Source organism: Rhodomicrobium sp. (genome assembly GCF_047605405.1).
Lineage (GTDB): Bacteria > Pseudomonadota > Alphaproteobacteria > Rhizobiales > Rhodomicrobiaceae > Rhodomicrobium > Rhodomicrobium lacus.
The window spans coordinates 1-57671 of record NZ_JASGFR010000002.1 but is presented as its reverse complement, the minus strand read 5'-3'; the positions used below and the strand labels follow the sequence as shown (position 1 = coordinate 57671).

50 protein-coding genes (1 of these 50 running past the window's edge) are annotated in these 57671 nt (G+C 63.9%); 27 read left to right on the top strand and 23 right to left on the bottom strand.

What is annotated here, in order from left to right; translation table 11 throughout:
- The 6 genes from QM659_RS01195 to QM659_RS01170 form a co-directional block, all read left to right on the top strand.
- On the top strand, positions 1–235 hold the 3' end of the coding sequence (locus tag QM659_RS01195; protein WP_415187068.1) for an MBL fold metallo-hydrolase. 509 nt of this gene lie to the left of the window's left edge; the window shows 235 of its 744 coding nt (coding positions 510–744); its start codon lies beyond the left edge, outside the window; it ends in the stop codon at positions 233–235.
- Between the two features lie 110 nt (positions 236–345).
- Positions 346–846: an Lrp/AsnC family transcriptional regulator gene (locus QM659_RS01190; RefSeq protein WP_127077427.1), complete on the top strand. Its 501-nt coding sequence runs from the start codon at positions 346–348 to the stop codon at positions 844–846.
- Positions 847–879: 33 nt separating this feature from the next.
- Positions 880–2049 (top strand): glutamate 5-kinase, encoded by a 1170-nt coding sequence (proB, locus tag QM659_RS01185; RefSeq protein ID WP_415187067.1) that lies wholly within the window; start codon positions 880–882, stop codon positions 2047–2049.
- 92 nt (positions 2050–2141) lie between these two features.
- The gene (locus QM659_RS01180) at positions 2142–2663 is read left to right on the top strand and encodes a YcxB family protein (RefSeq protein ID WP_415187066.1); all 522 of its coding nucleotides are present in this window, start codon (positions 2142–2144) and stop codon (positions 2661–2663) included.
- Positions 2664–2684: 21 nt separating this feature from the next.
- Positions 2685–3983 carry a glutamate-5-semialdehyde dehydrogenase gene (locus tag QM659_RS01175; RefSeq protein ID WP_415187065.1) on the top strand — a complete coding sequence of 433 codons (1299 nt, stop codon included), beginning with the start codon at positions 2685–2687 and terminating at the stop codon, positions 3981–3983.
- Entirely contained in the window at positions 3980–4609 is a 630-nt protein-coding gene (locus QM659_RS01170) for a nicotinate-nucleotide adenylyltransferase (protein ID WP_415187064.1), read from the top strand. Before QM659_RS01175 ends, QM659_RS01170 begins: the two co-directional genes overlap by 4 nt.
- Before the next feature lie 243 nt (positions 4610–4852).
- Here the strand turns inward: QM659_RS01170 and QM659_RS01165 are convergent, their stop codons facing one another.
- Positions 4853–5074 (bottom strand): hypothetical protein, encoded by a 222-nt coding sequence (locus QM659_RS01165; protein WP_415187063.1) that lies wholly within the window; start codon positions 5072–5074, stop codon positions 4853–4855.
- Between QM659_RS01165 and QM659_RS01160 the strand changes: the two genes are divergently transcribed.
- Entirely contained in the window at positions 5073–5297 is a 225-nt protein-coding gene (locus tag QM659_RS01160) for a hypothetical protein (RefSeq protein ID WP_037232354.1), read from the top strand. The genes QM659_RS01165 and QM659_RS01160 overlap by 2 nt on opposite strands.
- A 166-nt stretch (positions 5298–5463) precedes the next feature.
- Here the strand turns inward: QM659_RS01160 and QM659_RS01155 are convergent, their stop codons facing one another.
- On the bottom strand, positions 5464–5931 hold the full coding sequence (locus QM659_RS01155) for an acyl-CoA thioesterase (protein ID WP_415187062.1): 468 nt from the start codon (positions 5929–5931) through the stop codon (positions 5464–5466).
- Positions 5932–6042: 111 nt separating this feature from the next.
- Here QM659_RS01155 and QM659_RS01150 point away from each other — a divergent pair, with 111 nt between their 5' ends.
- Entirely contained in the window at positions 6043–6753 is a 711-nt protein-coding gene (locus tag QM659_RS01150; protein ID WP_415187061.1) for a DUF1045 domain-containing protein, read from the top strand.
- 22 nt (positions 6754–6775) lie between these two features.
- Here QM659_RS01150 and QM659_RS01145 read toward each other — a convergent pair whose 3' ends face one another.
- Both QM659_RS01145 and QM659_RS01140 read right to left on the bottom strand, forming a co-directional pair.
- Positions 6776–8158 carry a polyhydroxyalkanoate depolymerase gene (locus tag QM659_RS01145; protein WP_415187060.1) on the bottom strand — a complete coding sequence of 461 codons (1383 nt, stop codon included), beginning with the start codon at positions 8156–8158 and terminating at the stop codon, positions 6776–6778.
- 121 nt (positions 8159–8279) lie between these two features.
- On the bottom strand, positions 8280–8906 hold the full coding sequence (locus QM659_RS01140) for an SCO family protein (protein ID WP_415187059.1): 627 nt from the start codon (positions 8904–8906) through the stop codon (positions 8280–8282).
- A gap of 160 nt (positions 8907–9066) precedes the next feature.
- On the opposite strand from QM659_RS01140, the gene QM659_RS01135 reads away from it, so the two are divergent.
- Together QM659_RS01135 and QM659_RS01130 are read left to right on the top strand one after the other, a co-directional pair.
- A complete protein-coding gene (locus tag QM659_RS01135; protein ID WP_303485528.1) occupies positions 9067–10395 on the top strand; it encodes an ActS/PrrB/RegB family redox-sensitive histidine kinase in 1329 nt (442 codons plus the stop codon).
- Between the two features lie 107 nt (positions 10396–10502).
- A complete protein-coding gene (locus tag QM659_RS01130; RefSeq protein WP_127077418.1) occupies positions 10503–11057 on the top strand; it encodes an ActR/PrrA/RegA family redox response regulator transcription factor in 555 nt (184 codons plus the stop codon).
- Positions 11058–11084: 27 nt separating this feature from the next.
- Here QM659_RS01130 and QM659_RS01125 read toward each other — a convergent pair whose 3' ends face one another.
- The 3 genes from QM659_RS01125 to QM659_RS01115 all read right to left on the bottom strand — a co-directional run bounded on the left by QM659_RS01125 (position 11085) and on the right by QM659_RS01115 (position 13419).
- Positions 11085–11558 carry a nucleoside deaminase gene (locus QM659_RS01125; protein WP_415187156.1) on the bottom strand — a complete coding sequence of 158 codons (474 nt, stop codon included), beginning with the start codon at positions 11556–11558 and terminating at the stop codon, positions 11085–11087.
- 37 nt (positions 11559–11595) lie between these two features.
- The gene (locus QM659_RS01120) at positions 11596–12258 is read right to left on the bottom strand and encodes a protein-S-isoprenylcysteine O-methyltransferase (RefSeq protein ID WP_415187058.1); all 663 of its coding nucleotides are present in this window, start codon (positions 12256–12258) and stop codon (positions 11596–11598) included.
- Positions 12259–12477: 219 nt separating this feature from the next.
- Positions 12478–13419 (bottom strand): hypothetical protein, encoded by a 942-nt coding sequence (locus QM659_RS01115; protein WP_415187057.1) that lies wholly within the window; start codon positions 13417–13419, stop codon positions 12478–12480.
- Between the two features lie 182 nt (positions 13420–13601).
- On the opposite strand from QM659_RS01115, the gene QM659_RS01110 reads away from it, so the two are divergent.
- From QM659_RS01110 to tam, 3 genes are all read left to right on the top strand, one after another.
- Complete coding sequence (locus QM659_RS01110; RefSeq protein WP_415187056.1) at positions 13602–15923, top strand: pseudouridine synthase; 2322 nt, start codon at positions 13602–13604, stop codon at positions 15921–15923.
- The gene (gene rsmD, locus QM659_RS01105; RefSeq protein WP_415187055.1) at positions 15920–16477 is read left to right on the top strand and encodes a 16S rRNA (guanine(966)-N(2))-methyltransferase RsmD; all 558 of its coding nucleotides are present in this window, start codon (positions 15920–15922) and stop codon (positions 16475–16477) included. Before QM659_RS01110 ends, rsmD begins: the two co-directional genes overlap by 4 nt.
- 84 nt (positions 16478–16561) lie before the next feature.
- Positions 16562–17329: a trans-aconitate 2-methyltransferase gene (gene tam / locus QM659_RS01100; RefSeq protein WP_303485545.1), complete on the top strand. Its 768-nt coding sequence runs from the start codon at positions 16562–16564 to the stop codon at positions 17327–17329.
- A gap of 84 nt (positions 17330–17413) precedes the next feature.
- On the opposite strand, the gene QM659_RS01095 is transcribed toward tam, so the two are convergent.
- Both QM659_RS01095 and rplS read right to left on the bottom strand, forming a co-directional pair.
- Positions 17414–17995, bottom strand: coding sequence for a TIGR00730 family Rossman fold protein (locus QM659_RS01095; RefSeq protein WP_415187054.1), 582 nt, complete (start codon positions 17993–17995; stop codon positions 17414–17416).
- 348 nt (positions 17996–18343) lie between these two features.
- Positions 18344–18997 carry a 50S ribosomal protein L19 gene (gene rplS / locus QM659_RS01090; protein WP_127077411.1) on the bottom strand — a complete coding sequence of 218 codons (654 nt, stop codon included), beginning with the start codon at positions 18995–18997 and terminating at the stop codon, positions 18344–18346.
- A gap of 209 nt (positions 18998–19206) precedes the next feature.
- Here rplS and QM659_RS01085 point away from each other — a divergent pair, with 209 nt between their 5' ends.
- Positions 19207–19812 carry a hypothetical protein gene (locus tag QM659_RS01085; protein ID WP_415187053.1) on the top strand — a complete coding sequence of 202 codons (606 nt, stop codon included), beginning with the start codon at positions 19207–19209 and terminating at the stop codon, positions 19810–19812.
- Between the two features lie 68 nt (positions 19813–19880).
- Here QM659_RS01085 and QM659_RS01080 read toward each other — a convergent pair whose 3' ends face one another.
- From QM659_RS01080 to QM659_RS01070, 3 genes are read right to left on the bottom strand one after another with little or no spacing between them, the layout of a single operon-like run.
- The gene (locus QM659_RS01080; protein ID WP_415187052.1) at positions 19881–20969 is read right to left on the bottom strand and encodes an HlyD family secretion protein; all 1089 of its coding nucleotides are present in this window, start codon (positions 20967–20969) and stop codon (positions 19881–19883) included.
- Entirely contained in the window at positions 20962–21750 is a 789-nt protein-coding gene (locus tag QM659_RS01075; protein ID WP_415187051.1) for an ABC transporter ATP-binding protein, read from the bottom strand. Before QM659_RS01075 ends, QM659_RS01080 begins: the two co-directional genes overlap by 8 nt.
- Positions 21747–22862, bottom strand: coding sequence for an ABC transporter permease (locus QM659_RS01070; RefSeq protein WP_127077407.1), 1116 nt, complete (start codon positions 22860–22862; stop codon positions 21747–21749). Before QM659_RS01070 ends, QM659_RS01075 begins: the two co-directional genes overlap by 4 nt.
- 291 nt (positions 22863–23153) lie before the next feature.
- On the opposite strand from QM659_RS01070, the gene dksA reads away from it, so the two are divergent.
- The gene (gene dksA / locus QM659_RS01065) at positions 23154–23570 is read left to right on the top strand and encodes an RNA polymerase-binding protein DksA (RefSeq protein WP_127077406.1); all 417 of its coding nucleotides are present in this window, start codon (positions 23154–23156) and stop codon (positions 23568–23570) included.
- Positions 23571–23640: 70 nt separating this feature from the next.
- Here the strand turns inward: dksA and QM659_RS01060 are convergent, their stop codons facing one another.
- Positions 23641–25983 (bottom strand): NADP-dependent malic enzyme, encoded by a 2343-nt coding sequence (locus QM659_RS01060; RefSeq protein WP_415187050.1) that lies wholly within the window; start codon positions 25981–25983, stop codon positions 23641–23643.
- Between the two features lie 435 nt (positions 25984–26418).
- Between QM659_RS01060 and QM659_RS01055 the strand changes: the two genes are divergently transcribed.
- Together QM659_RS01055 and QM659_RS01050 are read left to right on the top strand one after the other, a co-directional pair.
- Complete coding sequence (locus QM659_RS01055; RefSeq protein ID WP_415187049.1) at positions 26419–27264, top strand: formylglycine-generating enzyme family protein; 846 nt, start codon at positions 26419–26421, stop codon at positions 27262–27264.
- A 21-nt stretch (positions 27265–27285) separates the two neighbouring features.
- Positions 27286–28908 (top strand): L,D-transpeptidase family protein, encoded by a 1623-nt coding sequence (locus QM659_RS01050; RefSeq protein ID WP_415187048.1) that lies wholly within the window; start codon positions 27286–27288, stop codon positions 28906–28908.
- A gap of 296 nt (positions 28909–29204) precedes the next feature.
- Here the strand turns inward: QM659_RS01050 and QM659_RS01045 are convergent, their stop codons facing one another.
- A complete protein-coding gene (locus QM659_RS01045) occupies positions 29205–29732 on the bottom strand; it encodes a PAS domain-containing protein (protein ID WP_415187047.1) in 528 nt (175 codons plus the stop codon).
- A gap of 197 nt (positions 29733–29929) precedes the next feature.
- Positions 29930–30343, bottom strand: coding sequence for a MucR family transcriptional regulator (locus tag QM659_RS01040; RefSeq protein WP_303488175.1), 414 nt, complete (start codon positions 30341–30343; stop codon positions 29930–29932).
- Between the two features lie 637 nt (positions 30344–30980).
- Between QM659_RS01040 and pxpB the strand changes: the two genes are divergently transcribed.
- Positions 30981–31736, top strand: coding sequence for a 5-oxoprolinase subunit PxpB (pxpB, locus tag QM659_RS01035; protein WP_415187046.1), 756 nt, complete (start codon positions 30981–30983; stop codon positions 31734–31736).
- Positions 31733–32761 carry a biotin-dependent carboxyltransferase family protein gene (locus QM659_RS01030; RefSeq protein ID WP_415187045.1) on the top strand — a complete coding sequence of 343 codons (1029 nt, stop codon included), beginning with the start codon at positions 31733–31735 and terminating at the stop codon, positions 32759–32761. Before pxpB ends, QM659_RS01030 begins: the two co-directional genes overlap by 4 nt.
- Positions 32762–32892: 131 nt before the next feature.
- Here QM659_RS01030 and tesB read toward each other — a convergent pair whose 3' ends face one another.
- Positions 32893–33759 carry an acyl-CoA thioesterase II gene (tesB, locus tag QM659_RS01025; protein WP_127077399.1) on the bottom strand — a complete coding sequence of 289 codons (867 nt, stop codon included), beginning with the start codon at positions 33757–33759 and terminating at the stop codon, positions 32893–32895.
- Between the two features lie 87 nt (positions 33760–33846).
- Between tesB and QM659_RS01020 the strand changes: the two genes are divergently transcribed.
- A complete protein-coding gene (locus tag QM659_RS01020; protein WP_415187044.1) occupies positions 33847–35103 on the top strand; it encodes an FAD-dependent monooxygenase in 1257 nt (418 codons plus the stop codon).
- Between the two features lie 19 nt (positions 35104–35122).
- Here the strand turns inward: QM659_RS01020 and QM659_RS01015 are convergent, their stop codons facing one another.
- The 3 genes from QM659_RS01015 to QM659_RS01005 form a co-directional block, all read right to left on the bottom strand.
- Positions 35123–36136 (bottom strand): alpha/beta fold hydrolase, encoded by a 1014-nt coding sequence (locus QM659_RS01015; protein WP_415187043.1) that lies wholly within the window; start codon positions 36134–36136, stop codon positions 35123–35125.
- Between the two features lie 344 nt (positions 36137–36480).
- Positions 36481–38037, bottom strand: coding sequence for a murein biosynthesis integral membrane protein MurJ (gene murJ / locus QM659_RS01010; RefSeq protein WP_415187042.1), 1557 nt, complete (start codon positions 38035–38037; stop codon positions 36481–36483).
- A 100-nt stretch (positions 38038–38137) separates the two neighbouring features.
- A complete protein-coding gene (locus QM659_RS01005) occupies positions 38138–38551 on the bottom strand; it encodes a hypothetical protein (protein ID WP_303485625.1) in 414 nt (137 codons plus the stop codon).
- A 245-nt stretch (positions 38552–38796) separates the two neighbouring features.
- Here QM659_RS01005 and QM659_RS01000 point away from each other — a divergent pair, with 245 nt between their 5' ends.
- From QM659_RS01000 to QM659_RS00985, 4 genes are all read left to right on the top strand, one after another.
- Positions 38797–44130, top strand: a complete 5334-nt coding sequence (locus QM659_RS01000; RefSeq protein ID WP_415187041.1) for an alpha-2-macroglobulin family protein — start codon at positions 38797–38799, stop codon at positions 44128–44130.
- A 163-nt stretch (positions 44131–44293) separates the two neighbouring features.
- The gene (gene pbpC / locus QM659_RS00995; RefSeq protein ID WP_415187040.1) at positions 44294–46375 is read left to right on the top strand and encodes a penicillin-binding protein 1C; all 2082 of its coding nucleotides are present in this window, start codon (positions 44294–44296) and stop codon (positions 46373–46375) included.
- 386 nt (positions 46376–46761) lie between these two features.
- Positions 46762–48381 (top strand): glucan biosynthesis protein, encoded by a 1620-nt coding sequence (locus tag QM659_RS00990; protein ID WP_415187039.1) that lies wholly within the window; start codon positions 46762–46764, stop codon positions 48379–48381.
- Between the two features lie 424 nt (positions 48382–48805).
- Entirely contained in the window at positions 48806–51457 is a 2652-nt protein-coding gene (locus tag QM659_RS00985) for a PAS domain S-box protein (protein WP_415187038.1), read from the top strand.
- 65 nt (positions 51458–51522) lie between these two features.
- Here the strand turns inward: QM659_RS00985 and QM659_RS00980 are convergent, their stop codons facing one another.
- Both QM659_RS00980 and QM659_RS00975 read right to left on the bottom strand, forming a co-directional pair.
- Positions 51523–51897 (bottom strand): response regulator, encoded by a 375-nt coding sequence (locus tag QM659_RS00980; protein WP_127077388.1) that lies wholly within the window; start codon positions 51895–51897, stop codon positions 51523–51525.
- A gap of 248 nt (positions 51898–52145) precedes the next feature.
- Entirely contained in the window at positions 52146–53036 is an 891-nt protein-coding gene (locus tag QM659_RS00975) for a polyprenyl synthetase family protein (RefSeq protein WP_415187037.1), read from the bottom strand.
- Positions 53037–53133: 97 nt separating this feature from the next.
- Between QM659_RS00975 and mtgA the strand changes: the two genes are divergently transcribed.
- Complete coding sequence (gene mtgA, locus QM659_RS00970; protein WP_415187036.1) at positions 53134–53925, top strand: monofunctional biosynthetic peptidoglycan transglycosylase; 792 nt, start codon at positions 53134–53136, stop codon at positions 53923–53925.
- A 100-nt stretch (positions 53926–54025) separates the two neighbouring features.
- On the opposite strand, the gene fdxA is transcribed toward mtgA, so the two are convergent.
- Positions 54026–54370, bottom strand: a complete 345-nt coding sequence (fdxA, locus tag QM659_RS00965; protein WP_127077385.1) for a ferredoxin FdxA — start codon at positions 54368–54370, stop codon at positions 54026–54028.
- Between the two features lie 155 nt (positions 54371–54525).
- Complete coding sequence (gene rpsD, locus QM659_RS00960; RefSeq protein WP_303485642.1) at positions 54526–55143, bottom strand: 30S ribosomal protein S4; 618 nt, start codon at positions 55141–55143, stop codon at positions 54526–54528.
- 352 nt (positions 55144–55495) lie between these two features.
- Here rpsD and crtY point away from each other — a divergent pair, with 352 nt between their 5' ends.
- Together crtY and QM659_RS00950 are read left to right on the top strand one after the other, a co-directional pair.
- On the top strand, positions 55496–56686 hold the full coding sequence (gene crtY, locus QM659_RS00955) for a lycopene beta-cyclase CrtY (protein ID WP_415187035.1): 1191 nt from the start codon (positions 55496–55498) through the stop codon (positions 56684–56686).
- A 3-nt stretch (positions 56687–56689) separates the two neighbouring features.
- Positions 56690–57664: a phytoene/squalene synthase family protein gene (locus QM659_RS00950; protein WP_415187034.1), complete on the top strand. Its 975-nt coding sequence runs from the start codon at positions 56690–56692 to the stop codon at positions 57662–57664.
- Positions 57665–57671 lie beyond the last annotated feature (7 nt).

The following is a 57671-nucleotide window of genomic DNA, read 5'->3' as shown; positions in this document are numbered from 1 at the left end:
CGGCGGCGTGATCGCGGCAGGTCGCGGCGCGGATCTGTATCTCGTCGAATGTTCGACGTACAGCACGAGGGTCGACATGCATCTCGACTATCTGAGGTTGGCGGCGAAATTTCCGTCCATTGGCGCAAAGCGTTATCTCCTGACCCATATGAGTGACGAAATGCTCGCGGCGCTGGGTCACATCGATACGCGCGTTTGCATGGTGGCCGATGACGGCCTGAAGGTGACTATTTAACGCAGGGGACGTTGGGAAAAAATATTCTAGTCAAGGCCGTCGATCAATTGTAGTGTGGGCACTGATTGCGCAGACAGGCGCATTGCAGAAAGAATTTACTGGATTTGCCCATGCTCGACCTGATGGACATCAAAATTCTCACCATTTTGCAGGAAGACAGCACGCTTCCTGTCGCGGAAATCGGCAAGAAGGTCGGTCTGTCGACGACGCCGTGCTGGCGGCGTATCCAGAAGCTCGAACAGGACGGCGTAATCCAGCGCCGCGTCGCGCTTCTCGATCCGAAGAGCGTCAGCGCGGGCGTCACCGTTTTCGTCGCCATTACGACGAATCAGCACAATGCCGTCTGGCTGGAACGGTTTCAGAAAGTGGTGGCAAGCTTCCCCGAGATCGTCGAGGCGTACCGGATGAGCGGCGCCGTGGATTATCAGCTTCGCGTGGTCGTGCCCGACATCGCGAGCTATGATCGCTTCTACAAGGCGTTCATCTCGCAGATCGACTTGACAGACGTCAGTTCCAGCTTTGCGATGGAGCAGATCAAGTTCACGACCGCGCTGCCGCTGTCCTTCGCAGCCGCCGCCGCGTCCAAACGGCCTCAAACGCAACCGGCTTGACGGGCGGCGCAATTCGGCGTTTTTCAGGCCATCATGACGCTCTCCGAGACACATGCCGCGCGCGCTGCAATCGACACGCGGCCCGAATGGCAAAACGCACGCCGCATCGCGGTCAAGATCGGTTCGGCGTTGCTGACCGACCGTGAAACGGGCACGCTGAAAAAGGCGTGGCTTGAAGCCATCGGCGACGACGTGGCGGAGCTGAAGGCGCAAGGGCGCGAAGTCATTCTCGTGTCGTCGGGCGCCATCGCGCTCGGGCGCCGCGCGTTGGGGCTCGCTCCCGGCGCGCTCAAGCTCGAAGAGGCGCAAGCCTCGGCGGCGGTCGGACAGGTGACGCTCGCGCACGCCTATCAGACGGTGTTTCGCGAGCGCGGCATCACCACGGCGCAGATCCTCGTGACGCCGGGCGATACCGAAGAGCGCCGCCGCTATCTCAACGCCCGCAGCACCATCGCGACGCTTCTGAAACTCGGCGCGGTTCCCGTGGTGAACGAGAACGATACGGTGGCCACCGCCGAAATCCGTTATGGCGACAATGACCGCCTCGCGGCGCGTGTCGCGACCATGATGACGGCGGACTGCCTCGTGCTTCTGTCGGACATCGACGGCCTCTATACCGCGCCGCCTGCAAAGAACCCCGACGCGAAGCACATCGGCGTGGTGACGCAGATCACGCCCGAAATCGAGGCCATGGCGGGCGACGCGGGCACGGAACTTTCACGCGGCGGCATGGTGACGAAAATCACCGCCGCGAAGCTTGCCGTCTCTGCGGGCACCCACATGGTGATCGCGAGCGGCAAAGGGCATCATCCGCTGCGCGCGTTGGCCAACGGCGCGCCCTGCACATGGTTTCTCGCTTCGGCGAACCCGGTCGCGGCTCGCAAACGCTGGATCGCGGGCACGCTTGAGCCGAAGGGGGTCGTGCTCATCGACGACGGCGCAGCTCGTGCGCTCCGCTCCGGCCGCAGCCTGTTGCCAGCGGGCGTAACCGGCGTAAGCGGCGCATTCGAGCGCGGCGAGGCGGTCATCGTCCGCGACGGGCACGGAGCGGAGATCGGACGCGGGCTCATCGCCTATAGCGCCGACGAGGCCGCGCGCATCGCCGGGCGCAATTCGCACGAGATCGAGGCGACGCTCGGTTACGAAGGCAGGGCCGCGCTGATCCATCGCGACGATCTGGCGCTGCTGCACGACCTCGATTAAGCATCGCCGGAAAGCGCTGCGCGGTTTTTCGGACGACGCGACGCAAGAGGCAGTGAGGGCGTCGACGCTCCAATCGATGCGGCGGGCAGGGGATGAAGGCGAGCTATATTTACGCACTCGGCGATTATCTCGACATCGCAAGAACGCTGCGGGGGCAAAGCTTCCTGACGCGGTTCGGCCTGCATCTGCTTGCGGCCACCGTGCTTTCCTCGGTGCTCATCATCGCGCTTCCTTTGACGGCTGTTCAAAACGGGTCGCTCTGGTTCGCGGTGGCGCTCGCGGGCGTTCTCGTTGCGGTGGAGGTTGTCGTTCGCGCCAACCTCATCGAGAAAGCGGCGTTTCGGAAAAGCGGCATGGCGCAGCAGCCGGTCGCGTTCGATCTTCGCCATGACGGCATTCAATGGGAGAAAAGCGGCGCGAGCGGTCTGATCGGTTGGGAACAGGTTTCCAACGCGGCGTTTCTGCCCGAGACGATTGTGGTCGTTTTCGGCGAGCGGCAGGGGATCGCGCTCCCCGCGCGAGGATTCGAGACACGGGCGGCGTTCGACGAAGCCCGCCTCTATTTGCGCAGCCGGTTGGCAGAACGCAGCGTTGCGCTTAATAAGGAGTCTTGAACTCCGACCCTTACGGAAGCCATGACGCTCGCCATCGCCGACACGAAACTCGACCAGCGCCTTTTGAAAACCGAACTTCTCGCGATCGGGCGGGACGCGCGAAAAGCGGCCCGCGCGCTGGCTCTCGCGCCAACGGAGCAGAAAAACGCGGGCCTTCTTGCGGCGGCGGCGGCTCTTCGCGCGCGCTGTGACGATATCCTCCAAGTCAACGCCGAAGACAAGGAGGCGGCCCGCGCTTCGGGTCGCCCGGAAAGTTTCATCGACCGCCTGACGCTGACGCCCGCCCGCGTCGAAGCCATGGCGAAGGGCCTCGAAGATATCGCGGCGCTCGCCGATCCTGTCGGCGAGACCATTACGGCATGGGAGCGGCCCAACGGCCTTCGCATCAGCCGCGTGCGTGTGCCGCTCGGCGTGATCGGCATGATCTACGAAAGCCGCCCGAACGTGACTGCGGATGCGGGCGCGCTCGCGCTGAAGGCTGGCAATGCCGTTATTCTGCGCGGCGGCTCGGAAACCATCGCATCCAACCGCGCGATCCATGCCTGCCTCGTTGAAGGCTTGCGCGCTGCCGGTCTTCCCGAAACGGCGATCCAGCTTATCGGCACCACCGACCGCGCGGCTGTCGGGCTTCTTCTTGAAGGGCTCGACGGCGCGGTGGATGTGATCGTGCCGCGTGGCGGCAGGAGCCTCGTCGAGCGCGTGCAGAAGGAAGCGCGCGTGCCGGTATTCGCGCATCTCGAAGGCATCTGCCACGTCTACGTCGACAAGGCCGCCGACCCGGAGAAGGCGCGTGCCATCGTGCTCAACGCCAAGCTGCGGCGGACGGGCGTCTGCGGCTCGGCGGAAACGCTGCTGGTGGACGAGGCGGCGGCGGATCGCCTGCTTGCGCCGCTCGTCGTTGCGCTTCTCGACGCGGGCTGTGAGGTGCGCGGCGACGCGGCTGTGCGCGCGGTCGATGCGCGCGTCGTTCCCGCCACGGATCAGGACTGGGCGACGGAATATCTCGACGCGATCATCTCCGCGAGGGTTGTGTCAGGCGTCGCGGGAGCCATCGCGCACATAGAGCGCTACGGCTCGCATCACACCGACAGCATCGTCACAGAGGACACAGCCACGGCCGAAACCTTCCTGCGCGAGGTGGACAGCGCCATCGTGCTGCACAATGCGTCGACACAGTTCGCCGATGGCGGCGAGTTCGGCATGGGCGCGGAAATCGGCATCGCGACGGGACGCTTCCACGCGCGCGGGCCGGTCGGCGTGGAACAACTGACCACCTTCAAATATGTGGTGCGCGGCGACGGGCAGACGCGCCCGGCATGACCCGCCCCGCCGGGATCAGCGATGCCGATCTGAGGCCGCCCCATGCTGCGCCGGGCATGCGCATCGGCCTTCTGGGCGGTTCGTTCAATCCGCCGCATGCCGCGCATCGGCTCATCAGCCTCAACGCCATGAAGCGGCTCGGCCTCGACCGCGTCTGGTGGATGGTGACGCCGGGAAACCCGCTGAAGGATCACAGCGAACTGGCGCCGCTCGCCGAGCGCATCGCGCGCGCTCGCGCCGTGTCGCGCCATCCGAAGATCGAGGTCACGGCCTTCGAGGCGGCCATCGGCACGGCCTACACGGCGGCGGCGCTGCGCCACCTCCGGCGCCGCATGCCGCGCGCTCGCTTCGTCTGGCTCATGGGCGCGGACAACCTCGCCGGTTTCCATCGCTGGAACGAGTGGGAAACAATCTTCGAGACGGTGCCGATCGCGGTGGAGGATCGCCCCCATTGGCGTCATCGCGCGCTTGCATCGCCCGCGGCGCATCGCTTCGCGTGCTCTCGGGTGCCTGAGAGTTGCGCAGCCGCGCTTCCGAACCTGAAGCCCCCGGCCTGGTCTTATCTGTCCGGTCCGCTATCGACGCTTTCTTCGACGGCTCTTCGTGAACAGCGGCGCGAGCGGTGAGGTGCTGGCAGCCGTGGAGATGCTGCGTGCGCCGACCGATGCGCTGAGCCTATTCTCTGCGGCATAGTGCGATCTAGAATAATTTTCGCTTTAGGTCTTTAATTGCACCGGTCTGCGAAAAAATATTGCTTTTTTGTCAGGTTTTTCCGCCTTTTCGCGGCTCCGTAAGGTTTGCGCTAGAATTGTTGCATATATAGTCGCGCTATCGGAAAAATTGTTGCTCCTTCCTGGCTCTACACCCTTTCACACGCGAATAAAATCTTTGATCCGGGCGAAGCACTGTGAGATGTTCTCGCCACATCGCATCGGGTCCGAAAGACAATGCAGAACAAAATCATGCATAAACACTCCCTCCGGCACTTCTCGGCCGTCACCGCGATGTGTTCCCGCGCGTAGCGCTCCAGCGTTTTCAAAGACCTCATTCAGCTTGAAACGCCGGTTTTCTCCGGCGAAGGGAACTTCCATGTCCGACGCATACGTCATCGAATTGCAAGGCAACGCCGTGGGTATCATCGTGCGTCAGAAGCACGAGCCGAATACCTTCCGGTTTCTGTCTGCGCTCCACGCCTTCAACGATCTCGAAGGCCGCGAATTCGCCAGCCCGTTCCACGCCGAAAAGGCCGCGCGCGAACTGTGGCGCCAGCGCCCCTACATCATTCCGATGAGGAAGGGCGAAAAGGCCGCCTGACTCCATTCGTAACGTCAAGTCCGCGAGAGTCGTCTTCCGGGGGGATCTGCGACGCTCACGGATGCCTTCTGGCAACCACGTTGCGGTTCGGCCGCCGCAGCGTGGTCTTGTTTTTCGGAAGGTTCTCCGGGGCGGCGGCTGGCCTGGTCCGGAAGGGGCCAACCCATCAGGTCTCCGATACCCGCAGCGGCATCAGCGCGGCTCTCAACCCATCAGGTAACGGCACGGGGCGGCGCGTCGCGCGATCCACATAGACGTGGATGAAGTGGCCTTCGGCACAGGCGATGTCTTCGTCTTCGCGGAACAGACCGATTTCATAACGCACCGACGAGGATCCGATGCGAGCCACGCGGATGCCCGCCGTCACCGCTTCCGGGAAGGTGATCGGCGCGCGATAACGGCATGACGTTTCGACCACGAGACCGATTACGGCGCTTTTCTCGATGTCGAGCGCGCCCGCCTCGATCAGATAGCGGTTCACGGCGGTGTCGAAATAGGAATAATACGTCACGTTGTTGACGTGGCCATAAACGTCGTTATCCATCCAGCGTGTCTGGATAGGCGCATGATGAGGATAGTCGGCACGGATGGCCGTGTCTTTTCTGGTCGTGTCGCTCACGAAATCCCTCCGCATCCGATACGCCGCTCATCTTACAGCGGAACGCTCGGTGTCGAAGCGTTTCCTGGGCGAGTGAAGCGCTCGCTCAGGTCAGGAAGCCGCGTCGAACGAAAAGCTGGATCAAGAATGACAGACCGTTTCCGCCGCTATGCGATCTACTGGACGCCGGAACCGGGCAGTGCGTTCGATGCGTTCGGTTCGGCCTGGTTCGGGGGCGAAAATTTCGGTCTCGATCCCGCTCTCGCCGAGCGCGCGAAACGGGCGCCTGCGCGGTATGGCCTGCATGCCACGCTCAAGGCGCCGTTCCGTCTCCGCGAAGGCATGACCATCGAGGATATGCAACGCGCGCTCGACGCGTTCTGCAAGGTGCGACGCGCGCCGCAGGCTGCGTCGCTGCCCTTCATGCGGCATCAGCGTTACGTTGTTCTGGCACCTGGCGATGAAACCGCCGCCGTCGATTGGCTCGCCGCCGAATGCGTGACGCATTTCGACCGCTTCCGAGCGCCGCTCACCGGCGCGGATCGCGCCGCCCGCGAGATCGACACGATGACGGGGCGCGAACGGGCGTATCTGGAGGATTTCGGCTACCCCTATGTGCTGAGCGCATTTCGGTTCCACATCTCCCTCGCCGGGCCCCTTGAGCGAGGCGACGGCGAAGCCGTTCGGCGAGCGCTGGAGCCGCATCTCGCGCCGATCCTGCGGGAGCCGTTTCGCATCGACGCGCTGACCCTCCTCGGCGAGCCGGATGATGGCGCGGCCTTTCGGATTTTGAGCCGCCACCGTTTCATGGCCGCAAACACATGCGTCGCATTCAAAAAGCATGGCGCGCCCGGTTGATTGAGCCGGGCGCGCTGCATGGTCAGGCAGAGGCAGCCTCGAAGACCGTTGAAGAGATCTTTTCGCAGTCTTCCGCGCGTTCGCCGGCTGTCGCGCCGATTTCCTCGCCTTCGCCTGCAAACGGATGCCAGAGCCGGGTGAGGCTTCCTCCGCGCGCATCCGTGGAATCGCCTCCCTCGTCATGGTCGGCGATGAAGGAGAAAATGCGCGGCACGACTTCGGTGCGATAGCGCGAGCCGTTGAAGATGCCGTAGTGGCCGACGCCCGGTTGGGTGTAATGCTGTTTCTTCGTTTCCGGCAGCCCGGTGCAAAGATGAACCGCCGCCTCGGTCTGGCCGCGTCCGGTTATGTCGTCCTTCTCGCCCTCGATCGTCATGAGCGCCACCCGGCGAATGGCCGAGAGGTCCACCAGATGACCGCGATGGCGCATCTCTCCCTTCGGCAAGGTGTGTTTTACGAAGACCTGGTCGATGGTCTGGATATAATACTCGGCGGCAAGATCCATCACCGCGAGATATTCGTCGTAGAACTCCTTGTGCTTCTCGACCGAGTCTCCGTCGCCCTTCACGAGATCGAAGAACAGATCCTTGTGAGCCTTCACGTGGCGGTCAAGGTTCATCGCCATGAAGCCCGTGAGTTGCAGGAATCCCGGATAGACGAGACGCCCCGCGCCTTCGTTCGGCCAGGGCACGGACGTCACCACGGTGCGGCGGAACCAGTTCGTGCCGCGCTCCTCGGCGAGCCGGTTGACAGCCGTCGGGCTGACGCGCGTGTCGATGGGGCTTCCCTTCAGAATAACGCTTTTCGGCACGAAAGGATGGTTGCGCGCTTCCATCAGCGCCACCGCCGCCATGACGGGCACACCCGGCTGGCAGACGCCCATCACATGCACGTCGCCATGGAAAAGCTCGATCATTTCGATGATGTAATCGACGTAGTCGTCGAGATCGAACCCGCCTTCGCGAAGCGGCACCAGCCGCGCATCGGTCCAGTCCGTGATGTAGACGTCTGCGTGAGGCAACATCGCTTCAACGGTGCCACGCAGCAACGTGGCGTAATGGCCTGAAAGCGGCGCGACCATCAAAACGCGGGGCGCATCATGCCGCGCACCTTCCGGCATCGCCTTCCTGAAATGGATGAGGTTGCAGAACGGCTTCCTCCAGACGACTTCTTCTGCAATCGCGACGCTCTGGCCGCCAACGGTACATGAGCGCAGGTTGAAGGCCGGCTTCTTGTAACGGCGGGTGGTCCGTTCGACGAGTTCGGCCGCGGCGGCCGCGTTGCGTCCCATCTCGGTATAGGAAAGGGGATTGAGCGGATTTCGCATCATAAGGCGCGTGGAACTTGCTGCCATTCGAGCCGGCGACATGGCCGCGTGGCCCAGCTCATAGAGATGATAAAGCACCGGATCCTCCCCTCGAAATGCTTGATTGGAAGGACAACCCGCCAATCGCGTCAAAGATCGACCTCACAAAAGTCGATCCATGAACAACTCCAAGGGTACGCGGGTAGAACGCGTATCGATATTAACTTTTAGTCGGGGGCGCAATTGCGTCTCGCGCATTGTCGGCGGCGATCTGCTTTTTAAGTCCGTCGACCATTACATCGACGGGGGCGTTGAACATGAAATTCGTAATAAACTTTCCGTTACGATCCATCAAATACACGTAAGCGGAGTGATCGACGGAATAGTCGTCGCCACTCCCCGCCTTGCGATAATAGACGCGGTAAGCCTTGGCGGCGGTGGCCACCTCTGCCGCGTCGCCGGTCAATCCTGCGATGCGCGGGTCGAACTGCTCGACATAGCTTTTCATGACCGATGGCGTATCGCGAGCGGGGTCGACGCTGATGAACACCGGCACGACCTCGCCCGCATCGGGCCCGAGTTTCGCAAGCACATCCGCCGCCTGCTGAAGCCCGGTCGGGCAGACATCCGGGCAGTGAGTGTATCCGAAGAATACCAGCATCAATTTGCCGCGAAAGTCGGCGTCGGTGACGCGCTTGCCGTTCGTGTCGACAAGCGAAAAAGCGCCGCCGATCAGCGGCCTTGTCTCGCTTGGGCCTGTAATCGCGGGGGGCGACCATGCATAAAGTCCCGCCCCCCCGGCCCCGAGAAGGGCGAGCGCTATCACGATTACGGAGCTGCGTTTCATGGTGTACTCCATCGATTGAATAGGGAACGCCATTGATTTCGGCCGCGCTTGGCATAGAAGGGTCGTCGCGGCACAACTCACTTGCCGTCGATGACGTAAGAAAGCGTGCTGCCGTTACGATCTAACGCGGCTGGCAGCGCCAAGTAAACAGGTTCAACTCATGGACATCCTGCGCTTTCCGGCAGACAGCCCTCGTGCACAGGCGAGCCGCCTGCGTCTTCGCACGACGATCAGGCACCGATGGTTCGCCGTGGCCGGACAGACGGGCACGATCCTGCTTCTGTATTACGGGTTCAAATTCCCGGTGCCTCTCGTTGCCTGCTTCGTTTTCATTCTTTTGTCGGCTGCGCTCAACGTTGTGCTGAGCGTGGCGTTTCCGCGCTCGCAACTCCTCTCCACCCGCTATTCCGCTGCCCTGCTGTGCTTCGACATGCTCCAGTTGACCGGGCTTTTGCTCGTCACCGGCGGCATCGAAAATCCGTTCATATTTCTTCTGATCGTGCCGGTCGCCGTTTCGGCCTCCACCCAGAGACTTCGCGTTACGGCTTCGCTTGCGGCGCTGACCGTGGTGCTCGCGACGATCCTCGCGATATGGCATTGGCCGCTTCCCTGGGCGGGCGAGCCGCCGGTGCTTCCGACTGATTATCAGGTCGGCTTGTGGGCGGCCGTCGTGTCATGCATCGTCTTCATGGCAATCTATGCGTGGCGCATCGAACAGGAGGCTCGCGAGATGGCGCAGGCGCTCTCCGCGACCGAAATGGTTCTGGCGCGGGAAACCCGTCTCACCGCGCTCGACGGCCTCGCCGCCGCCGCCGCGCATCAACTCGGCACGCCGCTTTCGACGATCACACTCGTCGCCCGCGAACTCGAACGCGAAATCCCGAAAGACGCCCCCATCCGCGACGATATCGAACTGCTTCAGACCCAGGCCGCGCGTTGCCGGGAGATCCTGAGCCAGCTTTCTCGCGCGGGTCGCGAGGAGGAGCAGGACGAAATCTTCTCGCAGATGCGCCTGCGTCATCTGCTCGAAGAGGTCGTGGCGCCGCTGAGAACGCCGGAAACCGACATCATCGTGACGGTCGGCGACACGTCTCCGGCCGGGAAATCGGTTTCCGAGCCGATCATATTGCGCAATCCGGGGCTGATGCACAGCCTGGAAAATCTGATCGACAACGCTGCCGAATTCGCGAATACGCGCGTCACGGTCGATGCCACCTACAACGCCGAGGAGGTCAAGGTGCGTGTCGCCGACGACGGCCCCGGTTTTCATCCGACGGTCTTCAATCGCCTGGGCGAACCGTATGTCACGAACCGGCCACGCGCCGAGGCGGAGGACGAGGAGCACGGCATGGGGCTTGGCTTCTTCATCGCGAAAACGCTGCTGGAGCGTTCGGGCGCTTCAATCAGTATCGCCAACCGTCCGGCACCCGAGACGGGCGCAATCGTTGAGATTTCCTGGCCGCGTGACAGACTTGCTGCAGCGCTGTAAGTTGCAGGAAAGATTTGGCTTGTGTCGCTTAAATTTTGTGCGTCGCATTTTTGTGGCGTATAGTGCGACACAATGTGAGATGTGACAAAAAGGTAAATGGGCAGCTCATGGCAACTCTCGCAAGTCCGGACCTACGGACAGACAACTCGCTCCTGATCGTCGATGACGACAAGCCGTTCCTCTCGCGGCTTGCGAAAGCCATGGAGGCTCGCGGCTATGCCGTGCGCACCGCCGACACGCTTGAAGCCGGCAAGCAGGCGATTCGCGAAGCCGCTCCCGCCTACGCGGTGGTAGACATGCGGCTGGACGACGGCAACGGCCTTGAAGTCATCAAGCTTCTCAGGGAGACGCGGCCGGATTGCCGTTCCCTTGTGCTGACGGGCTACGGCAACATCGCCACCGCCGTCACGGCCGTGAAGCTCGGCGCGGTGGACTATCTGTCGAAGCCGGCAGACGCCGAGGACATTCTCGCGGCGCTTACCGCATCCGGCGAGACGAAGCCGAAGCCGCCGGAAAACCCCATGTCCGCCGACCGCGTTCGCTGGGAGCACATCCAGCGCGTCTACGAGCTTTGCAATCGCAACGTCTCCGAGACGGCGCGCCGTCTGCACATGCATCGCCGGACGCTTCAGCGCATTCTTGCGAAGCGGGCACCGAAATAGTCGGTAGGGTACGGAAACCCTCCCTTTTCAATTCCGATGCGTTCGCGACGCGTTGACCTGAGCGCGCTCGTCGCGACGCTCCCGAAAAAAGGCTCGCAGCAACTCCGCAGCCTCAGCTTCGGCGATCCCGCCGTAAATCTCCGGCGCGTGATGGCATGTGCTCGCCGAAAAGAAGCGCACGCCGTTTTCCACCGCGCCGCCTTTCTCATCCCACGCGCCGAAATACAGCCGCCTTATTCGCGCGAACGAAATCGCCGCAGCGCACATCGTGCATGGTTCCAGCGTCACGTAGAGATCGTATCCCGGCAAGCGCTCGCTCTGGGCAGCTTCGCAGGCTTGCCGGATCGCCCGCATCTCCGCGTGACCGAAAGGATCGCGCACCGAGATGACAAGGTTGTGACCGCGCCCCGCGATCGTTCCATCCGGCGCGACGACAATGGCACCCACCGGCGTTTCGCCCAAAGCGGCGGCGCGCTCCGCTTCGGTCAGCGCTTCCCGCATGTATCTGTTCGGTTTCACGCGCCTTGAGCCTGCCCCTTTACGCAAATCCCTTCGGAAACAGCCGTCCGGCTCTGCCGCAATACGCGTCGTAGGCCGGGCCGAACTGCCGCCGCATCATCGCTTCCTCTTTCGGAACACGAATGAACCACATCAGAGCAAAAGCCGGAAGAACAAGAAATCCCGCGATCCAGTTCTGGACGAGCAGAGGCTGTGCGGCGGCGGCTCCCCAGATCGCCGCATACATCGGGTGGCGAATGCGGGCGTAGATGCCGTTCGTCACGAGTTCATGTCCATCCCGCACTTCGAGGCCGGGGCTCCAGTTGCGGCCAAGATCGGCATGGGAACGCCAGAAGATCCAGAGCGAAATCGCCATGAGCGCCGCGCCAACGGCTGCCGCCCATTCAGGCAGCCCGTAATCGGCGAACGCGAAGACACCGAGCCCGAGGTAGAGAAGCGGCAGAACCATCATCGTGGCGAACATCCCCATAAGAAGCGCCACTTCGACGGCATCCTTCTGTGAAGTCGAGATCGTGTTTTTCGCGTTGCGGATGGAGTAAGGCGCACGGATCGCCGTCTGAACGAAGAAGGCGATGAGCCACAGCATCGCGGGCCACTCGATTTGGCGCCAGCGGAGAACGGCGAGAACGAGCAACACGATCCCGATCAGCGAGGTGATGGCGCCAATTCCACTCCTTATCATCGATTTTTTCTGAACAGCCATCGCAACAACCCAGCGTTAAAAATCGCGCAAGCCCAAGCGGGGCTCTGGCGACTATATAACAAGTTGCCGGACCGGTTAAGAGGTTTAAGAAAGATAATCTATAAAAAACAACGCGTTAGAATAAAAACAAGAATGGATCGCGACAAAAAAAATCCCGGCACATCGGCCGGGATTTGTCTTCTGTCGATCTCGGCGCGGTCACGCCGCCTCGGCGGTTTCCTTGAGGTCGAGCTGATCCTGGAGATCGCGCAGGATGTCGGCGGCTTTCGGCATCGGCACGGCTGACGGCCCGGGCGCTTCAAGCCGCGCATCGTCGCGCTTCACGTCGGCGCGGTCTTCATGCTTGAACTCGATGAGCTGCGTGCGCGGCTTCAGCACGGTGCTTGCGCGCACCTCGCGGCCGGCGTCCATCTCCTCCGTATAGGCACCCGAGCGGAACAGCGTCTCGATGGACTTCGCGACGACGCGCATCGTGCGCTGCGCGAGTTCCTCGCCGATGATCTGCTGGGCCTGCGCCTCCTTGATGCGCGACACGAAACCCGCCGCCATCATGGCCACCTCGATCTGATAGCGGAAATTCTCTTCGGGCGAGTATTTCACACGGTCCCAGACGTTGACGAGCAGCGTGCTAAGGTCGTCCATGACGACGCCTGCGCCGAAGAAATCGAAGGACTTCGCGCCGCCCGAGTCGATGGAGCCGATGGCAAGGCTCACGCCCATATCGGGATGGAGCGCGGACAGGGAGCCGTAAAGCTCGTCCATGGAGCGGATGACGTTGATGACGATCTGCGGATCGGTCAGCGAGCGCTCCTTCTCAGCGATCAGCACGCGCACGCGCCTGATCTCGCGCTCCACGCCCTGCGCGTCGGCGATGACGAGTTCGCCCTTGTCGGTGTCGCGCGTGAGGAGTTCGCGCAGCTTCGGCATGACGAAGATGACGTTGTACGCACCGACGTCGACATCGGACAGAAGCTTCCGGTTCACGGCCTGCTCGCCATCGATGAGGCTCGACCAGAAAGCCAGATCCAGCAGCGGGTTAAGCCCGAAAAATGTCATGAGGTCTTTTTCTTCGTCGCCGAACTGCTGATAGTGGCGCGTGAACTCGTTATATGCGAGAAGTATGCGTTGTGTGCGGTTCACGCCATCGGCCTGCTGGCCGGTTCGAGCGACTCGCAGCAATTCACGAATCTGCGCGGCATGAAGGGCTTCCCGCAAACTGTTGACAGCCTTTATAATCCTCTCTCGCCGCATGTCTCTGTCTCCTAACCTCGCCGAATCATTTGCGGTTTTCGGAAGGTTAGCCTTTTTTATTGGTTCACATCATGCCTTCACCGAACGATACACGCGATCAGGACAATGCGGGAGCCGAGAGGATCGCAAAAGTCATAGCCAGATCAGGGCTTTGCTCTCGAAGAGACGCTGAAGTTCTGATTGGGGAAAAGCGGGTTTCCGTCAACGGCTCGATCATAGAAAGCGCCGCGCTGGACGTTTCACCCGCCGACCGAGTCGCCGTAGACGGCCATCCGCTGCCCGCGCGCGAGCCGCCGCGCCTGTGGCGTTACCACAAGCCGAAGGGTCGCGTGACGACCCATAAGGACCCGGAAGGCCGCCCGACGGTGTTCGAGGCGCTGCCCGACAACCTTCCGCGCCTCATCTCAATAGGGCGTCTCGACTTCAACACCGAAGGGCTGCTGCTCCTCACCAACGACGGCGAGCTTGCGCGCCATATGGAACTGCCGTCGACCGGCTGGGCGCGCCGCTATCGCGTGCGCGCTTTCGGCGAAATCGATCAGGCGTCGCTCGACAAGCTGAAGGACGGCGTGAAGATCGCGGGCGTGAATTACGGCCCCGTCGAAGCGTCGCTCGAACGCGAGACCGGCGACAACGTCTGGATCACGCTCCTGATCCGCGAGGGCAAGAACCGCGAGGTGCGCCGCATTATGGAGCACCTCGGCCTTACGGTGAACCGGCTTATTCGCATCTCGTTCGGCCCGTTTATGCTCGGCGATCTGGAACCCGGCCAGGTCGAGGAAGTGAAAACGAGCGTCCTGAAGGACCAACTTGGCCCGCGCCTCGCCCGCTCGCTCGGCGTTCGCCGCGAGGTCGTGCGCGAGGAAAAGCGCCTTCCGACGCCCTCGCGCGGCAAGCCGACCTATCTGCGCCGCAAGCCGGACGAGCCGGAGCGTCCGCGCCGCGTCGTCGATGAGCCGCAGATGCGGCAGCGGCGCGTGCTGTCCGAAGACGCCACGGAAGCCCCCATCGTCGAACTCGTGCCGGTGCCGAAGCCGCCGCGCGCAGAGCGCGGAGAAAAGCGCGAGTTCGCCCCGCGTGATCGGGGCGAACGGAGTTTCGACAGGCCGCGCGATGGCGACCGCGGTGAGCGTCGTCCGTTTGCGCGTCGCGAGGATAGCGGCGGGGAGCGCCCGGCGTTCCGCAGCCGCGCCGAAGGCGACCGCGCGTCCCGTGTCGCGAGAGACGGCGATGGCGGCGAGCGCAAGCCGTATCGGACACGGCGCGAAGGGGAGGGCGAGAGCCGCTTCAATCCCCGTGATGCGGGCGACCGTCCCGCTTTCCGCAAACGCGACGGCGCCCGGTCGGAGCGTCCTTCTCGTACGGACGGCGGCGACCGTCCGCCATTCCGGCGGCGCGAGGCGGAGAGCGGCGCGGATCGAGGCGGCGACGCGCCGACGCGCGGATGGGCGCCCCGGATCGACGCGACGACAGAGGAGCATGCGGCGCCGCGCTTCAAAAGGCGCGAGGAGGGTGGCGAGGGCAGGCCGTCGCGTCCGAGCGATGCGCGTGGCGAGCGCCGCCCGTTCAACCGCGATGCGCGCCCCGAGGGCCGCTTCGAGCGCAAGCCGCGCGACGGCGATGCGGGCGGCGAACGTCGGCCGTTCGTGCGCCGTGAAGATGGTGCGGAGCGCCCGGCGTTCCGCAGCCGCAGCGATGGCGAGCGCCCCGCGCGTTTCGCGAAAGATGGCGAGGGCGGCGAACGCCGGAGCTTCCGTCCGCGCGAAGGCAGCGGCGAGCGCAAGAGTTTCGGCCCTCGCGACGGGGGCGACCGCCCGGCTTTCCGAAAACGGGAGGGAGACCGCGCGGAGCGGCCTTCGCGGGCCGCGGGCGAAGACAGGCCGCGCTTTCGCAGGTCGGAGGATGGCGGCGATACTGCGCGCGGGCCACGGCCCGACCGTGCGGGCGGCGAGCGTCCCGCCTACCGGAGCCGCAGCAACGACGCGGGCGCGGGCGGCGAGCGCAAGAGCTTCGACAAGCCTTTCCGCGACCGCCGCGAAGGTTTCGGTGACCGTGCCCCGCAAGGGGAGGGCGAACGCGCGTCGGGCGGTGGGCGGTCGTTCGGCAAGAAGCCGTTCGGTACACGAGACGGTGCGAAGTCGTTTTCGGGCCGGAGCGCTGCGGGCGGCAAGCCTTTCGGGGCCAGGTCCGGTGATGCACCGGCACGGGACGGCAGTGGTGGCGAAGGCGGCGAACGCAAATCTTTCGGCGCGCGCAAGTCGTTCGGCGCACGCGGCGGCAAGCCCGGCGGCGGCGCTGGCGGCAAGGGCGGCAAACCTTTCACCCGGCGCGCTGGCCCGTCGAAGCCGGCCACGGGCGGTGGCCCGCGCAAACCGCGGGGCGATAAGGCGTGAGGATCGTCGGCGGGCGATTTCGCGGGCGTGCCATCGCCGCGCCCGACGGCATGACGACGCGGCCCACCTCGGACCGCGTCCGCGAATCGCTGTTCAATATTCTGGCGCACGGCGTCGACGGCCCGCCGCTTGAAGGCGCGCGGGTGCTCGACCTCTTCGCGGGCACGGGCGCGCTCGGCCTTGAAGCCCTCTCGCGCGGCGCGGCCTATTGCCTGTTCGTGGAGGACGAGGCGGCGGCACGCGGCGCCATCCGCGAGAACATCGAGGCGCTTGGGCTGACGGGCGCGAGCAAGCTCTGGCGGCGCGATGCGACGAAGCTCGGGGTTGCGGCGCCGATGCAGCCCTTTCAACTCGTCTTCGCCGATCCGCCCTATGCGAAGGGCCTCGGCGAACTTGCGTTGAAAGCCGCGCTCGACGGCGGCTGGCTCGCGCCGGACGCGATTTGCGTGCTGGAAGAGCGCGCAGACGTGGCTGTCGCGCTGCCGGAAGTCTTCGAGCAGGTCGATACGCGCGTCTACGGCGACACCGCGCTTCATTTTTTCCGCAAGCCCTGAACAGCGGCTTTTTTCGACGTCCCGACGCATGATAAGCTTCCCGCACGCGCCGAACGCCTGAGCGGGGCGCAATCGGAGGCGTGCATGCCGTGGTCGTCCGAGCAATATCTGAAATTCGAGGATCAGCGCACGCGCCCCGCGCGCGACCTGCTCAACGCCGTTCCGGCCGATGTGATCGCGAGGGCCGCCGATCTCGGCTGCGGGCCGGGCAATTCCACCGAACTCATCGCCGCGCGCTTCCCGGAAGCCGACATCGTCGGCGTGGATAGTTCCGCCGACATGCTCGACGCGGCGAGGAAGCGCCTTCCCGGCGTGAAGTTCCGTTTCGGTCGCATCGAGGAGTGGAGCGAACCGGGGCCATGGGATCTGATCTATGCGAACGCGTCGTTGCAATGGGTCGGTCAGCACGAGCGGCTGTTGCCAAGGCTCGCCGAACGGCTTTCGCAAGGCGGCTCGCTCGCCGTGCAGATGCCGGACAACCTCGGCGAGCCGTCGCATGCGAGCCTTCGCGCGGTGGCGGCCACGCCCGCCTATGTCGCGAAGCTCGGCAAGGCGATCAAGGTCCGAAGCCCTTTGCCGCGCGCGGAATGGTATTACCGCCTGCTCAAGCCATATGCATCGCGCGTCGACATCTGGCGGACGACCTATCTGCACGTCATGGAGAGCCACGACGCCATCGTGGAGTGGGTGAAGGGCACCGGGGCGCGCCCGTTTCTGAAGCCGCTCGACGCGGACGAGCAAACGGCTTTCCTCGCCGCTTATCGCGAAGAACTGACGAAGGGCTACCCGGCGCTTGAAGACGGCACCGTGCTGCTGCCGTTCCCGCGCTTCTTCCTCGTCGCGACGCGGTGACCGTTCCGATGCCTTACCCTAACGCGACGTCTGGAACAGCCGCTCGATTTCGATGCCGCTTTCGACGGGCGCGGCGGTGCGGCCTCAATATTCGTCCTCGCCGATCCACTTGACGGCGGCGGGCGCGCGGTAAGCCTCCAGCGCCGAGAGCAGCGCGCCGGGTTCGTCCACCACGATCAGCATGTCGCGATGGAGTGGACGAAGGAAGCCCTGCGTTACGACGTGGTCGAGAAAACCGCTCAGGCCGTCGTAGAAGCCGTTCACGTTGAGGAGCGCGCAGGGCTTCTCGTGGTCGGAGAGCTGCGCCCACGTCCACACCTCGAAAATCTCCTCAAGCGTGCCGATGCCGCCCGGCAGCGCGACGAAGCCGTCGGAAAGCTCGGCCATCAGCGCCTTTCGCTCGTGCATCGAGCCGACGACGCGAAGGTCCGACAAGCCGGCATGGCCGACTTCCTTGCGCACCAGCGCCTCAGGGATGACGCCCGTTACCGTGCCGCCCGCCTCCATGCAGGCATCCGCGAGCACCCCCATCAGGCCGACGGCGGCGCCGCCATAGACGAGCCCGATCTCGGTCTCGGCGAGCGCGACGCCGAGCAGCCGCGCGGCCTCGGCATAAGCGCCGTCGACGCCCCGGCTCGATCCGCAGAAAACACAAAGCCTTTTCATGATGTCATCCTGCATTGCCCTGCCGCGATTCGAAGGAGAGGCGCGCCAGTCTTGTCCGCGCATGAGAGGAATCGCGCAAGCGCCGCCGCTTTCCCGGATCGTGCCGAGGCGGCTGTGTACCATTTTTCGCGGAAGATGGAAGCGGCGCAATTCTCCGGCCTGCCGCGGCGGCATCGGGCGGCACATCATGCCTGAAACGAACGCGGCGCATCGCGTTTCAGATGTCGACAAACGGCGGGCACAAAAAAGGCCGGGCGTCGCCCGGCCGGAGCTGACCGCCGCAGCGGTCCTTGAGCGGTTCTGATGCCGCTGCCAATCAGGTATTCGGCGAAGTTCGCCGCGAAGCGCTTACGCCTCGGCCGTTTCTTCGGCCGGAACTTCGCTGGCCGTGGTTTCGGCGAGCAGCTTCAGCGCCTGGCCCGGCCAATCCTCGCGCTCGAGGCGGCCGCCGAGCTTCAGGTAATCGTCGACGAGGGCGATTTCCTCATCGGTGAGGTTCGCGAGCTGCTCGAACTTGATCACATTGATCTCGGCGAGGCGCTTTTCGTCAGCAGCCTGCAGGCCCTTGATGAGCTTGAGGTCGTCGGGGTTGCCCTTCGGACGCTTGAAGCCCTTGAATTCGGCCTTGAGCGCCTTGGCGCGGTTGTCGGTGCGTTCCGGAATACGGGCCGCCTTGCCGCGCAGGCCACGCAGGTAATACAGCTTCGCGCGGCGAACCTTGCCACGGCGGATGACCGTGATGCTGTCGATGAGCGGCGAGTAAAGCGGAAACACGCGTTCCACGCCTTCGCCATAGGAAATCTTGCGGACGGTGAAGCTTTCCTGGAAGCCGCCGCCAAAACGCGCGATGCAGACGCCTTCATAGGCCTGAACGCGTTCGCGGCTGCCTTCGACGACCTTCACGTTGACGCGCAGCGTGTCGCCGGGCTGGAAGGTGGGGATGCGGCGCTTTGCCTCAAGCTGCGCCATCTGCTCTTTTTCAAGCGTTTGGATGATGTTCATCTCTGCGAAATCCTTCTACGGCGATCAAAGGCACCTTCTTGCCGCGCTGAAAAGCGCAAGCCGCCGCGCCAGTTGAGCTGGAATTTCGCCTGTGTAAGCGAAAAAATCCGGCTTGTCGATTGCAACATTTCGGTGAAGGGCCGATTTCCGCGCAAGATAGCTGGATTATGTTGGCGGAAATGCAACGTAGCCCCCATATCAGGAGTATGATGCGACATCTTTCGTTCCGGGCCCCCGCCGCCGCATTCATTGCGCTTTTCGCGCTCCATTCCCCAGCAAGCGCGGGGGATCAGGCGAAGACGATCATCAATTCGCTCGATCCCAAGAGCATGACGGAGCTGTTTGAAGTCTCGCGCCGTCAGCCCGACGCCGCGCTGACGAACATCGCGCCGGTTTCCGCAAACACATTCCGCTTTCTCTTCATATGGCCCGGCTCGAATCCGGTCATGACCTACGATCGCGTGGGGCGGAGCTTCGCCGAGCGATTCGTCGGGTTCGCGGATCAGTTGAAGCTGCTGGTGAAGGGCTTCTGCCTGCCGTCGAGTCACATGTTCTTCGGCACCGCGTCCTATGGCGGCGAAGAGGTGAACGTCGCCTACCGCGATATCCAGGTGCGCTTTCGCGCGGGGTGGCAACCCGATTGCGCGGGCCGGTATCTCTCGGTCGCGGACGTAGATCGCCTGTTCGCGCCGCTGCCGTTTACCGGTTACGGGGCGGCGTTGCCCTATCGTCCCAGGCCGGACAAGCCGACGACCCCGCAGGAAAATGAGCTGAAGCCCTTCCTCAACCCCGCTCCATCCGCGCCTGTCCAATAGGCGGCGTACGGCTGAGCCGGCGGAGCCATTCGCAGTGATCGAACCGGAATGGCTGTTTCCCGGGCCGTCTACCGCGTGGCCGAGCCGGTCGAGAGAGATGTCTGCTCGGTGCTCTCGGCGTCGCGGAACATCACATCGACGCGCATGCCGGGAAGCAGCGGTCCGCCGGGTTCCATGTCGAGGACCACTTCCAGAATGTCGACGTCGGTATGCTTGCGGGGGCCGCGCGAGGTCAGCTGCGGGCTGCCGAGCGTCTTTGCCATCGACGAGACGCGCGCATCGAAGACGCGATCCGGGAACGCCTCGGACTTCACGACCGCGCGCTGGCCGACGAACACCTTGCGGACGTCGCGCTCTTCCACCTCGGCGCGGGCCTGCATGTGGTCGCTGTCGCCGAGCAGGATGAGCGGCGCGCCAGCTGCGGCCATCTCTCCGGCGCGCGCCTCGACCTTGAGCACGCTCGCGTCGGCCGGAGCGCGGACTCGCAGGCGTTCGAGGTTCGCGGAAACGGCGGTCACTTCGGCGCGCGCGGCGGCAAGGGCCGCTTCCTCGCGGGTCAGCGCCGGAAGATCGCGCTCCTCCACACGCCGGAGCTTCTGCCGCTCGCGTTCGAGCCGGTCGGCGGCATTCGCGACAGCCGTGCGCGCCTTCGCGACATCGGGCTCGCTCGCCTTGTAGTGCTTCCAGTTCGCAAGCGTGGCGTCGAGGTCCATACGCGCGTCGAAGGCTTCGCGCTCGGCATCGTAGACCGCGTCTTCGGCTTTGCGGCGGTCGAGCGCGCCGCCTTTCGCTTTCGCGTCGTCGCGGTCGGCGATTTTCACCGCCACCTGCGCTTCGAGCGCAGCGAGCCTCGCAGCCAGTTCCCCGTCATCGAGACGGAACAGCAGGTCGCCTTGCCGCACATGATCGTCCGCGCTGACGAGAACATCTTTTATCGCGGCTGGCACGGGCGCGGCGATGCGAAGCTCGCGCCCCTTGGGTTCGACCCGGCCCGGCGCGGCTGCCGCCCAGAGTGGCGTCACGGGCGAGGCGAGCTGAGGCTCCGACCAGGCGGGGGCGCCGCCCGGCTGGTAGACACCGGTGGCGATGAGGATGGCGAGGCCGAGCCCGGCCGAGCCGGAGACGAGCGCTACTGAACCGAGGCGGAAATTACGCATGCGCTTGTCTCTTTCTCTCCTGATAGGCGGCGGCATTGCCGTGGGCCGCCTGCGCTTGTCTCGGCCGCGCCGGGATGACGGTTGCGGCGTGCTTCTTCCGCTCTCCCGAGATGCAGCCATCCTCTATTTCGATCACGCGGTCGGCGAAGGGGATGGTGCGCGGATCATGCGTGACGGCGAGGACGGCGCGGCCGTCCTTTCTTGCCACGCGGCTCAGAAGCTCCATGATCGCGTAGCCGTTTTCGGTATCGAGGGCAGCGGTCGGCTCGTCGGCGAGGATGACCGGCGGCTCCGGGGCGATGGCGCGCGCGATGGCGACGCGCTGTTTCTCGCCGCCCGACAGCGTGCCGGGATAAGCCTTGAGCCGGTGCCCGAGGCCAACCTCGATCAGCGCTTCTGCCGCGCGCTCCTTGCACTCGCGAGCGGAAAAGCCGCGCACGTCGAGGCCGAGCCGCACATTGTCGAGCGCGCAAAGCGTCGGAAACAGGTTGTAGGACTGGAAGATGAAGCCGAGATGGCGACGGCGCAGGTCGGCAAGATCTTCCGCCGAACGATGGGTGACCGTCTCGCCGCCGAGGGTCAGCGTGCCGGATGTGGGCGTCAGCAGACATCCGAGGATCGACAGCAGTGTGGTCTTGCCGCTGCCGGAGGGGCCCATCAGCAGTGTGAATTCGCCCTCGCAGAGCGCGAGGTCGACGCCTTTCAACGCCTGCACCTTGCCTTCGCCCTGACCGAGTTCCTTCACGATCTGGCGGGCTTCGAGAATGGGAAACGCTCTCATCGTGCAAACACCATGGCGGGATCGATCTTGGTCACCTTGAAAATGGAGGAAAGGGCCGACACCGCGCACATGACGACGGTGACGACGAGAAGCATCGCGGCGAGCTGCGGGGTCAGCATGATTGGCATGGGCGTATGGAGGCTTGCCCGCGCCACCGCGAACGAGACCGCGATGCCGAGCCCATAGCCGAGGAACGCGCTGGCAGTCGCCTGGGTGAGAATCACCTTGTGGATATAGAAGGACGAGGAGCCGAGCGCCCGCAGGGTGGCGAACTCGGCGAGATGATCCTTGGTGCTGGAATAGAGAGTCTGCGCGACGACAACCGTGCCGATGATGAGACCGAGCACCGCGCCGCCTAGCAACGCCACGCCCGCGCCGGTGCCGAACAGCCAGTAATCGAGGTTCGTCTGCCGGAACTCGGCCTTGGTGAAGATCGACGTGCCGGGAAGCTTCTTTTCGAGCGCCCGCTTCACGCCGGAGATGTCGACGCCCGGCTGCACCGTCACGAGATAGAACGTCGCCTGGTCGGACGGTACCGAAAGAAGCTCCCGCGCTTTTGCCAGCGACATGAAGATATAGGGCGAGGTCGTGAAGGAGCGGATGCCATCCGTCAAGGCATCCACGCGCAGCCGCTGGCCATTGATCTCGGCGACGGAGCCGATCCCGGAGATACCCAGCGTGTCGGCATAGGTGCGGTCGACCGCGACGCCATCGGGCGAGATGGCGGACACCGCGCCTTCCACCACATTCCACGGCGGCAACGTGCCGTCAGCCCCTACGATGACGACGCTCGTCGTGCTTGTGTCGCTCCGCGTCCACGGAGCAAAGGAGGCCACGATGGGCTCGACGGCGGTGACCCCTGGAACAGAGAGCGCCGCGAAGCGTTCGCGCCCGTGAAGGATCGTCGCCTGTTCGAAGCTGTTCGAGCCGTAGGCGGCAATCCAGATATCGCCGCCCGCGTGATCGATGGTATCGACGATCATCTTGCGTGCGCCGAGGTACAGCCCGAGCTGGACCGCCAACAGGACGACGGCAAACAGAATGCCGACAAGCGTCACGAGAAAGCGGGCTCGATCGTGAACGAGGTTGCGTATTGCGAGTTTGGTAACCATATGAACGCGGGCGGTATCCGTCCTTTGGCGCGGCGAAGGGCGGGTTCCGAAGCAAAATCTGCAACGCGCCGTGGGTCGGCAAATATGAACGCCCAACTTCTGATAGAGGGGCGAATGAACAAACAACTGTGGCAAGATGCGGGCGAAGTGTAACGGGCCTTCGCGGCAGTGCTACGATCTTGACTTGGAACGCGTTGAACGTCATAAGGGCTGCAATCATCGCGATTGTAAGTTTTTAGCGTCTTCAAGACCCCGCCAGACTTGGCGGGAGTTCGTGCGATAGGGGGCGACATGGGAGCAGTCGATCTGCCTCCGGACTACCGGCCATCTGAAGACGAACCTTTCATGAATGAGCGCCAGCGCGCTTATTTCCGGAAGAAACTTCTGGATTGGCGGGACGAGATTCTTCGCGAAAGCAAGGAAACCCTCGATTTTCTTCAGGATTCAACCCAGCATCCCGACGTGACCGACCGTGCGAGCTACGAATCTGATCGCGGGATAGAGCTTCGCGCGCGCGATCGTCAGCGGAAACTCATCGCCAAGATCGATGCGGCGCTAGGCCGGATCGAGGACGGCACATACGGCTATTGCGAGGAGACTGGCGAGCCCATCGGCGTGAAGCGGCTGGACGCCCGCCCCGTCGCGACGCTGAGCCTCGAAGCGCAGGAGCGGCACGAGCGCCGCGAGCGGATCTATCGCGACGACTGATCGTGTCGATCTTCTTGTTTGCCATCGCACCCGCCGCTTGCAAGAGCGGCGGGTTTTTCTTTGCGAACGATCAACCCGTGACGTCGAAGGCTGCGAGCGCCGCCATGTTCACGAGGTCGTTATCGGACGAGCCGAGCGAGGCGATCTGCACCGGCTTCGACAGACCGACCAGCATGGGGCCGATCACGATCCCGCCGCCAAGCTCCTGAAGCATCTTCGTTGCGATGCTCGCGGCATGAAAGGCGGGCATGATGAGCACGTTCGCCGTATCCGACAGGCGGCAGAACGGATAGAGCGACATCGCACGGCGGTTCAGCGCCACATCCGCCGCCATCTCGCCGTCATACTCGAAGTCGACACCCCGCTCGTCGAGCAGCTTCACCGCACCGCGAAGCTGATCCGACCGGTCGCTTTGCGGGTTGCCGAAGGTCGTGGCGGCAAGCATGGCCACGCGCGGCGTCATGCCGAAGCGGCTTGCCACGCCCGCGGCTTCCACCGCGATGTCGGCAAGCTCCTGAGCATTGGGCATATCGTGCACGGAGGTGTCGGCTATGAGCACCACCTTGCCCCGGCTCACGATCACCGAGACGCCGATCACGCGGCGGCCCGGCATCGGATCGAGCACGCGGCGCACATCCTGAAGCGCGGTCGACCAGTTGCGCGTGACGCCCGTCACCATCGCGTCGGCGTGGCCCATCGCCACCATGCAGGCGGCGAAGACGTTGCGCTCGTTGTGCACGAGGCGCAGGCAATCGCGGTAAAGATAGCCCTTGCGCTGAAGCCGCTGGTAGAGGAATTCCGCGTATTGCTGGTTGTACTCCGACGTCGCGATGTTGTGCTGCTCGAAGCTTTCCTGATTGTTCACGCCCGCCATGAAGAACGCCTGCCGGATCTGCGCCTCGCGGCCGATCAGGATGGGCGTGCCGAGCTTCTGGTTCGCGAAAGAACTTGCGGCACGTATGACCTGCTCTTCCTCGCCCTCGGCGAAGACGACGCGCTTCGGGCGCAGGCGCAGCGCGTCATAGATCGAGTTGATGAAGCCCGCCGCCGGATCGAGCCGGGCGGAAAGGCGCACCTTGTAACCTTCCATATCGACGATGGGACGGCGCGCGACGCCGGAATCCATGGCCGCCTTCGCAACGGCGGACGGGATCGACGTGATGAGGCGCGGGTCGAAAGGTGCGGGGATGATGTAATCCGGTCCGTAGCGGAGACGACGCCCGTAGACCTTCGCCACCGCGTCCGGTACGTCGGCGCGCGCGAGTTCGGCAAGCGCATAAGCCGCCGCGATCTTCATCGGCTCGTTGATCGTGCTCGCCTGCACGTCGAGCGCGCCGCGGAAGATATAGGGGAAGCCGAGCACGTTGTTGACCTGGTTCGGATAGTCCGAGCGGCCCGTCGCCACGATGGCGTCGGTGCGCACTTCGGCCACTTCCTCCGGCGTGATCTCCGGGTCGGGGTTCGCCATCGCGAAGATGATGGGCTTGTCAGCCATGCTGGCGACCATCTCTTTCGTGAGAGCGCCCGCAGCCGAAAGGCCGAAGAAAACGTCCGCGCCTTCGACTGCGTCGGCGAGCGTGCGCGCCTTCGTGTCGATCGCATGCGCGGACTTCCACTGGTTCATACCCTTCTCGCGGCCGCGATAGATCACGCCCGTGGTATCGCACAGGATTGAATTCTCGTGGCGCACGCCCAGCGCCTTCATGAGTTCGAGGCAGGCGATGCCGGCCGAGCCTGCGCCGTTGACGACAAGTTTGATATCGGCGATGTCGCGGCCTGTGAGGTGGACGGCATTGATGAGGCCTGCCGCCGCGATGATCGCGGTGCCGTGCTGGTCGTCATGGAAAACGGGAATGTCCATCAGTTCGCGCAGGCGCTGCTCGATGATGAAGCAGTCGGGCGCCTTGATGTCTTCGAGGTTGATGCCGCCGAAGGACGGGCCGAGATAGCGCACGGCGTTGATGAAGGCGTCGACGTCCTGCGTATCGACTTCGAGATCGATGGCGTCCACGTCGGCGAAACGCTTGAAAAGAACGGCCTTGCCTTCCATGACGGGCTTCGAGGCGAGCGCGCCGAGATTGCCGAGCCCCAGGATCGCCGTGCCGTTCGAGATCACGGCGACGAGGTTGCCCTTCGCAGTGTAGTCGTAGGCGAGGCGCGGGTTTTCGGCGATGGCCTCCACCGGCACGGCCACGCCGGGCGAATAGGCGAGCGAAAGATCGCGCTGGGTCGCCATCGGCTTCGTCGGCACGATTTCGAGCTTGCCGGGCTTGCCTTCCGCGTGGAACTGGAGCGCTTCCTGCCGCGTGAATTTTGGCGGTGCGGCCACCGGCGTGGCATGGCGATTATCGCCGGTCTGGCCTTCGGAAACGGCTTTCGGTCGCGTCGGCGACGTGTTTTTGGAAACGGACATGTCGATCTTCTGATGAGATGGAGACGCGGCCCGGTCTCGCACGCCGGAACGCTTTTGGGTTGGACGTTAGCGCCGGCGAACCGGCCACACAAGCGCGCTGGCGTCTCATGCTGAACCTTTTCGCCTCAACCTTTCGATTGATAACAGCTTTTGGCGATGGCGTTCAGCCGCACCGAAAGCGTGCGCGCGCAGCCTGCGGGCGAGGCGCGCCGCGTGTGCAATCATAGGGCGTATAAAGAATATTTTGCTTCCGGGCGATCGGTTTTTATTCCAGTTTGTTGATCGTATATTGAAGCAAAGTTTTAGGCATGGCTTGCGAAAACCTGCGACGCCTGCGGGTCTTGACATCGGTTGGCGGCCCTGCACGCCCGATTTCAGCGCGTGGTAACGATGCATGGAGTAGACGTGGAGCAGTGTATCGATTGGAAGCATCCCATGATTGGCGCATTTATCGTTGTGCTTGTTCTTCTGTTCATGCCGCAAAGCGCCGACGCACAGCGGCGTTCCGCGCGGGTCGACGCTCCCAAGACTTTTCGCGATTGCCCGAACTGTCCCGAGTTGGTGCCCATCCCGGCTGGCGAGTTCCTGATGGGGTCGCCCGAGACGGAGCGCGGCCGCAACAAGGACGAAGGGCCGCAACGCCGCGTGTCGGTTCCGGCCTTCGCGGTGGGCAAATATGAAGTGACCTTCGCCGAATATGATGCCTGCGTGGCGGATGGCGGCTGCGCCTACAAGCCCGGCGACGAGGGATGGGGACGCGGCCGCAAGCCCGCGATCAACGTCTCGTGGGACGACGCGCAAGCCTATGTTTCGTGGCTCTCGCGCAAGACCGGCCAGCCCTATCGCCTGCTCACGGAAGCGGAATGGGAATACGCCGCACGCGCTCAGACGACCGTCGCCGAGCGCGCGTTACCCTTCTCCACGGGGCGAACCATCAACTATCGACAGGCGAATTACGACGCCAATTTCATCTATCCCGGCGGTCAGCAGGGCGAATACCGGCAGAAGACGACCGATGTCGGCTCATTCCAGAAGAACGCCTTCGGTCTGCACGACATGCACGGCAATGCCTGGGAATGGGTGGAAGACTGCTATCGCCCGACCTACGAAGGTGCGCCGACCGACGGCGCGGCCGTACAGGAGGCCGCCTGCGAGCTTCGCATTTTGCGCGGCGGCTCCTGGAACTATCACCCCCGGCTTTTGCGTTCGGCTTATCGGTATGCCACGCCCGGCACCATTCGTCTCAATTCGTTCGGGTTTCGCGTCGCGAGGCCGCTTTGATGCATCTCTGAGGGCCACGACATGAAATTGAAGCTGATCACGTCCTGTGCTTTTGCCGCTCTCGTGACTGCGGCGCTGACCGCTCCCGCGCTGACGCCTGCCGATGCCCGTTCGAACCGCTACATCGACGACGATTACACGCGGCCGAGATATGGCGCGGCGCCCGTTCTCGCCATCGTCGGCCTGAAGGAGCAGCGCATCACGCTCTACGACGCACGCGGCAAGATGCTGGAGTCCCCCGTATCGAGCGGCGCGACCGGCTATGAGACGCCGCCCGGCATCTACAGCATCGTGCAGAAGAAAGAAGAGCATCATTCCAACCTCTATGACGATGCATCGATGCCCTATATGCAGCGTCTCCTGTGGACAGGCATCGCGTTGCACGAGGGCGTTCTGCCGGGCTATGCCGCAAGCCATGGCTGCATCCGGCTGCCGGGCTCGTTCGCACAGCGTCTGTTCGGCCTGACAAACATGGGCATGCGCGTGATCGTGACGCGCGAAGACATCGCTCCCGCTCCGATCGCGCAGCCCTTCCTGTTCGGAACGCGCGAAGTCGCGAACGAAAGCGAAGGCGAGACTTCGATACTCGGTATTCCGGTGAGCGTCGGCCGCGATAACGGCTCAGACCTCTTGCAGCGTCTGCGCCTCAACGCGATGGCGAAGACGGGCGAAGCGGAAGCCGCTGCCCGGCGCGAAAGGGAGCTGAAACAGACAGCGCAGAAAAAGGCAGCCGAGGCCGCGCCCGCGCTGAAGGTCGTCGCCACCGCCGAGCGCGATGTGGCGAAGGCCGAGGCCGACCTCGTTGCGACGGCGAAGCTGATCGAGACCGCCGACACCGATGCCAAGGCGGAAAAGGCGGCCCAAGCGAAGGAACTGGCGACCACGAAGCTCGCTTCCGCGCGCGAAAGGCTTACGCAGGCGAAGGCGCAGGCCGAGGCGAAAGCAGCCGTAGCGGCAACGGCAAGGCAGGAGGCGGAAGCGGCCGAAGAGGCGAAGAACGTGGCGCAGGGTGCCGCAGAGGAGGCGGAACTCAACACCGCGCCGGTCTCGGTGCTCATCAGCCGCAAGACGCATCGCCTTTATATTCGCAAGGCCAATCAACCGATCTACGAAGGCCCGGTTTCGATCCGCGATGCCGACAAGCCCATCGGCTCTTTCGTCTACACGGCTGTCGACACGTCGCGGTCGGGCGCGCTGAACTGGACCGTGGTTTCGATGTACAAGGACGCGCTCAACGTCGAACCGTATGTGAAGACGAAGGAGCAGGCGGCTTCCAAGAAGAAGCAGCCGCCAGCACCGCCTCACCCGACCGATGTCGCCGCCGCGAGCGCGGCTCTCGAACGGCTCACGGTGCCGCAGGAAGCGCTCGAAAAGATTTCAGCCGTGGTGCTGCCGGGCTCGTCGCTCATCATCACCGATGAAGCCCCGAGCGTCGAAACGGGTAAGGATACCGATTTCGTCGTTTTCATGAGCGGCGAACCGGCGGGCAGCATGGCGATCCGCAAGCGCCAGCCGAGCCAGGGCTATGCAAGACGGAGCGGTGGCGAGAGCGACTTCTGGGGCAATCCGCGCCCGCGCCGATATGGCGGCGGAGGCGGCGGCTGGTCGCGCGGCGGCTTCCCGTCTTTCTTCGGCGGGTTCTAGCGGAGCGAATTTGACATTTGAGTCCGGCTTGCCGAGAACTCTCGCTCAAATGTCAAATTCAGAAGCTCTACCAAGCAAGATAAAGCGCGGCTTTGACTCGATCAGGGGCTCGCCAGATCCACAAGGCGTTCGCGGAACAGTCGCGCAGACCTCGCGGATACGGTTCATCCTTGCCAAACCCGGCTTAACGACACGGAAGCACTCGGGAATTCGCTGGGTGAGCCGCGACGCGGCCTTTAAGACAAAGCTGCCGTAAACAGTTCGGCTCGCGGACGGGGCCGACCAATGCAGGCCGATTAAAGACGCGCGCGCCGCTTCTCGATGCGCTCGCCGACGATATGCGCTTGCGGCGCTCCATGTGCGAAGGTGGCCGGTATTGCGGCGTCGTAGCCGAGAATGCGCTCGACCTTGCCGGAAAGGCCGCTCAACGGAAGGCGCAACCAGATCAGGAGGAGATGCTCGCGGCCCGCGGCTGGACCTCGCACGGTGCCTTGCATCGGCATTTGGTCTTCGATGACGCTGCGATAGACCGTGCGCCAATAGTCGCGCTTGTGCTGGAAGCCGATGTCGAAAACCGCGCGCCCCGTGATTTCCGCGCCGTAAATCGCGCCGACACGCGTGCCGGCCAGTCTGTAGCGCAAGGATTCGAGATCGTCGCCGCAATCGAGAAGGCTCAGGCCCGAGAGAAGATGAGGGATCGCGATCGGGTCAATGTCGAAGCGAGACGGCAGCGGACGCGACTGCGCGCAGGCCCGCCAATAGCCATAAAGCTCCTGTTGCTCGCGCATAATAGTCTGCGCCCGGAAATCGATTTCCGAAGCCATCCAACCCTCCGATGTCCGCGCGCAGGTCCGCCACCAGCGCCGACCACCATGTTTCGCGAACTATCGGTGATTTGCATGTTGCAGTGCAAGTCATTCGAGCCGGACTGCGCCCCTCAAATCGAAGAACACGTGATCGAGGGGCGGAGCAGCGGCGACAACAGGTCTCGAAGGAGGAAGGTTCGATGTGAAAGGGCGCTCTAGCGGCCCTTGCGCTGACCGAGGCCCATTTTCTTGGCAAGATTGGAGCGAGCTTCGGCGTATTTCGGGGCAACCATCGGATAATTCGGTTCCAGACCCCATTTTTCCCGATATTCTTCGGGCGACATATTATAATGCGTGCGCAGATGCCGCTTCAGCGATTTAAACTTCTTGCCATCTTCGAGGCAGATGATGTAGTCGGGCGTCAACGATTTCTTCACGGCGACAGCCGGCTTCAGCTCTTCCTTCGGTACTGCAACGACATTCGACGAGGCGCGAGTTAGGGCAGAATGAACCTCGCCGATAAGGCTGGGCAAGTCACCCGCAACGACTGCGTTATTGCTAACATAGGCAGAAATGATTTGGGTCGTGAATTCGACCAGTTCATTATTCTCAAACGTCTCATCAAGCATTTGCGGGCTCCTGGTTCGGCCTTGAGCTGCACTCTCCAATCCTTTGTATGGATTGCTCTGGATTTCCGCCTTGTCAAGCCAGCGCGGCTCGGATTTACGCTTTGTGCCGAGATCCTTGACCTTATTTGCTTGTTTCACAATCGTCTGCCTTTCGTATTTGGACGGAATACATGCTATATATCATACCACCGGAACCACTCAAGATTTCATTCAAGGATTCCGGTCTCAAATTTGTACGCGGATTGAGCGCTTCTTTCGGAAATCAGACCCGTTTTTGTCGTCGAGGAAACTCTGCTTCGCGTGTACGCAATGTCGCAGCGGTAACTCGGCGGAAATCATAAGCTCCGCGATTCGACTGCGCCTGCGCGCGGAAAACGTTTGTGCAGTTGCGCAAAAGATACAGGCCGCAACCTGAGAGCTGAGGCGCTATATTGGCCGCTTGCTTCGGGTAGCGACCGCTACGTTGAGGGTTAAGTTCATTTGATTGGCGAGATGCGGTTGTATTGCCTTCGGGGTGGACCTAATTTCATCAAGGTTTTTTGCGAAACACGCGGTTATGTCGTCGCGGATTGCGCACACGGTCGCAGGTTCTGGTCCGGCGTTTGCTCCGCCTGCTTCAATTCAAGGGGATGACCGTATGCCATCAGAAGACGGAGCCGCCGCCCCCCCATCTTCCTTGACTCCGAAGGTATACGACTGCGGCGAAAGCGCCGTCCTCGTGGAGTTTGATGTCGGCTACAGCAAATCGATCAGTCTTGCCATCCTTCAAATCTCGCAGAGGCTGCATGGCAGCCATCTCGAAGGCTATGTGGAAAGCATACCGGCGGCGTCTTCTCTCACGATTTCCTATGATCCTCTTGTGCTGTCGAGGGAAAGCCTCGTCGCGGCAATCGAATCGGCGTGCGCGATGCCGCCTGGAACAAGCTCTGGCGGCCGCCTTTGGACGATTCCCTGCGTTTATGGTGGCGCTTCGGGGCCTGACCTCGGCGATGTCGCCCGCGAGGCCGGGGTTTCTGAGGCCGAGGCCGCCGTTCTTCACGCGAGCCAGACTTATGTCGTTTCGATGCTTGGGTTCCTTCCCGGCTTCGCCTATCTTGTCGAACTCCCCGAGCGGCTGCGCCTGCCGCGCAGGGCCACGCCGCGCCCACGCGTTCCTGCCGGGTCCATCGCCATCGCGTCCGGCATGACGGCAATCTATCCGCTCGAAAGCCCCGGCGGCTGGCACCTCATCGGGTGGACACCCGTGCCCATGTGGGATGTGTCCCGGCAGGAGGGGCCGCTTTTCGCGCCCGGCGACCGCGTCCGCTTCGAGGCGGTCGACGCGCAGCAGGCGGAAGCGCTGCGCGCTCGCGTCGCCGAGGGATGGGTGCCCGCTCCGGAGGCTGCAATTTGAGGCCGGCGCTGACAATTCTCGACCCCGGCTTCGCTGCGACCATCCAGGATCGCGGGCGCGTGGGCTGGCAGCGTTTCGGCGTTCCGGTGTCGGGCGCTCTCGATCCGGAAGCGCTTGCGGCAGCCAATATCCTCGTTGGCAATGCGCCCGGCTCCGCCACGATCGAGGCGATGGGCGCGGGCCTTCGCCTGCGCGTCGATGCCGATAGCGCGACGCTGGCCTTGGCGGGCTGCGCCGCGCCGTTCCGTATCGAGAGTGCGGGGACGGTCCTTTCAGCGAGCCCGCTCCGCGGCGTCACGGTGCACAGGGGCGACGTCTTGCGATTTCCGCCACCGAAGAACGGAGCGGTTTATTACATCGCGGCGGCGGGCGGTTTCGACATTCCCCCCGTGCTTGGCAGCCGCTCGACCTACGCGCGCGCCAGCCTCGGCGGCATCGAAGGCCGCACGCTTCGGGCGGGCGATGCGATACCGCTCTTGCGTGAGGCCGCGCCCGTCGCGCCGACGCTTCTTCTCGACGCGAGCTTCGAAGCGCCGAGGAGCATTCGCGTGATGCGTGGGCCGAATGCGGATTATTTCACGGAGCGCGCGTTCGAGGCTCTGGCAGGCGCTCCTTACACCGTTTCGCCCGCTTCCGACCGCATGGGGCTGCGCTTCAAGGGGGAAGCGCTCGACCGGCTGAATTCCGAGGAGATCCCGTCGCAAGGCACGACTGCGGGCGCGCTTCAGGTTCCGCCGGACGGGCAGCCGATCCTCTTGCTGGCGGACCGGCAGACGACGGGCGGCTATCCGCGCATCGCGACCGTGATCGGCGCCGATATCGCGGCGGCGGGGCGGCTCGCGCCGGGCATGGCGGTGCGTTTCATCGAGGTTGGACGCGAAGAGGCGCTTGCGGCGCTCAAGGCGCGGGCCGAGTGGCTGGCCGCGCTGCCGTCGCGCCTTCGCGCGGCGCCACAAGACGCGCTCACCTCCGAACGCCTTCTCGGCGAAAACCTCATCGGCGGCGTGACGGCGGGCGAGATGTAGCGCGCGCACAATCTTTCTGTTTTGTCGCGGGTCTTGTCGGAAAACCGCGTCTGCCCCATTCAGCCTCGCGGCGGCGCGTGTGTTTTGGACATTCGATGCGCGGCGAAGTCGCGAGACGGCGGCGCCGCCGTCTACTTCGCGGCCTTTTCCCGGATCAGCCCTTCCTGCGCCACCGATGCCACGAGCGTCCCGTCGCGCGAGAAGATGCTGCCTCGGCAGAAGCCGCGCGCGGCCTGAGCGCTCGGGCTGTCCATCGCATAAAGCAGCCACTCGTCCGCCTTGAATGGACGATGGAACCACACCGCATGGTCGAGGCTCGCAAGCATCAGGTCCGGCTCGAACAGCGAGCGGCCGTGCGCGACGAGCGCGGTGTCGAGCAGGGAAAAATCCGACGCATAGGCCAGCACGCATTGATGCAGCCGGAAATTGTCGGGCAGCGCGCCGTTCGCGCGGAACCAGATATATTGCTTCGGTTCGAGCTTCTCCTTGCAGAAGAAGCGCGAGAGATCGACGGGCCGCAGTTCGATGGGCCGGTCGCGCTCCCAGTAAAGGCGCATGACATCCGGCAGAATCGGCAGGAGGCGTGCCTTCAACTCTTCTTCCGACGGCAGCTCTTCCGGCTGGGCTACTTTCGGCATCTCGATCTGATGCTCGAAGCCCGTCTCGGGTGCGTGGAACGAGACGGCCATCGTGTAGATCGGCCGCCCGTGCTGAATGGCCGTCACGCGACGCGTCGTAAAGCTGCCGCCGTCGCGGATGCGGTCGACGTGGTAGATGATCGGCACTTTCGGGTCGCCGCCGAGCAGGAAATAGGCATGCAGCGAATGCGCCACGCGATCCTGATCTTCGACCGTGCGATAGGCGGCGGTGAGCGCCTGCCCGACCACCTGACCGCCGAAAACGCGCTGCCAGCCGTTTTGCGGGCTTCGTCCACGGAACAGATTGTGTTCCAGTTGTTCAAGATCGAGTATCGACAGAAGTTGATCGACCGCCGGCATGGGTGCCCTTCCTAAGCTTCTCCATCCGAGATAACGGTTCTCCTTCGAAATCTGTCAAGTTAGCCGGAAGCCTGACGCGAGGTGGCCGTGAACGATATTCAGAAGAGCCGGTTCGACATCGTCATCAGCGGCGGCAGTTTTGTCGGGCTCGCGCTGGCCCGTGCGCTTGAAGCGTCGGCGCCCGGCGCGTTCGCCATCGCGGTCATCGAGCAACGCACGCTCGCCGCCGCCACCGCCGACCCGCGCACCGTAGCGCTCACGGCTACAGCAAGGGCGATGCTCCAGGCAATCGGCATATGGGAACGCATCGCCGACAGGGCCGAGCCGGTGCGCCGCATCGTCCTGACCGATTCACCGCTCGAATCGCCCGTGCGTCCCGGCCTTATCGGCCTCGACGCGGCGGATACCCCCACGGGCGAGCCGACCGCCTACGTCATCGAGAACGCGGCGCTCCTGCCCGCGCTTCTCGCCTCGCTCGACGGTTTGCCGAACGTGTCTTTCTTCGCGCCGGACGCCATCGACCGTTTCGAGACGCGCGATGAGGACGTGTCCATCGCGCTGCGCTCCGGGGCTCAGCTCTCGGCGAAGCTTCTCGTCGCAGCGGACGGGCGGAACTCGGCTTTGCGCGAGATGATCGGCATTCGGACGCAAAGCTGGCCGTCGGACAAGGTCGGCATCGTGGCCACCGTCGGCATCGAACGGCCCCACAATGGGACGGCGTGGCAGCATTTCCTGCCTGCGGGACCGTTCGCGATTTTGCCGATGACGCCGGGGCCGGATGGCGGCAACCGCGCGTCCGTTGTGTGGACCGAGTATGCGGCCGTCGCCCGGCGCACCCTTGCGCAGGATCGCGAGACCGTGCTGGCCGAGCTGTCGCAGCGTTTTGGCCCGGAACTCGGCGCGCTGACGCTGCTGTCGATCCCGCAGGCGTTTCCTTTGTCGATGGTGCTGGCGCGCGATTTCGTGCGGCCGCGCTTCGCACTCGTCGGCGATGCCGCGCACGGGTTGAACTGGATCGCGGGGCAGGGGCTTAACCACGGATTGAAAGATGTCGCGGCGCTCGCCGAAACCCTCGTCGACGCGGCGCGTCTGGGCCTCGATGTCGGCGATATTGCAATCCTGCGTCGCTACGAGCGCTGGCGGCGTTTCGATGTCGTCACTTCCGCATTCTCCGGCGCGGCGCTCAATGCGTTCTTCTCGAACGACTGGACCGGGCTTCGCATGCTGCGCAACGCGGGGCTTCGCACGGTAGACGGTATCGGGCGGCTGAAGACGCTGTTCATGAATGAAGCGGCTGGCCGAACGGGCGACGTGCCGAAACTTTTGCGCGGCGAGGCGCTGTAAGCTGGCGCGCGCCATTCGCCTATTTTGCGTCGTCCGAGCTTTCTACGCGGGACCAGAACAGTTTGAGCAGTGCCGCCGTTCGCGCGGGCGCTTCGAGCATCGGCAGATGGCCGACATCCTTCATCATGAGGATTTCGCTGCCGGGAATGAGGCTGGCAAGGACGCCGGCTTCAGCCGGGTCGAGGATCTTGTCGGCGTCGCCCCAAACAACGAGCGTTGGCGCTGCGATTTTCGGCGCCCATCGGGTGGCGGGAAGCTCCGGCGACAGGATCATCTCGCGGAAAAGGTGACGGTAGACGGGTGCGCGGGCTATCTGGTCCCGCGCCACGAGCGCCGCCAGGATGGAATTCTGGAGACCGCCGCCGTTCCGGCCGGAAAGAAGCCGGAAGATCGCTTCCATGTCCTCGGGCTTCTCGGCGATGAGGCCGTTCTGGCCGTCGAGCAGGCCCGCCTCGAACGGGCTTAGCCCTTCGCCCGCGACGCCCGCGCTGTCCATCAGGATGAGGCTTCGCACGAGGCCCGGACTTGTCGCCGCGATGAGCCCCGCGAGCGCCCCGCCCATTGAACTGCCGACCCAATGCGCCTTCAGCGCGCCCGTCTGCGCGAACCATGCCTTGAGGCGCTCCGCCTGCGCGTCGAGGCCATAGTCGGCGTCCGGCACGAAGCTGCTTTCGCCGAAGCCTGGAATGTCAGGAACGAGGAGGCGATGCGACCGCGCAAGAAAGAAGACGGCGTTGAGCCAGTTTTCCTTGGAGGCCGAAAAGCCGTGAAGAAGCACGGCGGCGGGTTTGTTCGTGGGACCGGCATCCCAGTAGCGAAGGTCGTGACCATCGACATTCGCCGTTTTCCGGCGAATTCCGGGCAGGAAGCCGATGGCGCGGCGGACGCGGCGATAAAAGCCGCCCGGCTGCCGCCATTCCCGCAGCAGCGCGGGATCGACGCTTGCCGCTTTATTCAGATATTCGGCGGCCGCATGTTCGAAGATGGCGGATTGTCCGTCGTCGGACGCGTGTTCAGATGTGAAAGAGTTCATCGCCACCGAGCCCTCGATTGGTTTTTTATATAAGTCGGGCATTCTCCGACGGAACAAAAGGGCTCGCCGTCACTTTTCGCCGCTGGTTCGCGCAAGCATCGGGGGCGCGGAACGATGGAAAACTTCTTCGACTGCCGCCGTTGCCGATATCGCGGCGAACGTCATAAGGCAGCATCTGCCGCTTTCGGCCGAATATATCGACACGCCCGAGCGGCGCGACGAGGTGAAAGCGACCGCAATTCGCCAGATGATCCGGCTCAGCGCCGGGGTGATCGCTTTGGAGGTTACCGATCAGGAAAGGCTTTCAAGCCTGATCGAGGTGGCCCAGTCGGACGGCCGGATAATCAGGCACGCCCGACCCGCCTCAGCGCGGACAGCCGCACGGCGCCGGATGCGAATATCACGGCCGTATAAACCGCGCCGCCAGCGGTGACGAGCAGCAGCATCGCGCCCGCCTGCGTCATGGTCGAGCGGTCGCCGGCGAAATAGGGCGTCAATGCCGCTTCGAGCCCGTAAAGCGCCGCCCCCATGGCCACACTGGCGCCGACGATGCGGGGTGCGCGCCGCTTCAGTGCCGCATCGAAACGGAAATGGCCGCGCCGCATCAGCGTGATCATGAGGAGCAGCGCGTTCGTCCAGCCGGAAAGGCTCGTCGCGATGGCGATGCCGACATGGCCGATGAACGGAAACATCAGGAGCGAACCGCCGATATTCACCGCGACGGACGCAGCGACGAAGCGCATCGGCGTGGCTGTATCCTCACGGGCGAAGAAGCCGGGCAGGAAAACCTTCGTGGCGACGAAAGCTGTCAGCCCTGCCGCGTAGGCCGCGAGCGCGAGCGAAACCTGCCGCGTCGCCTCCGCCGTGAAGCTGCCGCGCTGGAACAGCACCTGAATGATCGGATCGGGGATCACGATCAGCGCGACCGAGGCGGGCAGCGTGAGCAGCAGCGCGAATTCGAGGCTGCGGTTCTGGCTCGCGAGCGCTGCGGTTTCGTCGGCATCGGCGAGGTGGCGGGTGAGCGTCGGCAGCAGCACGACGCCGATGGCGATGCCGACCATGCCGAGCGGAAGCTGCATCACGCGATCTGCATAATAAAGAAAGGACACGGCGCTCGCCTGCAGCGATGCGATCATCGTGCCGATGAAGATGTTCACCTGATTGATGCCGCCGGTGATAAGGCCCGGCACCGCGAGCTTCACCAGGCGGCGCATGTCCGGCGTGAGGCGGGGCAGGCGGAAGCGCAGGTCCATGCCAAGTCCGCGCGCGGCCCAGGCCACGAACAGAAGCTGCGCGAAACCGGCGATGGCGACGCCCCACGCCTGAATGATGCCCGCTTCGGGCTGGTCGCGGAAGCCGCTCGCCGCCGCGAACAGCGTTACCGCGATCAGCACGAGATTGAGAAGGATCGGGGTCGCGGCTGGCGCGCGGAACTTCTGATGCGCGTTGAGCACGCCCGCAGCCAGCGCCACGAGCGACATGCATACGAGGTAAGGGAAGGTGATGCGCGTGAGCAGCACCGCCAGTTCGAACTTCTTCGGGTCGTCGCTGAAGCCCGGCGCGATGGCGCGGACGAGATACGGCATGAAGATCTCGGCGAGGATCACGGTCGCGGTCACGCCGACGAGGAGAATGGAGAGCGCTTCCTCCGCGAATTCGCGGGCGCGCGCGTCGCCCTCCGCGCGAAGCCGCTTCGTGAAAAGCGGGACAAAGGCCGAATTGAACGCACCCTCGGCAAACAGCGCGCGAAACAGGTTCGGGAAGCGGAATGATACGAAGAACGCGTCCGCCACCCAGCCGGTGCCCATCACGGCGGCGAGCAGCACGTCGCGCACGAAGCCGAACACGCGGCTAACGGCCGTCAAACCGCCTACAGTCAGGAAACCGCGATAAAGGCTCATTTACAACCGGGAGTGTGCGTTTCCAAAGCTATGGGCGACGATTCCCCCGGAAGCAAGCGCGGGCTTTTCGGCGCCAGAGCGGTGTCGTGTTGCGGCCAGCTCATTCCTTTGGCAGGGGCCAGGCGACCGGCGAGCCCTGCCTGCGCGCCGTATCGTAGGCCGCGCGAAGATCCTGCTTCATGGTGTCGCGATTGGGATAATCCGCCGGCAGATGCCCCACGACGCACGCCTGAAGGCACAGCTTCGCTTCGGCGCGGGCGCGCTCGGCGGCGGCGATGTTGGGAAAGGCCGTGTTGCCGAAGGAGTCGACGCAGAGGAACTGGCAAAAGCCGCCGATGCGCTTCAACGCGGCGCCCCTCTCGGCGTCGCTCCAGCTGCTGAAGGGGCCCTTCGGAAGCCCGGAAATCGGTGCGGTCGCGATATAGCCGATGGAATCCGCGACCTGCGCGAAGGCCCGCGAGGCCGGCGCTGCGAGTATCGCTGTCGCGACGAGGAGAAAAAGGCTGGGCTTCATCGGCTGACCGGTCTGTTCTGAGGGTGCTTTAGCCTTGAGGGCGCTTTTGGGCGATTTCGTGGGAGCTTCAAGGATGGAAGGCGCAACCCAAGTTCGTTGTGGCGCGCATTCACAAAAACGTCAGTAAAGCCGGATTGTCGCGCCTTTCTTCTTTACTCTTTCGGCCTTGCCCAAGCCCAAATTTCGCGGCATCAGTCCCGATCTAAAGTTGTATCCGATGTCCTTGAGGTCGCGCGATGTATTTGATGCGTGTTTTGCTCGCTTGTTTCATCACTTTCAGCACCGTCGCGGCTTCAAGCGCCGAGCCTCGATCTCCGATAGAGGACTCCGTCGTCCGCGAGTCCGAAGCTTTCGAAAACACGCTCACCGCGACATGGCCGACCAAGGGCAAAGATGCCAGAGGCTGGAAGGCCGAGGGCGCGAAAGCGATCGCCGCCAGCGATCCGCGCGCGGCCACGGGCTATTTCGCCTCCTCCGCGCTCCTCGACCGCAAGAACGCCGATACGTGGCTGCAACTCGCGCGCGCCTATCTCGCCATCGAGACGGAAAAATACGGCGAGAAGATCGCGTTCGCCCGCAACGCGGGGTCGTCGGCCTACATCGCGTATGCCCGCGCGGCGACGCCCGCCGCCAAGGCCGCTGCTCTCGCGGTGCTGGCCGAAAGCCTCGCCTCTCGTGAACAGTGGCGCCCCGCGCTCCGCGTCTACAAGCTGAGCCTCGGCCTCGACGCGAACCCGGATGTGCAGACGGCTTATGACGAAGCCTTCAACGAGCACGGCTTCCGCATGCTCGACTACACGGCCGATAATGAGTCGAACGCGCCGCGCATCTGCGTGCAATTCTCCGACACGCTCGCCAAGGGCCGCGTCGATTACACGAATTACGTTACCGTCAACAATGCGAAGCCCGGCTCCGTGCGCGTCGACGGTCAGCAGCTTTGCGTCGAAGAGCTTCAGCACGGCAAGCGCTACGAGGTGAAGGTCAGGAGCGGCATTCCGTCCACCGAGGACGATTTGCTGCCGAGGCCCGTCGATCTCACGGTCTACATCCGCGACCGCTCCCCCTCCGTTCGCCTGTCGGGCCGCAATTACGTGCTGCCGCGCACGGGGCAACAGGGCATTCCCGTCGTCAGCATCAACACGAAGCTCGTGAAGGCCTCGATTTACCGCATCGGCGACCGCCGCCTCGCGGATGAAGTGCTCGACGGCAATTTCCAGTCTTCGCTCGAAGGCTACCAACTGAACCAGATCGCGAACACCAAGGGCGAAAAGCTCTGGTCGGGTGAGATGCCGGTCGAACTGAAACCGAACGAGGAAGTAACGACAGCGTTTCCGGTCGACACGCTTTTGCCGAATCTGAAGCCCGGCCTTTATGTCATCGCGGCGTCCTCCGCCGAAGAAGCCGCCAAGGTCGATGCCGACAGCGCCGACGCCTCGGAAGATTATTCGACAAAGTCCACGCAATGGTTCGTGGTGTCCGACCTCGGCCTGACCGCGTTTACCGGCGCGGATGGCGTCCACGTCTATGTCCGCTCGCTCGGTTCCGCCGCGCCTGTCGAAGGGGCGGAAATCCGGCTCGTCGCGCGAAATAACGAAGTGCTCGGCACGCAGAACACCGACGCCAATGGCGAAGCGGTGTTCGACGCGGGCCTCGCCAAAGGTGCTGGCGGGCTGGCGCCCGCGCTCGTGATCGCACGCGGCGCCGACAAGGATTACGGCTTCCTCGACGTCACCAAGCAGGCGTTCGACCTCTCCGACCGCGGCGTCGGGGGCCGCACGCCTCCCGGTCCGCTCGACGCGTTCGTGTTCACCGAGCGCGGCGTCTATCGTTCCGGCGAAACGGTGTATGTCACGGCGCTGCTGCGCGATCAGGCTGCAAACGCCGCGCCCTCGACGCCGCTCATCCTGAAACTTTTCCGCCCCGATGGCGTGGAAGATCGCCGCGAAACGCTCGCCGATCAGGGCAATGGCGGGCGAAGCTGGCAGATCGCGCTGCCCGAGACGGCGATGACCGGATCGTGGCGCGTCGCGGCTTATGTCGATCCGAAAGCGCCCTCGCTTTACGAGAAGACGTTTCTCGTGGAAGATTATGTGCCCGAGCGTCTTGAGATGAAGCTCAAGGCGGAACAGCCGCTCATCTCGGCGGCAAAGCCGGGCGTGATCGCGCTCGATGGCCGCTATCTCTACGGCGCGCCCGCCTCCAATCTCGGCCTCGAAGGCGAAATCGCGGTTTCTGCCGCAAGCGAAGTGACGGGCTTCCCCGGCTTCCGCGTCGGGCTTGAGAGCGAGAAGTTCACCACGGTTCGCACGGCGCTCGACGGTCTGCCGACGACCGATGCGCAGGGCGCGGCGAAACTCTCCATCGCGCTGCCGGAACTGCCGCAAACGACGAAACCGCTGTCGGCGGACATCACCGTGCGCCTGCGCGAGCCGTCGGGCAGGGCGCTGACCGACCGCATCGGCCTCAAGGTCGACACCGGCAAAAGCTTCATCGGCGTGAAGCCGCTGTTCCAGGGCTCCGTGCCGGATGGCGACGAGGCCGCGTTCGAGGTGGTCGGCATCAGCGCGGACGGCAAGCAGGCCGAAATCAGGGGCCTGAAATGGGATCTCCTGCGCGTCGAAAACCAGTTCCAATGGTACAATCGCGACAATCGCTGGTCCTACGAACTCGTCACCTATGAAAGCCGCGTCGCGGGCGGCACGCTCGACACGCCCGCAAGCGGCACGGCCAAAATCTCCGCGCCCGTGAAGCCCGGCAATTATCGCCTCGATATCGCGTCCACCGATGCGAAAGGCCCGGCTACAAGCGCCACCTTCTCGGCGGGCTGGTACGTATCCGAAACCTCCGATACGCCGGAAATTCTTAACCTCGCGCTCGACAAGGCGTCCTATGGCCCCGGCGACGACATCAAGGTTTCGATTCTGCCGCGCATGGCGGGCAAGGCGCTCGTCGCCATCGTCAGCGACAAGGTGCTTGCGACCCAGTTCGTCGACGTTGCCGCGTCGGGTGGCTCCGCCACGTTCAAGGTCGATCCCGCATGGGGACCGGGCGCCTATGCGACGGCGATCCTCTACCGGCCGACGGACAGCGCAGCGAAGCGCATGCCGAGCCGCGCGGTCGGCGTGAAGTGGGTCGCGCTCGACACGAAGCCGCGCACGCTTTCCGTCGCCCTCGATACGCCTCCAGCCGTGCGCCCCGCCGGTCCCGTGACACTCACGGCCTCCGTCTCCGGCCTCGACGCAGGCGAAAACGCGACGCTCGTCGTCTCGGGCGTCGACCTCGGCATCCTCAACATCACGCGTTACAAGACGCCGCAGCCCGCCGCCTATTACTTCGGCCAGCGCCGCCTCGGCCTCGAAATGCGCGATCTCTACGGCAAGCTCATCGACGGCATGCAGGGCGTGCGCGGTCAGGTCCGCTCCGGCGGCGACGAGGGCGGCCTCGACATGAACGGCCGCCCGCTCGCCGAAACGCCTCTCGCGGTTTATTCCGGGCCGGTCAAGGTCGGGGCGGACGGCAAGGCGCAGGTCACGTTCGAGCTACCCGCGTTCAACGGCACGGTGCGGCTTTCCGCGCAAGCCTGGTCGCCGACGAAGCTCGGGACGGGCGAGAAGGATATCATCGTGCGCGATACGGTCGTCGCGCAGGCGACCACGCCGAAATATCTGCTGCTCGGCGACCGCTCGAACCTCCATCTTTCCATCGAGAACGTCGAAGCGCCCGCCGGGGCCTATCGGCTCGCGGTGAAAGGCGAGGGCGGTGTCGAGGTGGAAGGCGATGGCGAACGCACGCTCCAACTCAATCTCGAAAGGCGAGTTTCGGCGGTCATTCCGCTGCGTGCCGCGTCGGTCGGCGACGGCAGCGTCAGCTTCTCGCTCACCGGTCCCGGCAATGTCGCCATCGAGCGCACCTATGCCATCCCCGTCGAGCCGCCCGCGCCGAACGTGCGCCGCCGCTCCACGGTGACGCTCGCGGCCAACACGGGTTCGCTGCGTGTCGGCCCGGAACTCGTGGCCGACCTCGTGCCCGCGACCTCGCGCATCTCGCTCACCGCGAGCCGCACCGCCTCGTTCGACGTGCCGGGCCTGCTTCTCGGCCTCGACCGCTACCCCTATGGCTGCGCCGAGCAGACCACGAGCCGCGCACTTCCGCTTCTCTATTATGATGAGGTCGCCTCGCGCGCCCGCGTCTCGAAGGAGCCGAAGGCGAAGGTCGCCATCGAAAAGGCCATCGCGCGCCTCTATGAAATGCAGGGCTCGAACGGCGCGTTCGGCCTCTGGGGGCCGGGTGGCGAGGACATCTGGCTGACCGCCTATGTCGCCGAGTTCCTGACCCGCGCCAAGGAAAAGGGCTACGCGGTGCGCGACGGCAATTACGTCCTCGCGCTCGACCGGCTCAGGAATGCCGTCAACAATGCGGGCGATTTCAAGAAGGGCGGCGAGGATCTGGCGTACGCGCTCTATGTGCTGGCGCGCTCGGGGCGGGGCGTGCTCGGCGACCTCCGCTATTACGCCGACACCAAGATCGAGGCCTTTTCGACGCCGATCGCCCGCGCCCAGCTTGCCGCCGCGCTTGCCATGATGGGCGACCGCGAACGCGCCGCCCTCACCTTCGAATCCGCGCTTCGATCCCTCTCGAAGAAAGATCCGAACGTGCCGCTTTCGGCCCGCGCCGACTACGGCACCGAGCTTCGCGACGCGGCGGCGGTTCTGGCGCTCATGGGTGAAAGCAACGCCCCGACGCCGCAGCTTCATAAGGCGTTCGATCAAGTCACGCGGCTTCGCGCCCAACAGAAGGAGACGACCACGCAGGAAAGCCTGTGGCTGCTTCTCGCCGCGCGCACGCTCGACGCGCAGAACAAGGATCTGGCGCTTGAAGTGAACGGCCAGCCGGTGAAGGGCTCGTTCCAGACGGTGCTTGCGGGCAGCGACTTCAAGGGTGACCGTATCGCCGTCACCAATGTCAGCGCGATCTTGCCGAACGCTTCGGCCGCGCAGTTCGAGACGGCACTGACGCGCGCGCAGTTCGCGGCCGAAGGGCTCGTCGTGAAGAATGCCGGAACTGAAGCGGTCCCCGCTTCCGTGCTCATCACCGGCGAGGGCCTCGAACCGGAGCCCTCCGCCGAAAGCGGCTTCAAGATCGAGCGCAAGACTTACGCGCCTGACGGAAAGGAAATCGCCTTCGACAAGCTGAAGCAGAACGACCGCGTCGTCGTGGTGCTGAGGGTGACGGAGGTGGAGGCAAAGACGGGCCAGATCGTCGTTGAAGACCGTCTGCCCGCAGGCTTCGACATCGAAAACCCGGCTCTCCTCAAGGGCAGCGACCTCAAGGCGTTCTCCTGGCTGCCAACGACCTGGACGCCCGCCTTCACGTCCTTCCGGGACGACCGCTTCGTGGCGGCCTATTCGCTGACGGATGCAAGCCGCAAGCAGCCCGCGCAGCTCACCATGGCCTATGTGATGCGCGCGGTTACGCCCGGCGCATATACGCATGCCGGGGCGCGCGTGGAGGACATGTATCGCCCCGACCGGTTCGCGCGGACGTCCGGCGCGAAAGTGGAAATCGGCGCCGCGCAATGAGGATGAGGAGGGGCGGCGTACCCTCGCGCCGCCCTGAACATTTTTTGAACGATGGCGTTACTATATAAGCCTTGGGACGGGTTCAGCATTTATTTCTCATTTGAAGGAACCCGCCCGTGAAGGTGGCGTTTCGGATGTGATTTGATCGATGGTGTTGCGTGGCATGATGCGGAAAAGAAGAGTTTGGCTCGCGGCCGCCCTTTCTGTCGGACTCGTCGCCGTTTCCGCTTATGCCTTGAAGCTGTTCGAGCCGCTGCCGCTCGATGCAGCCGCATCCTCCTCCCGCCTCGTGCTCGACCGCGACGGACGCCTGCTGCGCGCTTTCACCACGCCCGAGGGCCGCTGGCGCCTCGACGCCCGCCGCGAGGATGTCAGCCCCACCTATCTCAACCTGCTTTTCGCGTTCGAGGACAAGCGCTTCAATACCCATTACGGTGTCGATCCGTTCGCATTCGGTCGCGCCGCGCTTCAGGCCGCGCGTCACGGCAAGGCGATCTCGGGCGGATCGACGCTGACCATGCAGGTCGCCCGGCTCCTGCGAGGCTCGCCCACGCGGTCGATCCCGGCGAAGTTCCAGCAGATTGCCGACGCCATCCGTCTCGAATGGGCGCTTTCCAAGGATGAAATCCTCGCGCTTTACCTCAAGCTTGCGCCTTACGGCGGCAACCTCGAAGGTGTCCGCGCCGCTTCGCTCGCCTATTTCGGCAAGGAGCCTCATCGCCTTTCCATCGCGGAAGCGGCGCTGCTCGTCGCGATCCCGCAATCGCCCGAGACACGCCGCCCGGATCGCGGCTATGCGTCGCTTGTCGCGGGCCGCAACCGGGTCATCCGTCGGGCGGCGGCAGCAGGCATCATCCAGGAGGCGGATGCGCGTGCGGCCATCGCCAGCGTGGCACCGCGCGGCCGCTTCGATTTCCGGGCGCTTGCCCCGCATCTGTCGGAACGGCTGATCGCAAGGCATCCCGGTGTGCCGGTCATCGCCACCACCATCGACCGCGGTCTCCAGGAACAGGCAGAGGCCGTCGCCAGGCGAAACGCGGAAGCCTTCGGCGAGAAGATTTCCGTCGCCGCTCTCATCGTCAGGAACCGGACCGGGGAGGTGCTGGCGCATGTCGGCTCGGCGGGCTATTTCGACGGCGACCGCCTCGGCGCCATCGATATGACGGGCGCGATCCGTTCGCCGGGCTCTGCGCTGAAGCCGTTCATCTACGGCCTCGCCTTCGAGGAGGGCATCGCGCATCCCGAAACGCTGATCGACGACCGCCCCGTCCGTTTCGACACCTACGCGCCCGTGAATTTCGACAACGTCTTTCACGGCACGGTCACGGTGCGATCGGCGCTCCAGCTTTCGCTTAACATTCCTGCGGTGAAGGTACTGAACGAGGTAGGCCCGGTCAGGCTCGCGGCGCGGTTTCGCGACGTGGGCATGCCTTTCGCAATGCCTCGCAATCTCACGATCGCGCTCGGCGGCGCCGGCCTTACGCTCGAAAATCTGACGACACTCTATGCGGCTCTCGCCCGCGGCGGGACACTTGTCCCGATCCGCTACGAGAAAGAGGGCGGCCCCGTCTCGGGCGCGGGCGAGCCGCCCGCGCTGCTTCAGCCGGCGGCCGTCTGGTATGTGACGGACATCCTGCGCGGCGCGCCGGTGCCACCAAACGTGACTCCGGGGCAGGTCGCCTTCAAGACCGGCACCTCATACGGGTTTCGGGACGCCTGGGCGGCCGGCTACGATGGCGAATATACCGTGGCCGTGTGGGCCGGGCGTGCCGATGCCAGCGCCGCGCCCGGGCTTGTGGGCCTGCGCGTCGCGGCCCCGGTCATGTTCGAACTGTTCGCCGCCATCGGTCCGCGCAGGGCGGCCTTCGGTTCGCCGCCGCCGAACCTCATCGGGTCGCGCCGCAATGCCGATTTGCCGCCGCCGCTTCGCGTCTTCCGCGAGCAACGGCAGGAGACTTCGGGCGGAACGGCGGAACAGGCGCTTCATATCGCATTCCCGCCGCCGAACGCAGAGGTCGAACTCGCGAAAATGGAAGGCGGCGATGGCAATGCGGAGTCGCTGCCGGTAGCCTTGAAGGCAGAGGGCGGCGCGTTGCCGCTGACCTGGCTCGTGGATGGCACCCCGCTCGCCTCGTCGCCGCATCGCCGCGACGCCTTTCTCAAACCGCGCGGACCGGGCTTTGTCCAGATAACCGTGGTCGACGCGGAAGGCCGGTCCGACCGAACGCAAATTCGGCTGCGTTGAGAGCAACTGATTTACAGGATGTTGGTAGCCCGCTCCGCCACTCGCGCCTTGCTTCAAGCGATACGCCCGAACGTTTATCGGGTGTTGCGAACCGTGGTCGAACGCCGCGCCTGAGCCCGCTCCGATCAGATCAGCCAACTGATCGGTGGATCCGCGTCAAATAGGCCCGATGCTACGCAAACAAAACTCGTTGGCGTGGCATGCCGAGGTAAATGACCTCGGATTACGTATGGGTGATCGCCCGCGCACGCCACGACGCGAAGGGACGCCGCGTACAACCTGATCGCAAATTGCGCCTTCCCATTTCCCGAAAGCCCCGCTAGAGACATCGCCACAAGGCGGGCGGCTGACCCGCGTCCGAGGATTTCACCAGGGGCACTTTTCCCATGCTCGATCGCCGCAGTTTCATGAAACTCGCGCTGGCGGCTCAGGCGGCCGCAGCGCTTCCCGCGTTCGCCGGCACGCCTGCGCCCGGCCTTCGTTTCGGCGATCCGCAGCCGTTTTCCTTCGACTGGCTGAAGGCGCATGCGGAAGCTCTGTCGAAGGCGCCTTACGCGCCTCCTCCGCGCCCCGATCCCGCGACCGTTGCCGCCATCGACTACGACGCGCACGGCAAGCTCAAATACCGGCAGGAATACGCGCTTTACGGCGACGGCCACGACGCCGCCTTCCCGATCACGTTCCAGCATGTCGGCTATTACTTTCCGAAGACGGTCCGAATGCACGCGCTCGAACCGAACGCGGGCGGAGCGGTCAGCCGCGAAATCATCTATGATCCGGCCTATTTCACCATCGCGCCGGACAGCCCGGCCGCGCGTCTGGCGCCGGAACCATCCTCCTTCGCGGGCTTCTGGGTGATGGAGCCGCGAGACGGCAAGGAAGACTGGAAGAAGGCCGAACCGTGGGTGACGTTCCTCGGCGCGTCCTATTTTCGTGCGAAGGGCGAACTCGGACAGGTGGGCATGTCCGCGCGCGGTATTGCGCTGTCGCCCGGCGGCTCGGGGCACGAGGAGTTCCCGGATTTCGTCTCCTTCTGGTTCAGCCCTGCGCCGCCCGCATCGCGCACCGTCACGGTTTATGCGCTGCTCAACAGCCCGAGCGTTTCCGGCGCATACAAGTTCGACCTGCATCGCACGAGCGGCGTCGTGATGGACATCGAACTGACGCTGTTCTTCCGCGAGGCGGTGGAGCGGCTGGGCCTCGCTCCGCTCACCTCCATGTACTGGTATGGCGAGAAGGCGAAGCCTGCCGGCATCGACTGGCGGCCCGAAGTGCACGATTCCGACGGTCTCTCGCTGGCGACGGGGCAGGGCGAGCGCATCTGGCGTCCCCTCAACAATCCCTCGCACATCACGATTTCGAGCTTTGCCGACGAGCACCCGCGCGGCTTCGGCCTGCTCCAGCGCGACCGCGTCTTCGATCACTATCAGGACGGCGTTGGCTATGAAAAGCGCCCGTCGACATGGGTCGAGCCAAAGGGCAACGGCTGGGGCAAGGGCACCGTTCAGTTGGTCGAGATCCCGACCGACGACGAGATCAACGACAACATCGTCGTTTACTGGAACCCGGAAAAGCGGCCCGAACCCGGCGACCGCATCGACCTTGCCTACAAGATTCACTGGCTCGCCGACGAGCCCTATCCGACGCCGCTCGCGCGCTGTGTCGCGACCCGGTTCGGACGGGGCGGCGAACCCGGAACGGTCCGCCCCTACGGTGTGCGCAAGTTCACGGTGGAGTTTCTCGGCGGCCCGCTGAAAGACTTGCCAAACGGCGTGAAGCCGGAAGTTGTCGTCTGGGCCTCGCGCGGCAATATCCGCTCGACGGTCGCCGAGGCCGTTCCCGACGACGTGCCGGGGCACTGGCGCACGCATTTCGACCTCAGCGTCGATGGCCGCGAGCCGGTTGAACTTCGTCTCTATCTGCGCGCGGGGGACAAGGTGCTGAGCGAGACATGGCTCTATCAGTATCACCCGTTCGTGACGGATGCGCGGCCGCTCGGCTACTGACGACATGAAGCGGGCCGCGGTCGTGCGGCCCGATCGGGCGACGGCGCGCGCTTCAGCGCCGATCGCGCCCGCGCCCGGATGAACCACGCTGCTCCCCGAAATCGAGGGCTTCCAGGCGCTTCGCCTGCAGCGTCATGCCGTAAATCAGACGCGGCACGACGCTGTCGATGATGGTTTTGGCCGATCAGTTTCCCCGCAAGGCTATGCCGGCTTGCCGCAGGCTCATCCGGCTGACGGTCGCGCGCCTCTTTCGGGCTTGCGGCTCGGCTGCGCCCGCCGGAACTCCGTTCCGCGTCATTCGTTCACGTTAATTGAAGCGGGTATCGGTTTTGCCTCTCTTTTGCCGCACGTTGCCCGCGTTCTGAGCCCTCCAGCCTAGCCACCGTGTTCATTTGCGCAGGAAATCTGTTCCGTTGGTCATGACATGACGAGAGAGCCGAGTGACCGGCTGAAGGGTCTTGCCGGCGGCGGGATTCTACCCGCACGGGAGACGGCGTTTGCTACCCTCGACGCCCGGGGGCAATTTCTGAGCGCGAACGAGTGGTTCTGCGCGCTCGCTGGCCGCGCCGAGGCGGATCTTCTTCGTTTTCGCCTGTGCGATGTGGCGTCGGGCGATTTGGCGGCGCCAGACAAACTCGGCGGACTCGTGCATCGGGGGTGCGAAACGCGGACGAATTTCGTGCGCGCCGACGGGGGCACTGTTCCGGTGATCGCAACCCTGACGCCTGTTCTTCGCGGAAAAGAATTCGTCTGCTTTCACGTCCTCGCGCGCGCCCAATCGAAGGCGCCCAGCGAAGCGGAGGATCGCCGATGCCGCGCCGTGGTGGACGCGGTGCGCGGCGTTCTGTGGACGAACACCGCGAAAGGCGAGATGCGCGGCGAGCAGCCGGGCTGGGCCGCGCTGACGGGCCAGCGCTTTGACGAGTATCAGGGGTTTGGCTGGAAGGACGCGCTTCATCCCGACGATGTGCAGCCGACGGTCGACGCATGGAAAGCCGCCGTCTCGGCGAAGAGCATCTATGTTTTCGAACATCGCATCCGCCGCCCCGCCGATGGCCAATGGCGCCGCTATTCCGTCCGGGCGCTTCCCGTTTTCGACGATGCGGGGGAAGTGTCGGAGTGGGTCGGAATTCACACGGATATAACGGAGCAGCGCGCCGCCGAACGCGCGTGGCTCGATCTGACGGCCAACCTGAAGCAACGAGCCCGCGCAGCGGACGAGGCGCGAGAGCGCACATGGAACCACGCTCGCGACATGTTCCTCATCACGGACAGCGAGGGCATCTTTCGGGCGGCAAATCCGGCCTGGACCACCGTGCTCGGCTGGGCGCCGGAGGAGGTTATCGGCAAGTCCTACCGGGATTTTCTTCACCCCGACGACAGCTCAGCCGCGACGGGCGAGGCCTTTTTTGCGCGCGGAGGCTCCAGAGGGACAGAAGTCCGCCTTCGGCACAGGAACGGAACCTATCGCTGGACGTCATGGCTCGTGGCGCCCGATGGCGATCTCATCTACGCCAACGGTCGCGACGTCACCGCTGAAAAGGAGAGCGCGGAGGCGTTGGAACGCTCCGAGGCGCGCATGCGGGCCATCTTCCACACGAGCTATCACTCGAAGTGCATCTCCGCGCTCGACGGGACGCTCCTCGACGCCAACCCCACCTCGCTCGCCGCTATCGGCGCCGACACGGCCGAAGGCGTCGTCGGCAGGCCCTTCTGGGACACGCCCTGGTTTTCAGAGACGCCCGGCATGACGGAATTCATCCGGTCCGCCTTTGCCGAAGCGGCGAATGGCGAGACGGTCCGGCGCGAAATTCTCCTCGCCCTTCCGGGCGGTCCGCGCTGGTACGATTTCACCATGCGGCCGATCTGCGGGGCACGCGGGCAAGTCATCTCCGTCGTCTCGGAGGGGGCCGACATAACGACGCGCCGTCAGGTCCAAGAGGCGCTTTTGCGAAGCCAGCGCCTCGAAGCGGTCGGCCAGATCACGGGCGGGATCGCGCACGATTTCAACAACCTGCTGACGCCCATCATGGGCGCATTTGAGCTTCTTCAGCGGAGGATCGCGCCGGACGAGCGGCTGCATGCGCTGGTCGCCAATGCAATGCAATCGGCGGAAAGCGCTCGTGTTCTCGTTCAGCGTCTGCTTGCCTTCGCGCGGCGTCAGCATCTCGACACGCGCGCCGTCGATCTCAAGAGTCTGATCCTGGGGATGCGCGATCTGATCGCACGCGCCCTTGGCCCACGGATCGTTTTTCGCGTCACGATTGCCGAGGGGTTGCCGCGGGTGCGGGTGGACCCAAGCCAGTTCGAGGTCGCGCTCCTGAATCTGGCGGTGAACGCTCGCGACGCGATGCCGGATGGCGGCACGATCACGATTTCGGCCTCAGCGAAGACGGTTTGCGAGGGAGACATCGCGGAACTCGCGCCGGGATCTTACGTTGCGTTGGCTTTCGATGACACCGGCGTGGGGATGACGAGGGACATGCTGGCCCGCGCGGTGGAGCCATTCTATTCGACCAAGGGGATCGGCAAGGGAACCGGCCTTGGCCTTTCGATGATCCACGGTCTCGCCGCTCAGTCGGGCGGCAAGCTCGACCTCGAGAGCGAGCCTGGCCGGGGCACCTGCGCGACGTTGTGGCTTCCGGTCGCCGATGCGGAGACGACCGCCGATGGCGCGCCATCTCTGGAGCAGGCGGGCCTTGCGCCGCTTGCCATCCTTCTCGCGGACGACAACGGCTTTGTGCGCGATGGAGTATCTGCGATGCTGGAGGGCATGGGACACACGGTGATTCAGGCGGAAAGCGGTCCCTGCGCGCTGGATCATCTTGCGAACGATTGTGCCTGCGACGTGCTGATCACCGATCAGCGCATGCCGGGGATGTTGGGCAATGAACTCGTCCGGCGCGCGCGAGACCTGCGGCCCGGTCTGCCCGCCGTGCTGATGACGGGCTTCGCGGATGAGGAGGATGCGGTCATGGATACTTTGCCGCGTCTTTCCAAGCCGTTCCGCTCATTGGAACTCGAACGCGCAATCGCCTTGGCGCTGGGCACGCACAATGCGGCGCTGAAAACCTAGGCGGAATCGCGAATTCCCGGACTTTGCTTTTCTCGCGACCGCGCCAAGGGACAAGGCCGCTTCGATCATGCCGACCTTTGCGCCAGCGCCTGGTTGAGCGCCTGCGCGAGTGCGGCGACTGTATAAGGCTTGTCCACCACCGGGATATTCATGCCGGGCAGCTTGATGTCGTAGCCGCTGCAAATGATGAACGGCAGATTCTGTTGCAGCAGATAGGTTGCTATGTCGCTCGAAAGCTCACGTCCGAGACGAACGTCGAGCATCACGCAGTCGAGAGGCTTTTTGCTGTTGATCTCGTCGAGAGCCTGATCCACGGAAGCGGCCACGCCCGTGACGCTACAGCCAAGCTCCGCAAGCATCTCCTGCGCCACGTGGGCCGATAACGCGTCGTCCTCGACAATCAGAACGCGCGCGCCCGCAAGGGCTCGTTGCTCCATCATAATACGCTGGCTCCTACTCGCTGGCGGTGCAAGCGTTTCGGCGCGCTCGCGCCGAAAATACTTGATCTAGTCAGTCGGCTTTTTGATGATGCAACCCGGCATGAGGGGAGTCCACTCTTTTTGCAGAGCGCCGGTCGGATTTCGCCTCGCCACCGCTTCAAGGTTGCGTGAGCGGGAGTGGCAAACCTCAGATGCACCCGCATGCCGCGACGCGCGGAGCGAGTTCACGTCAAGGTTGCCGGTCGCGCTCAGAATTTGCGCGCAACCACGAATTCCGCGGCGTCGGCGAGCAGGGCGTCGCGGCCCTTGAACGGCGCCAGCGCGGCAAGCGCTTCCGCCTTGAGATCCTGAAGTTTCGCGCGCGCAGCTTCGAGGCCGAGCAGCGAAACGAGCGTGCCCTTGCCCGCTTCCTGATCCTTGCCCGTCGCCTTTCCAACGACGGCGGCATCGCCCTCGGCGTCGAGCAGGTCGTCCGCAAGCTGAAAAGCGGCGCCGAGCGCATCGCCATAGGCTTTCAGCGCTGCCAGTTCGGCCTTGCTTGCTTCACCCAGAATGCCGCCCGCGACACAGCCGTAGGTAATGAGCGCGCCGGTCTTCATCGCCTGAAGCCTGCGAATGTCCGCTTCTCCGAGCGTCTTGCCCGGCGCCATGAGGTCGAGAATCTGGCCGCCAGCCATGCCCGCGCCACCGCTGGCGCGAGCGAGTTCAAGGCCGAGTGCTGCGCGAACGGCCGGATTCGGATGCGTCGATTCATGGGCTATGATTTCAAAGGCGACGGTCAGCAGCGTATCGCCCGCGAGGATTGCCGTGGCATCGTCGAACGCCTTGTGAACGGTCGGCCGCCCGCGCCGCAGGTCGTCATTGTCCATGGCGGGCAGGTCGTCGTGCACGAGTGAATAGCAATGGATGCATTCGAGCGCGGAGCCCGCGTTCAGCGCCTTTTCGACCGGCACCCCGAACAGCGCCGCGCTCTCGATGACGAGGAACGGGCGAAAGCGCTTGCCGCCTCCAAGCGTCCCGTAACGCATCGCTTCGAGCAGCCTGTCCGGCACGGCGCCGAGCTTCTCGGTGGACAGCCATTCATCGAGATGGCGTTCGACGAGGCTTGCATGGTCTTCGAGGCGTTCTGTAAAGGTCATGACAGGATTGGGATTTATTGTTGGATGCCGGGTATTTCTGCGGGCGCACCATGGACCAGATGACTATGATCCTCAAGCCCGATTTGCGAGCTGCGTCATGACGGATTTAGCGCCAAAGACATTCGAGCGACTTGCCGAGGCGACGCGCCCGCGCGACGACAATGGGCGCCGCCATCGCTGGCGCGGCCGCGCGCTGCGCATCGTTCTCATCGCTCTCGCCCTGTTTCTGCTCGCGCCTTACGTGTTGACGCTCGTCTTCGCAGTCGTAAATCCGCCGCTCTCGGCGCTCATGGCGCGGCAGGCGCTTCTGGGGCGGCCCGTGATCCATGAGTGGCGCGACCTCGACGAGATTTCGCCGAACCTCATTGCTCAGGTCATCGTGTCCGAGGACGGACGGTTCTGCCAGCATCATGGTGTCGACTGGCAGGCGCTCGACAAGGCGGTCGATGCGGTGAAAGCGGGAAAGCCGAAAGGCGGCGGCAGCACCATCACCATGCAGACCGCGAAGAACATGTTTCTCTGGAGCGATCCGGCCTGGCTCAGGAAGCCGTTTGAAATTCCGCTCGCGGCCTTCATGGATGCGGTGCTCGGCAAGCGGCGCGTGATGGAGATCTATCTCAACATCGTGGAATGGGCGCCCGGCATCTACGGCGCTCAAGCTGCTGCGCGGCACCACTTCAAGACGTCGGCGGACGATCTCTCGATGCAGCAGGCCGCGCAACTTGCGGCGGCGCTGCCGAACCCCAAGCGGCGCAATGCGGGCAAGCCCGGCCCGCGCGTGGCGGCACTCGCCAACAGGCTCCGCGCGCGCGCGGCACGGGAGAGCGACGGCTCGTTCTGTGTGCTTGAGGAGGAGGCGCCGGCGGAGGAAGAGGCGAGTGGGGAATGACGATCAGCCGTCGGCCGCCTGAACAACGCAAGCCAAGCGGCGCGACGGATGTTTTGCGCTGACAGGACTAAGCTAAAGCCTCAGCTGGAAGCGGCGGCTCTTATTCCGCGTCGCCTTCGCCGGGTTCGGGCGAGAAATATTTCTCGAACTTCTCGGCTTCCTGCTGGAATTTTTCGTAATCGGGCAGGGGCGGCTTCTTCACGGTGATGTTCGGCCAAAGCGCCGCGTATTCGCGGTTCACTTCGAGGAACTTCTCAAGGCCCGGCTCCGTGTCGGGCTTGATCGCGTCGACCGGGCATTCCGGTTCGCAGACGCCGCAATCGATGCATTCGTCCGGGTTGATCACCAGCATATTCGCGCCCTCGTAGAAGCAATCGACGGGGCAGACCTCTACGCAATCGGTGAACTTGCACTTGATGCAGGCATCCAGCACAACGTAGGTCATGGAACTTCTCCGAAGCCGGTCGGCGCGGCTTGTCCTTTGAAGCGCCTCGATAGCGCATTCGGTAAAGGGAAACAAGCCGGGAGGTGATTGATCCGAATGACGTTATCGCATTCGCAAAAACCACGCTCCCGGCCCGGCTTTCCCGGAAACGAAACTTAGCGCGAGTAGAATTCGACGACCAGATTCGGCTCCATCACCACCGGATAAGGAACATCCGAGAGTTGCGGGATGCGCGAAAGGCGTGCTGTCAGTTTGCTGTGATCGACTTCGAGATAATCCGGCACATCGCGCTCGGTGCTCTGCGTCGCTTCGAGAACGAAGGCAAGGCCCTTCGCCTTTTCGCGCACTTCGACCACGTCGCCCGCGCGAACGCGGTAGCTCGGGATGTTGACGCGGCGGCCGTTGACGGAAATATGGCCGTGGCTGATGAACTGACGGGCGGCGAACGGCGTCGCGACGAACTTCGCGCGATAGACGACCGCGTCGAGACGGCGTTCGAGAAGGCCGATCAGGTTTTCCGAGGTGTCACCGCGAAGGCGCGTCGCTTCTGCGTAGATCAGGCGGAACTGCCGCTCCGTGATGTTGCCGTAATAGCCCTTGAGCTTCTGCTTCGCCTTGAGCTGTGTGCCGAAGTCCGACGTCTTGCCGCGGCGGCGCTGGCCGTGCTGGCCGGGGCCGTACTCACGCTTGTTGAGCGGGCTCTTCGGGCGGCCCCAGAGATTTTCGCCAAGGCGGCGGTCGATTTTATGTTTCGCGGTCGCGCGCTTCGTCATGTCTGTGCTCCAGAATGATGATGATGGTGGAGCAGGCCCTTCCTTTGCAGGTTTCCCTGCCGACAGACGGCGTGTAGCCGTCACGGGCATGCAAAAAGGCGGCTCAGATGCCGCCATCGCGCACAGATAGCGCTTCGGATCATGCGAGGCAAGCGTAAAACGGGAGCTGCCTGCGGCGGCGTCAGAACAAAGGGAACGATTCTGGACGAGATCGAATGCGGCAGCAAGCTCGGGCTTGAGAAACCCCAAACACGAAAAAGTCAAACGACGTAACTGGATTTATAGGCGGTTTCCGGGAAACCTTATACGCGTAGCGCCGTTGACATAGGTCAATTTGAGGCAGGTTTACCGTATGAGCGACCGCGATTTCGACGTCATCCTTGCTGGCGGTGGTCTTGCCGCCACGCTTGCAGCCTACCGTCTGCGCCAAGTCAGGCCGGAATTGTCGGTCCTCGTTCTCGAAGCCGACGACAAACTCGGTGGCAATCACACATGGTCATTCCACACGTCAGATATATCAGAGGACGCGTGGGAGTGGATTGCGCCCTTTGTCGCACATTCCTGGTCCGAGCAGCAGGTGCGCTTCCCAAAACACACGCGCATGCTGAAAAGCGGCTACAACTCCATATTCTCCGAAACGCTGCACGCCGCCGCTTTTCCGGTTCTGAGGGACAGCGTCCGATTCTCGGCGCGCGTCTTGAGCGTTTCTCCCCATCAGGTGGTGCTCTCCGGCGGCGAGGTGCTGCGCGCGCCCTGCGTCATCGATGCGCGCGGAATGGGTCGCGTCGATAACCTCTCCATCGGCTATCAGAAGTTCCTCGGTCTTGTCGTCCGCTTCGAGCGGCCGCACGGCCAACCCTATCCCATCATCATGGATGCGACGGTTCGCCAGCGTGACGGATATCGTTTCGTGTATACCCTGCCTTTCACGGACGACACCATGCTGATCGAAGACACATATTACAGCGACAACCCCGCGATCGACGCGCACACGCATCGCGACCTGTGCCTCGATTATGCGCGTGAGCGCGGCTGGACGGTTGCGGAGATCGAGCGCGAGGAGCGGGGCGTCCTTCCGATCGTGCTTGGCGGCAATGTCGACGATATCCTGGAAAAGAATGCCGACGGCGTGCCGGCGCTCGGCCTTCGGGGCGGCTTCTTTCACCACACGACGAGCTATTCCTTCCCCTTCGCGGTACGCTGTGCCGACGCAATCGCCAGAATGGATCATCTGACGAGCGAATCGCTCCATCGCCTGACCGTCAGATGGGCTCATCAGCACTGGAGCGAGCAGCGGTTTTTCCGTCTGCTGAACCGGATGCTGTTCTGGGCCGCCAAGCCGCAGACCCGCTACCGCGTGCTTCAGCGCTTCTACGATCTCAACGAGCCGCTGATCGAGCGCTTCTACAGCTCTAGCCTTACTCTTGCGGATCAGGCCCGCATTCTTATAGGCTGGCCACCCGTTCCAATTCATAAGGCCTTGAGGGTCATGGGAGAAACTCGCGTGAATCCCATCCCTCAGCCCGTTTCATCGCCGAGCTGATTCATGGACCCAATTATCGCACTCAGTCACGAGCTTATCGAGAAAGGTTCCAAAAGCTTCGCCATGGCGGCAAAGCTTTTGCCGCGCGACACGCGCTACGATGCCATGATGCTTTATGCGTGGTGCCGTCATTGCGACGACGTGATCGACGACCAGATTCTCGGATTCAACCGGGAAACGGGGAGCGAAAAAACGCCGCAGGAGCGGCTCGAAGGATTGCGCCGCGACACGAGCGCGGCGCTTGCCGGAACGGCGTCCGAACCCGTTTTTGTGGCGTTGGGGCGCGTGGCGCACAAGCACCACATCCCCGAGCGCCATCCGATGGAACTTCTTCGCGGCTTCGAGATGGACGTGAACGAGCGTGTTTACGAAACCCTCGAAGATACGTTGGACTATTGCTACCATGTCGCGGGCGTCGTTGGCGTGATGATGGCGATGATCATGGGCGTGCGCGAACGGCCTACGCTGAACCGCGCCTCCGATCTGGGCATCGCGTTCCAACTCACCAATATCTGCCGCGATGTCGTGGAAGATGCCAAGGGTGGCCGTCTTTACCTGCCGCGTCAGTGGCTGCGCGAGGCCGGTGTGCCGGAAGACAAGGTCGCCGATCCGCAATATCGTCGCCAGGTCTACGAAGTGACGAAGCGCCTTCTGTGCGAAGCGGACGAATATTATCGCTCCGCATTGTTCGGCATGCAGCGGCTTCCGCTTGGCGCGGCAGTCGGTATCGGCGCAGCGCGGCGCGTCTATAGAGACATTGGCAGGCTCGTCGCAAACAGGGGCGAGAGTGCCTGGGATGGTCGCGCCATCGTTGGGCCGATGCGCAAGCTTGCGGCGGCCCTCTCGGGAGCGACGGCGGCGGTTCGCGCTCATACGACGCTCAGGATCGGCTACGCGCCGCCGCGCGATGGTCTTTTCACGGTGCCGGAACTCGGCAAGCCGACGCGGCGGAACAGGCCGTTCGCATTCCTGCGCTAGAGCTGGA

Coding starts and splice junctions, on each gene's coding strand:
- QM659_RS01110 (WP_415187056.1), top strand. CDS start 13,602: ATGCCTTCACCGAACGATACACGCGATCAGGACAATGCGGGAGCCGAG.
- QM659_RS01150 (WP_415187061.1), top strand. CDS start 6,043: ATGACAGACCGTTTCCGCCGCTATGCGATCTACTGGACGCCGGAACCG.
- QM659_RS00980 (WP_127077388.1), bottom strand. CDS start 51,897: ATGATGGAGCAACGAGCCCTTGCGGGCGCGCGCGTTCTGATTGTCGAG.
- QM659_RS01060 (WP_415187050.1), bottom strand. CDS start 25,983: ATGTCCGTTTCCAAAAACACGTCGCCGACGCGACCGAAAGCCGTTTCC.
- QM659_RS01175 (WP_415187065.1), top strand. CDS start 2,685: ATGACGCTCGCCATCGCCGACACGAAACTCGACCAGCGCCTTTTGAAA.
- QM659_RS01120 (WP_415187058.1), bottom strand. CDS start 12,258: ATGATAAGGAGTGGAATTGGCGCCATCACCTCGCTGATCGGGATCGTG.
- murJ (WP_415187042.1), bottom strand. CDS start 38,037: ATGAGCCTTTATCGCGGTTTCCTGACTGTAGGCGGTTTGACGGCCGTT.
- QM659_RS01135 (WP_303485528.1), top strand. CDS start 9,067: ATGGACATCCTGCGCTTTCCGGCAGACAGCCCTCGTGCACAGGCGAGC.
- QM659_RS01000 (WP_415187041.1), top strand. CDS start 38,797: ATGCGTGTTTTGCTCGCTTGTTTCATCACTTTCAGCACCGTCGCGGCT.
- QM659_RS01015 (WP_415187043.1), bottom strand. CDS start 36,136: ATGAACTCTTTCACATCTGAACACGCGTCCGACGACGGACAATCCGCC.
- QM659_RS01085 (WP_415187053.1), top strand. CDS start 19,207: ATGCGACATCTTTCGTTCCGGGCCCCCGCCGCCGCATTCATTGCGCTT.
- QM659_RS00985 (WP_415187038.1), top strand. CDS start 48,806: ATGACGAGAGAGCCGAGTGACCGGCTGAAGGGTCTTGCCGGCGGCGGG.
- QM659_RS00990 (WP_415187039.1), top strand. CDS start 46,762: ATGCTCGATCGCCGCAGTTTCATGAAACTCGCGCTGGCGGCTCAGGCG.
- QM659_RS00975 (WP_415187037.1), bottom strand. CDS start 53,036: ATGACCTTTACAGAACGCCTCGAAGACCATGCAAGCCTCGTCGAACGC.
- QM659_RS01075 (WP_415187051.1), bottom strand. CDS start 21,750: ATGAGAGCGTTTCCCATTCTCGAAGCCCGCCAGATCGTGAAGGAACTC.
- fdxA (WP_127077385.1), bottom strand. CDS start 54,370: ATGACCTACGTTGTGCTGGATGCCTGCATCAAGTGCAAGTTCACCGAT.
- QM659_RS00950 (WP_415187034.1), top strand. CDS start 56,690: ATGGACCCAATTATCGCACTCAGTCACGAGCTTATCGAGAAAGGTTCC.
- dksA (WP_127077406.1), top strand. CDS start 23,154: ATGGGAGCAGTCGATCTGCCTCCGGACTACCGGCCATCTGAAGACGAA.
- QM659_RS01095 (WP_415187054.1), bottom strand. CDS start 17,995: ATGAAAAGGCTTTGTGTTTTCTGCGGATCGAGCCGGGGCGTCGACGGC.
- rpsD (WP_303485642.1), bottom strand. CDS start 55,143: ATGACGAAGCGCGCGACCGCGAAACATAAAATCGACCGCCGCCTTGGC.
- QM659_RS01080 (WP_415187052.1), bottom strand. CDS start 20,969: ATGCGTAATTTCCGCCTCGGTTCAGTAGCGCTCGTCTCCGGCTCGGCC.
- QM659_RS01165 (WP_415187063.1), bottom strand. CDS start 5,074: ATGGAAGTTCCCTTCGCCGGAGAAAACCGGCGTTTCAAGCTGAATGAG.
- rplS (WP_127077411.1), bottom strand. CDS start 18,997: ATGAACATCATCCAAACGCTTGAAAAAGAGCAGATGGCGCAGCTTGAG.
- QM659_RS01140 (WP_415187059.1), bottom strand. CDS start 8,906: ATGAAACGCAGCTCCGTAATCGTGATAGCGCTCGCCCTTCTCGGGGCC.
- proB (WP_415187067.1), top strand. CDS start 880: ATGACGCTCTCCGAGACACATGCCGCGCGCGCTGCAATCGACACGCGG.
- pbpC (WP_415187040.1), top strand. CDS start 44,294: ATGATGCGGAAAAGAAGAGTTTGGCTCGCGGCCGCCCTTTCTGTCGGA.
- QM659_RS01050 (WP_415187048.1), top strand. CDS start 27,286: ATGAAATTGAAGCTGATCACGTCCTGTGCTTTTGCCGCTCTCGTGACT.
- pxpB (WP_415187046.1), top strand. CDS start 30,981: ATGCCATCAGAAGACGGAGCCGCCGCCCCCCCATCTTCCTTGACTCCG.
- tam (WP_303485545.1), top strand. CDS start 16,562: ATGCCGTGGTCGTCCGAGCAATATCTGAAATTCGAGGATCAGCGCACG.
- QM659_RS01160 (WP_037232354.1), top strand. CDS start 5,073: ATGTCCGACGCATACGTCATCGAATTGCAAGGCAACGCCGTGGGTATC.
- QM659_RS01190 (WP_127077427.1), top strand. CDS start 346: ATGCTCGACCTGATGGACATCAAAATTCTCACCATTTTGCAGGAAGAC.
- tesB (WP_127077399.1), bottom strand. CDS start 33,759: ATGCCGGCGGTCGATCAACTTCTGTCGATACTCGATCTTGAACAACTG.
- QM659_RS01005 (WP_303485625.1), bottom strand. CDS start 38,551: ATGAAGCCCAGCCTTTTTCTCCTCGTCGCGACAGCGATACTCGCAGCG.
- QM659_RS01130 (WP_127077418.1), top strand. CDS start 10,503: ATGGCAACTCTCGCAAGTCCGGACCTACGGACAGACAACTCGCTCCTG.
- QM659_RS01170 (WP_415187064.1), top strand. CDS start 3,980: ATGACCCGCCCCGCCGGGATCAGCGATGCCGATCTGAGGCCGCCCCAT.
- crtY (WP_415187035.1), top strand. CDS start 55,496: ATGAGCGACCGCGATTTCGACGTCATCCTTGCTGGCGGTGGTCTTGCC.
- QM659_RS01125 (WP_415187156.1), bottom strand. CDS start 11,558: ATGCGGGAAGCGCTGACCGAAGCGGAGCGCGCCGCCGCTTTGGGCGAA.
- QM659_RS01155 (WP_415187062.1), bottom strand. CDS start 5,931: ATGCGGAGGGATTTCGTGAGCGACACGACCAGAAAAGACACGGCCATC.
- QM659_RS01040 (WP_303488175.1), bottom strand. CDS start 30,343: ATGCTTGATGAGACGTTTGAGAATAATGAACTGGTCGAATTCACGACC.
- QM659_RS01055 (WP_415187049.1), top strand. CDS start 26,419: ATGATTGGCGCATTTATCGTTGTGCTTGTTCTTCTGTTCATGCCGCAA.
- QM659_RS01070 (WP_127077407.1), bottom strand. CDS start 22,862: ATGGTTACCAAACTCGCAATACGCAACCTCGTTCACGATCGAGCCCGC.
- QM659_RS01045 (WP_415187047.1), bottom strand. CDS start 29,732: ATGGCTTCGGAAATCGATTTCCGGGCGCAGACTATTATGCGCGAGCAA.
- QM659_RS01180 (WP_415187066.1), top strand. CDS start 2,142: ATGAAGGCGAGCTATATTTACGCACTCGGCGATTATCTCGACATCGCA.
- mtgA (WP_415187036.1), top strand. CDS start 53,134: ATGACGGATTTAGCGCCAAAGACATTCGAGCGACTTGCCGAGGCGACG.